The 56,136-nt window shown below is 49.0% G+C and carries 58 protein-coding genes and 1 pseudogene (1 of these 59 only partly in view); 38 read left to right on the forward strand and 21 right to left on the reverse strand.

Going from position 1 to position 56,136, the window contains the following annotated elements:
• Positions 1-472, forward strand: a 472-nt coding sequence (locus tag BZG82_RS10150; RefSeq protein ID WP_131826232.1) for an integrase core domain-containing protein, incomplete at its 5' end; no start/stop codon positions are given.
• A gap of 61 nt (positions 473-533) precedes the next feature.
• Positions 534-935 (forward strand): HIT family protein, encoded by a 402-nt coding sequence (locus BZG82_RS10155; RefSeq protein ID WP_029807766.1) that lies wholly within the window; start codon positions 534-536, stop codon positions 933-935.
• A 230-nt stretch (positions 936-1,165) separates the two neighbouring features.
• On the opposite strand, the pseudogene BZG82_RS16615 reads toward BZG82_RS10155, so the two are convergent.
• The 3 genes and pseudogenes from BZG82_RS16615 to BZG82_RS10170 form a co-directional block, all read right to left on the reverse strand.
• A pseudogene (locus BZG82_RS16615) lies at positions 1,166-1,273 on the reverse strand (IS110 family transposase); the annotation flags it as partial.
• Between the two features lie 91 nt (positions 1,274-1,364).
• On the reverse strand, positions 1,365-1,643 hold the full coding sequence (locus BZG82_RS10165) for a type II toxin-antitoxin system RelE/ParE family toxin (protein ID WP_074214686.1): 279 nt from the start codon (positions 1,641-1,643) through the stop codon (positions 1,365-1,367).
• Positions 1,643-1,924, reverse strand: coding sequence for a type II toxin-antitoxin system RelB/DinJ family antitoxin (locus BZG82_RS10170; protein WP_069586513.1), 282 nt, complete (start codon positions 1,922-1,924; stop codon positions 1,643-1,645). The genes BZG82_RS10165 and BZG82_RS10170 overlap by 1 nt, the downstream gene beginning before the upstream one ends.
• Before the next feature lie 515 nt (positions 1,925-2,439).
• Between BZG82_RS10170 and BZG82_RS10175 the strand changes: the two genes are divergently transcribed.
• The 9 genes from BZG82_RS10175 to BZG82_RS10215 all read left to right on the forward strand — a co-directional run bounded on the left by BZG82_RS10175 (position 2,440) and on the right by BZG82_RS10215 (position 7,355).
• Positions 2,440-2,676: a hypothetical protein gene (locus BZG82_RS10175; protein WP_077481371.1), complete on the forward strand. Its 237-nt coding sequence runs from the start codon at positions 2,440-2,442 to the stop codon at positions 2,674-2,676.
• Positions 2,677-2,774: 98 nt separating this feature from the next.
• On the forward strand, positions 2,775-3,290 hold the full coding sequence (locus BZG82_RS10180; RefSeq protein ID WP_077481373.1) for a GNAT family N-acetyltransferase: 516 nt from the start codon (positions 2,775-2,777) through the stop codon (positions 3,288-3,290).
• Positions 3,291-3,378: 88 nt separating this feature from the next.
• The gene (locus BZG82_RS10185) at positions 3,379-3,840 is read left to right on the forward strand and encodes a hypothetical protein (RefSeq protein ID WP_077481924.1); all 462 of its coding nucleotides are present in this window, start codon (positions 3,379-3,381) and stop codon (positions 3,838-3,840) included.
• 93 nt (positions 3,841-3,933) lie between these two features.
• Positions 3,934-4,437 (forward strand): AAA family ATPase, encoded by a 504-nt coding sequence (locus BZG82_RS10190; protein WP_077481920.1) that lies wholly within the window; start codon positions 3,934-3,936, stop codon positions 4,435-4,437.
• 36 nt (positions 4,438-4,473) lie between these two features.
• Entirely contained in the window at positions 4,474-5,130 is a 657-nt protein-coding gene (locus BZG82_RS10195) for a peptidase E (protein WP_077678047.1), read from the forward strand.
• 33 nt (positions 5,131-5,163) lie between these two features.
• Positions 5,164-5,547: a hypothetical protein gene (locus BZG82_RS10200; RefSeq protein ID WP_077457227.1), complete on the forward strand. Its 384-nt coding sequence runs from the start codon at positions 5,164-5,166 to the stop codon at positions 5,545-5,547.
• Positions 5,548-5,648: 101 nt separating this feature from the next.
• A complete protein-coding gene (locus BZG82_RS10205; RefSeq protein ID WP_241825761.1) occupies positions 5,649-6,065 on the forward strand; it encodes a GNAT family N-acetyltransferase in 417 nt (138 codons plus the stop codon).
• A gap of 221 nt (positions 6,066-6,286) precedes the next feature.
• Positions 6,287-6,664 carry a hypothetical protein gene (locus BZG82_RS10210; protein ID WP_069589419.1) on the forward strand — a complete coding sequence of 126 codons (378 nt, stop codon included), beginning with the start codon at positions 6,287-6,289 and terminating at the stop codon, positions 6,662-6,664.
• A gap of 169 nt (positions 6,665-6,833) precedes the next feature.
• Positions 6,834-7,355, forward strand: coding sequence for a GNAT family N-acetyltransferase (locus BZG82_RS10215; RefSeq protein ID WP_077481916.1), 522 nt, complete (start codon positions 6,834-6,836; stop codon positions 7,353-7,355).
• Positions 7,356-7,393: 38 nt separating this feature from the next.
• Here the strand turns inward: BZG82_RS10215 and BZG82_RS10220 are convergent, their stop codons facing one another.
• Positions 7,394-8,611: a GGDEF domain-containing protein gene (locus BZG82_RS10220; protein WP_158075999.1), complete on the reverse strand. Its 1,218-nt coding sequence runs from the start codon at positions 8,609-8,611 to the stop codon at positions 7,394-7,396.
• 427 nt (positions 8,612-9,038) lie between these two features.
• On the reverse strand, positions 9,039-10,670 hold the full coding sequence (locus BZG82_RS10225; protein WP_077765782.1) for a glycoside hydrolase family 13 protein: 1,632 nt from the start codon (positions 10,668-10,670) through the stop codon (positions 9,039-9,041).
• Positions 10,671-10,893: 223 nt separating this feature from the next.
• Here BZG82_RS10225 and BZG82_RS10230 point away from each other — a divergent pair, with 223 nt between their 5' ends.
• From BZG82_RS10230 to BZG82_RS10250, 5 genes are all read left to right on the forward strand, one after another.
• Positions 10,894-11,817 (forward strand): LysR family transcriptional regulator, encoded by a 924-nt coding sequence (locus BZG82_RS10230; protein WP_077765783.1) that lies wholly within the window; start codon positions 10,894-10,896, stop codon positions 11,815-11,817.
• Between the two features lie 221 nt (positions 11,818-12,038).
• Entirely contained in the window at positions 12,039-13,541 is a 1,503-nt protein-coding gene (gene zwf / locus BZG82_RS10235) for a glucose-6-phosphate dehydrogenase (RefSeq protein WP_077765784.1), read from the forward strand.
• Positions 13,538-14,263 carry a 6-phosphogluconolactonase gene (gene pgl, locus BZG82_RS10240; RefSeq protein WP_077765785.1) on the forward strand — a complete coding sequence of 242 codons (726 nt, stop codon included), beginning with the start codon at positions 13,538-13,540 and terminating at the stop codon, positions 14,261-14,263. Before zwf ends, pgl begins: the two co-directional genes overlap by 4 nt.
• Before the next feature lie 11 nt (positions 14,264-14,274).
• The gene (gene gnd, locus BZG82_RS10245) at positions 14,275-15,723 is read left to right on the forward strand and encodes a decarboxylating NADP(+)-dependent phosphogluconate dehydrogenase (RefSeq protein ID WP_077481681.1); all 1,449 of its coding nucleotides are present in this window, start codon (positions 14,275-14,277) and stop codon (positions 15,721-15,723) included.
• A gap of 113 nt (positions 15,724-15,836) precedes the next feature.
• A complete protein-coding gene (locus BZG82_RS10250) occupies positions 15,837-16,118 on the forward strand; it encodes a DUF134 domain-containing protein (RefSeq protein WP_077765786.1) in 282 nt (93 codons plus the stop codon).
• Positions 16,119-16,149: 31 nt separating this feature from the next.
• Here BZG82_RS10250 and BZG82_RS10255 read toward each other — a convergent pair whose 3' ends face one another.
• Positions 16,150-16,569, reverse strand: coding sequence for a type II toxin-antitoxin system VapC family toxin (locus BZG82_RS10255; RefSeq protein WP_241837367.1), 420 nt, complete (start codon positions 16,567-16,569; stop codon positions 16,150-16,152).
• Positions 16,562-16,855, reverse strand: coding sequence for a type II toxin-antitoxin system VapB family antitoxin (vapB, locus tag BZG82_RS10260; RefSeq protein ID WP_415752728.1), 294 nt, complete (start codon positions 16,853-16,855; stop codon positions 16,562-16,564). Before vapB ends, BZG82_RS10255 begins: the two co-directional genes overlap by 8 nt.
• A gap of 109 nt (positions 16,856-16,964) precedes the next feature.
• Here vapB and BZG82_RS10265 point away from each other — a divergent pair, with 109 nt between their 5' ends.
• Together BZG82_RS10265 and BZG82_RS10270 are read left to right on the forward strand one after the other, a co-directional pair.
• Positions 16,965-17,474, forward strand: coding sequence for a NifB/NifX family molybdenum-iron cluster-binding protein (locus BZG82_RS10265; RefSeq protein WP_077765788.1), 510 nt, complete (start codon positions 16,965-16,967; stop codon positions 17,472-17,474).
• A complete protein-coding gene (locus BZG82_RS10270) occupies positions 17,467-17,886 on the forward strand; it encodes a PaaI family thioesterase (protein WP_077662408.1) in 420 nt (139 codons plus the stop codon). Before BZG82_RS10265 ends, BZG82_RS10270 begins: the two co-directional genes overlap by 8 nt.
• On the opposite strand, the gene BZG82_RS10275 is transcribed toward BZG82_RS10270, so the two are convergent.
• The 3 genes from BZG82_RS10275 to BZG82_RS10285 are packed head-to-tail and all read right to left on the reverse strand — an operon-like array spanning position 17,879 to position 22,673.
• Positions 17,879-18,850, reverse strand: coding sequence for an L-threonylcarbamoyladenylate synthase (locus BZG82_RS10275; protein WP_101494746.1), 972 nt, complete (start codon positions 18,848-18,850; stop codon positions 17,879-17,881). The genes BZG82_RS10270 and BZG82_RS10275 overlap by 8 nt on opposite strands.
• 8 nt (positions 18,851-18,858) lie before the next feature.
• Positions 18,859-21,306 (reverse strand): DUF2309 domain-containing protein, encoded by a 2,448-nt coding sequence (locus BZG82_RS10280; protein ID WP_077765789.1) that lies wholly within the window; start codon positions 21,304-21,306, stop codon positions 18,859-18,861.
• Positions 21,306-22,673, reverse strand: coding sequence for an NADH-quinone oxidoreductase subunit L (locus BZG82_RS10285; RefSeq protein WP_077765790.1), 1,368 nt, complete (start codon positions 22,671-22,673; stop codon positions 21,306-21,308). The genes BZG82_RS10280 and BZG82_RS10285 overlap by 1 nt, the downstream gene beginning before the upstream one ends.
• Before the next feature lie 99 nt (positions 22,674-22,772).
• On the opposite strand from BZG82_RS10285, the gene BZG82_RS10290 reads away from it, so the two are divergent.
• The gene (locus BZG82_RS10290) at positions 22,773-23,705 is read left to right on the forward strand and encodes a LysR family transcriptional regulator (protein WP_069589407.1); all 933 of its coding nucleotides are present in this window, start codon (positions 22,773-22,775) and stop codon (positions 23,703-23,705) included.
• Here BZG82_RS10290 and BZG82_RS10295 read toward each other — a convergent pair.
• Both BZG82_RS10295 and BZG82_RS10300 read right to left on the reverse strand, forming a co-directional pair.
• Positions 23,641-23,802, reverse strand: a complete 162-nt coding sequence (locus BZG82_RS10295) for a DUF2256 domain-containing protein (protein ID WP_077458369.1) — start codon at positions 23,800-23,802, stop codon at positions 23,641-23,643. The genes BZG82_RS10290 and BZG82_RS10295 overlap by 65 nt on opposite strands.
• Positions 23,792-25,348: an FAD-binding domain-containing protein gene (locus BZG82_RS10300; protein ID WP_077765791.1), complete on the reverse strand. Its 1,557-nt coding sequence runs from the start codon at positions 25,346-25,348 to the stop codon at positions 23,792-23,794. Before BZG82_RS10300 ends, BZG82_RS10295 begins: the two co-directional genes overlap by 11 nt.
• A gap of 239 nt (positions 25,349-25,587) precedes the next feature.
• On the opposite strand from BZG82_RS10300, the gene BZG82_RS10305 reads away from it, so the two are divergent.
• From BZG82_RS10305 to BZG82_RS10320, 4 genes are all read left to right on the forward strand, one after another.
• A complete protein-coding gene (locus BZG82_RS10305) occupies positions 25,588-26,367 on the forward strand; it encodes an ABC transporter ATP-binding protein (RefSeq protein ID WP_077662412.1) in 780 nt (259 codons plus the stop codon).
• Positions 26,364-27,227, forward strand: a complete 864-nt coding sequence (locus tag BZG82_RS10310) for an iron-siderophore ABC transporter substrate-binding protein (protein ID WP_077765792.1) — start codon at positions 26,364-26,366, stop codon at positions 27,225-27,227. Before BZG82_RS10305 ends, BZG82_RS10310 begins: the two co-directional genes overlap by 4 nt.
• Positions 27,224-29,191 carry a Fe(3+)-hydroxamate ABC transporter permease FhuB gene (fhuB, locus tag BZG82_RS10315; protein WP_077765793.1) on the forward strand — a complete coding sequence of 656 codons (1,968 nt, stop codon included), beginning with the start codon at positions 27,224-27,226 and terminating at the stop codon, positions 29,189-29,191. Before BZG82_RS10310 ends, fhuB begins: the two co-directional genes overlap by 4 nt.
• Before the next feature lie 87 nt (positions 29,192-29,278).
• Positions 29,279-30,013: an SDR family NAD(P)-dependent oxidoreductase gene (locus tag BZG82_RS10320; protein ID WP_077765794.1), complete on the forward strand. Its 735-nt coding sequence runs from the start codon at positions 29,279-29,281 to the stop codon at positions 30,011-30,013.
• A gap of 17 nt (positions 30,014-30,030) precedes the next feature.
• On the opposite strand, the gene BZG82_RS10325 is transcribed toward BZG82_RS10320, so the two are convergent.
• Positions 30,031-30,336: a DUF6482 family protein gene (locus BZG82_RS10325; protein WP_077765795.1), complete on the reverse strand. Its 306-nt coding sequence runs from the start codon at positions 30,334-30,336 to the stop codon at positions 30,031-30,033.
• 221 nt (positions 30,337-30,557) lie between these two features.
• Between BZG82_RS10325 and phhA the strand changes: the two genes are divergently transcribed.
• Both phhA and BZG82_RS10335 read left to right on the forward strand, forming a co-directional pair.
• A complete protein-coding gene (gene phhA, locus BZG82_RS10330) occupies positions 30,558-31,430 on the forward strand; it encodes a phenylalanine 4-monooxygenase (protein ID WP_077765796.1) in 873 nt (290 codons plus the stop codon).
• Positions 31,423-31,764: a 4a-hydroxytetrahydrobiopterin dehydratase gene (locus BZG82_RS10335; RefSeq protein ID WP_069586485.1), complete on the forward strand. Its 342-nt coding sequence runs from the start codon at positions 31,423-31,425 to the stop codon at positions 31,762-31,764. Before phhA ends, BZG82_RS10335 begins: the two co-directional genes overlap by 8 nt.
• 178 nt (positions 31,765-31,942) lie before the next feature.
• Here BZG82_RS10335 and BZG82_RS10340 read toward each other — a convergent pair whose 3' ends face one another.
• Positions 31,943-32,131 (reverse strand): hypothetical protein, encoded by a 189-nt coding sequence (locus BZG82_RS10340; protein ID WP_077765797.1) that lies wholly within the window; start codon positions 32,129-32,131, stop codon positions 31,943-31,945.
• Positions 32,132-32,501: 370 nt separating this feature from the next.
• On the opposite strand from BZG82_RS10340, the gene BZG82_RS10345 reads away from it, so the two are divergent.
• The 6 genes from BZG82_RS10345 (at position 32,502) to BZG82_RS10370 (ending at position 43,419) form a co-directional block, all read left to right on the forward strand.
• The gene (locus BZG82_RS10345) at positions 32,502-33,392 is read left to right on the forward strand and encodes a PhzF family phenazine biosynthesis protein (RefSeq protein WP_241837369.1); all 891 of its coding nucleotides are present in this window, start codon (positions 32,502-32,504) and stop codon (positions 33,390-33,392) included.
• Positions 33,393-33,486: 94 nt separating this feature from the next.
• Positions 33,487-34,695: an EAL and HDOD domain-containing protein gene (locus tag BZG82_RS10350; protein WP_077480023.1), complete on the forward strand. Its 1,209-nt coding sequence runs from the start codon at positions 33,487-33,489 to the stop codon at positions 34,693-34,695.
• A 2-nt stretch (positions 34,696-34,697) separates the two neighbouring features.
• Positions 34,698-38,099, forward strand: coding sequence for a PAS domain-containing hybrid sensor histidine kinase/response regulator (locus BZG82_RS10355; RefSeq protein WP_077765799.1), 3,402 nt, complete (start codon positions 34,698-34,700; stop codon positions 38,097-38,099).
• Between the two features lie 123 nt (positions 38,100-38,222).
• Positions 38,223-39,260 (forward strand): efflux RND transporter periplasmic adaptor subunit, encoded by a 1,038-nt coding sequence (locus tag BZG82_RS10360; protein WP_241825758.1) that lies wholly within the window; start codon positions 38,223-38,225, stop codon positions 39,258-39,260.
• On the forward strand, positions 39,257-40,354 hold the full coding sequence (locus BZG82_RS10365) for an efflux RND transporter periplasmic adaptor subunit (protein ID WP_077765800.1): 1,098 nt from the start codon (positions 39,257-39,259) through the stop codon (positions 40,352-40,354). Before BZG82_RS10360 ends, BZG82_RS10365 begins: the two co-directional genes overlap by 4 nt.
• Positions 40,351-43,419, forward strand: coding sequence for an efflux RND transporter permease subunit (locus BZG82_RS10370; protein ID WP_077765801.1), 3,069 nt, complete (start codon positions 40,351-40,353; stop codon positions 43,417-43,419). Before BZG82_RS10365 ends, BZG82_RS10370 begins: the two co-directional genes overlap by 4 nt.
• 304 nt (positions 43,420-43,723) lie before the next feature.
• Here BZG82_RS10370 and BZG82_RS10375 read toward each other — a convergent pair whose 3' ends face one another.
• Together BZG82_RS10375 and BZG82_RS10380 are read right to left on the reverse strand one after the other, a co-directional pair.
• A complete protein-coding gene (locus tag BZG82_RS10375; RefSeq protein ID WP_077457486.1) occupies positions 43,724-44,203 on the reverse strand; it encodes a PaaI family thioesterase in 480 nt (159 codons plus the stop codon).
• Positions 44,204-44,297: 94 nt separating this feature from the next.
• A complete protein-coding gene (locus BZG82_RS10380) occupies positions 44,298-44,828 on the reverse strand; it encodes an NUDIX hydrolase (protein ID WP_077765802.1) in 531 nt (176 codons plus the stop codon).
• A 125-nt stretch (positions 44,829-44,953) separates the two neighbouring features.
• Between BZG82_RS10380 and BZG82_RS10385 the strand changes: the two genes are divergently transcribed.
• Positions 44,954-46,270 (forward strand): DEAD/DEAH box helicase, encoded by a 1,317-nt coding sequence (locus BZG82_RS10385; RefSeq protein WP_077678033.1) that lies wholly within the window; start codon positions 44,954-44,956, stop codon positions 46,268-46,270.
• 523 nt (positions 46,271-46,793) lie between these two features.
• Here the strand turns inward: BZG82_RS10385 and BZG82_RS10390 are convergent.
• Together BZG82_RS10390 and BZG82_RS10395 are read right to left on the reverse strand one after the other, a co-directional pair.
• On the reverse strand, positions 46,794-46,991 hold the full coding sequence (locus BZG82_RS10390; protein WP_131825065.1) for a hypothetical protein: 198 nt from the start codon (positions 46,989-46,991) through the stop codon (positions 46,794-46,796).
• 216 nt (positions 46,992-47,207) lie between these two features.
• Entirely contained in the window at positions 47,208-47,744 is a 537-nt protein-coding gene (locus tag BZG82_RS10395; protein ID WP_077480029.1) for a hypothetical protein, read from the reverse strand.
• Between the two features lie 227 nt (positions 47,745-47,971).
• Between BZG82_RS10395 and aroG the strand changes: the two genes are divergently transcribed.
• Complete coding sequence (gene aroG, locus BZG82_RS10400; protein WP_077662422.1) at positions 47,972-49,051, forward strand: 3-deoxy-7-phosphoheptulonate synthase AroG; 1,080 nt, start codon at positions 47,972-47,974, stop codon at positions 49,049-49,051.
• Between the two features lie 69 nt (positions 49,052-49,120).
• On the opposite strand, the gene BZG82_RS10405 is transcribed toward aroG, so the two are convergent.
• Positions 49,121-49,549: a DUF3069 domain-containing protein gene (locus tag BZG82_RS10405; protein ID WP_077480031.1), complete on the reverse strand. Its 429-nt coding sequence runs from the start codon at positions 49,547-49,549 to the stop codon at positions 49,121-49,123.
• A 40-nt stretch (positions 49,550-49,589) separates the two neighbouring features.
• The gene (locus BZG82_RS10410; protein ID WP_077457476.1) at positions 49,590-50,027 is read right to left on the reverse strand and encodes a bactofilin family protein; all 438 of its coding nucleotides are present in this window, start codon (positions 50,025-50,027) and stop codon (positions 49,590-49,592) included.
• A gap of 213 nt (positions 50,028-50,240) precedes the next feature.
• Here BZG82_RS10410 and BZG82_RS10415 point away from each other — a divergent pair, with 213 nt between their 5' ends.
• Together BZG82_RS10415 and BZG82_RS10420 are read left to right on the forward strand one after the other, a co-directional pair.
• Positions 50,241-50,924, forward strand: a complete 684-nt coding sequence (locus BZG82_RS10415) for a YceH family protein (protein WP_077765803.1) — start codon at positions 50,241-50,243, stop codon at positions 50,922-50,924.
• A 6-nt stretch (positions 50,925-50,930) separates the two neighbouring features.
• Entirely contained in the window at positions 50,931-51,206 is a 276-nt protein-coding gene (locus tag BZG82_RS10420; protein WP_077765804.1) for a GIY-YIG nuclease family protein, read from the forward strand.
• A 24-nt stretch (positions 51,207-51,230) separates the two neighbouring features.
• Here BZG82_RS10420 and BZG82_RS10425 read toward each other — a convergent pair whose 3' ends face one another.
• Positions 51,231-53,480 carry a putative bifunctional diguanylate cyclase/phosphodiesterase gene (locus BZG82_RS10425; protein WP_077765805.1) on the reverse strand — a complete coding sequence of 750 codons (2,250 nt, stop codon included), beginning with the start codon at positions 53,478-53,480 and terminating at the stop codon, positions 51,231-51,233.
• A gap of 279 nt (positions 53,481-53,759) precedes the next feature.
• Here BZG82_RS10425 and BZG82_RS10430 point away from each other — a divergent pair, with 279 nt between their 5' ends.
• The 3 genes in view from BZG82_RS10430 to phrB are tightly spaced (each overlapping or abutting the next) and all read left to right on the forward strand, a layout consistent with a single transcriptional unit that may run on beyond the window.
• On the forward strand, positions 53,760-54,716 hold the full coding sequence (locus BZG82_RS10430) for a YbgA family protein (RefSeq protein ID WP_077765806.1): 957 nt from the start codon (positions 53,760-53,762) through the stop codon (positions 54,714-54,716).
• Complete coding sequence (locus BZG82_RS10435; protein WP_069586452.1) at positions 54,706-55,536, forward strand: MerR family transcriptional regulator; 831 nt, start codon at positions 54,706-54,708, stop codon at positions 55,534-55,536. The genes BZG82_RS10430 and BZG82_RS10435 overlap by 11 nt, the downstream gene beginning before the upstream one ends.
• Positions 55,527-56,136 carry the start of a deoxyribodipyrimidine photo-lyase gene (gene phrB, locus BZG82_RS10440; protein WP_077765807.1) on the forward strand. 830 nt of this gene lie beyond the right edge of the window, so only the first 610 of its 1,440 coding nucleotides appear in the window; it begins with the start codon at positions 55,527-55,529; its stop codon lies off the right edge, out of view. The genes BZG82_RS10435 and phrB overlap by 10 nt, the downstream gene beginning before the upstream one ends.

The raw sequence follows: 56,136 nt of genomic DNA on the forward strand, positions 1-56,136 counted from the left end.
CTCTTTGCTCTGCGGCAGGCGCTTTCGTACGTTCAATGTCGTGGACGATTTCAACCGTGAGGTGCTAGCGATTGAAGTAGATCTCAATCTGCCAGCACCACGCATTATAAGGGTGCTAGAACGCATTATTGCTTGGCGAGGGTACCCCAGTAAGCTGCGCATGGATAATGGCCCTGAATTCATCTCGACCACGCTGGCTGAATGGGCGGAAGAGAACGCAGTTGAGTTGGAATTTATTCGCCCAGGTAAACCAACGGAGAACTCCTATATAGAGCGATTTAACCGAACTTATCGGACAGAAATACTCAACATGTACGTATTCAAAACCTTGAGTGAAGTTCGAGACCTGACAGAAAAATGGATGAAGGAATACAACGATGAACGCCCTCATGACTCACTCGATGATCTGACCCCTTGGGAGTATTTAGCAAGGCATGAAAGTAGGAAAAACTCTAATTTAGAGTGCCACTAAAACAGGGATGGTTACAGGGGGAATCCATGTCATTCGTTAGCATACTTTGATAGGAGTTTAGATGACCACGATAGTCGAACAAATTGTTAATCGTGAAATTGACTCGGTCATCGTGTACGAATCTGACCAAGTTATAGCTTTTGCAGACCATGACCCAATCAACTTTGGACATATTTTAATTTGTCCCAAGACTCAATATCGTACTTTCATCGACTTGCCCGAGTCTGTGTTTTTAGAGATCACCGACGTTGCAAGAGATTTATATAAGCGTATAGAAGCTAAGTTCAATCCCGATGGTATCGGCTTTATGCAAAACAACGGAGAGGCACCTCATTTCAACGAGCTCGACCATTACCATTTGCATATTTTCCCTCGGTTCCATGGCGACCAGTATGGTTGGGTTAGTAGTGAACTTGGAATTCAACCTATGGATAAACTTAGAGAATCACTTAAAGATCTATGAGCGTTGAAAAAGTATGCTAACACATATGAGCCCTTCTCCGGTCAATAGGCAATAGCATTTTTTGGCTGCGCAGCAGCCAATGCTCTCGAACAGCAAAGTCGTCTACTTCGCTCTGTCATTTCCGCCATTAAGTCATTGCTTACGGCAAACACATATAGAAGGTCTGTTACTGCGACTCACCGCTGCCTGCCGTGACAGGGCCATTAGACATTACTTCACGTTCCCACGCAGGAGCGTGGGAACGAGTTATGGAGAATGACTTTTCCGTGGTCGTCCGCCGCGTGAAGAGAAAAATGGTGCTTGGCGAGATCAACGCCACAAAAGAACTGAGCAGACATGGTTACCTCCGTTACCAAAGGCTTCACCTAAATGTGGCAGATCTTCAAAAGGGGGAATCCATGTCATTCGTTAGTTGTCCAGAGGAAGCAATCAATCCGTAGGGAATTTTTGTTTTTGGTGGAGTACACGCATAACTTGGATGATATCGCCCTCGACCCAGTAAGAGACAATCATCGAAATCTCAGGAATAATGAGTAATCGTCCGCGGATGCCATCTCGTTGTACGCCCATTAAAGGTTGTTCAAGCAAGTTTTCTACTTTTGCTTCAATGAGGCTGTCAGTTTTGTCTGCCACCTCAGGGTTGAAGTCATAGAGAAACTCAAAGATCTTTTCACGATCGTTAAGTGACGCTTCTTCCCATAAAATCATTACTTGCCTCGATTACGGATTCTGGCTTTACGCTCTTCCATTCGAGATTGAGCAGCTTGGTGCTCAACGAAAACGGATTTTCCTGAGTCAAACTTCTCAAATGCTAGGTTTACTTGTTCAGTTAACCACGCATCGTGAGATAATGTTTTTCTTTGTTGTTCAGCGAGTTGCTCAGTAAGTTCACGGCAAGCATCACTCAGTGTGCGCCCTTGGCTCTCAGCCATTTGTTGTGCTAGGCGTTTTGTTTCTTCATCAACACGAAATTGAATTCTAGTGTCCATGATGTATTCCTTTGCTGTTGTGTGTACAAATGTTAGCACTCGGACTTGAGATGGGCAACTAACGCCTATGAGCTCTTCTCCGGTCAATAGGCAATAGCATGTTTTGGCTGCGCCAGAAGCCAATGCTCTCGAGCAACAAAGATGTCTACTTCGTTCTGTCATTTCCGCCATTAAGTCATTACTTACGGCAAACACATAGAGAAGGTCTGTTACTGCGACTCACCGCTGCCTGCCGTGACAGGGCCATTAGACATTACTTCCCGTTCCCACGCAGGAGCGTGGAAACGAGTTAAATAACCTAGCAAAATCCCTATAACAAACGCCTCAATAAGGGGCTTGGACTTGATCCGTTTTACTGGACACGCATCGACGACCTGAGGAGGTCAGCATGCCAGCCTATAAAACGGGTAAAAAGACAGCGCAATATCCACCAGACTTCAAAGTGAAAGTGGTTGAATGGAGCGATTAGATGCATCGAATAATGAATGCGGTTTTAAAAGCCCTAAGGAATTAGAATGAATAGTATATTTTGTGAGAATTGTGGGCAAGTAACTGAGCATAAAGAAATCATAAAGCAAAAGCCTTCGAAATATGGGAAAAGTAAAAAAGAACAGTTTAAGGCTTTTCTCGACGGTTTCTTTGGTGGTGTTGCTAGCCCTATTGGTGCATCGTTGGACTTAATCGATCGATATGAAGTTTGTACAAGGTGCGGGCATAAAACCTTAAAAAATCAGGGTGACGAATTTCAATAGTAACATTTAGGTTTAAATCTATTTGGACAATTGAATTTCCTTTAGGAATCATGCGATTTGACCTTTTATAATGCTCGTTTCATTTTTAAGGAGGTATAATGCAAAAAATTTTTGAAAGTGACAGGTTAATATTGAGGCCGTTTTCTCTCAATGATGCGGAACGTGTCGCCGAACTGGTTGGGGAAAAGAAAATATCGGAAATGACCGCAAATATTCCCCATCCATATAGTATTTCTGATGCCGAAAATTGGATACGAACCCATGAGTCGTTGTTTTTAAGTGGCCAAGGTGTGGTTTATGCCATCACGTTAAAAACCACGTTGGAACTCATTGGGGCGGTGAGCTTTCCAAGATTGGAGGAGGGTACTGGCCTGCTTGGTTATTGGTTGGGTATACCTTACTGGGGAAAAGGTTATGCCACAGAGGCATCGCGTTGTTTAATAGATTCTGCTAAAAAACACTATGGATTGAAGCGCTTAAAAGTGACACATCTAGTTGGAAATTCGCGCTCAAGGTCTGTGATTAAAAAATTAGGTATCACATACATAGGTAGGGAATCGAATCGTATGCAAGGACAGGAAAGGGAAGTTTGTGTATATGCTTCTGAAGTGTGATTAATAACTATGAAGTGTATATTGTTACCACCTATTGCTAAGCATTGGGTGGGTTATAATTATATCATTTATATTAATAAGAATGTTTATGGCAAAGCCAAATAGTGAAGAAATCTCCCGCTTTAACCGATACTTCGCAATTGAAAGCAACAATGAATTTTGGTCGTTATCGGAGTCAGACCTGAGCCAAGAAGAGAAGAAAAAGCTTTTAATTGTTGCATTTTCCTCTCTGTATCATTGGTCAGAAGTAGGAACCCAAGAGAATATTGAACTTGCCAATTTAGCAATAGCAAGAGCACTTTGTATCAATGATTCTCCACTGTGTATCCAATTTGCGAAAGCGGCATTTTCCTACTTTGACGGACAAGGAGCGAATTGGATTCAAGCATTCACGAATGCGGTCTTAAGTCATTCACTATTGATCACAGGAGAACGAGCCCAAGCTATAGAGTTTTATGAAAAATCACTTAGTTATCAGTTAAAGCTCTCTGAGGGTGACAACAAGGTTTTCGACGCTACCTTTAAAACCATCCCGGACCCAAGGGCATAATAGCATTGACGACAAATATTTTAAGATGGATTACATCGGGAAGAATTTGTCGTTTTCCTTTTTAAGTGGCGACAATTAAATGGATAACCGTGTATGAAAAGAGTTGTCATAATAGGTAACTCAGGGGCTGGGAAGAGTTGGCTATCAGCTCGGCTGTCAGCCAAGGTTGGTGCTAGAGACGTCAATCTAGACACTTTTTATTGGGAGCCAGGTGGATATAGCAAGAAACGGCCAGCAAAATTTATTGATGACGATTTAAAACAATTATCATCAGAGGATGCTTGGGTTGTCGAAGGTGTTTTTGGTGCGCTCGTTGAAGAGTTACTTGAGTTTGCTGATACATTGATTTTTATTGATATAGACTGGACCAAATGCGAAGAATCGTTACGTTTAAGAGGTCAAAATGTTAGCGAAGAAGCGAATGCTGAGTTAGCGAAAAACAACTTTCAAGCGTTAATCCAATGGGCCTCCGAGTATTATTTTAGAAAATCAAAGAGCTCACACAGCTATCATCGCCAATTATTCGAAAAATTTGATGGTGTAAAATTTCATTTTACGCGAAGGGAAGATGTCACGTCTTTCCTTGATACTTTTTAAGACACAAGGAACTTTAGTCAATAATCAGGCCATGTCATGGATAAACATATTGTCGCGTTAGGCGGTGGTGGTTGGATGATGGGAGAGCAGCAAAGCGAATTAGATCAATATGCGCTCAGGTTAACTGGGAAAAGCGATCCGAAAGTTTGCTATATTCCCACTGCCACTGGGGATGCTGAGGAAGCCATCGACCGTTTTTATCAGTCCAAACTCAGTCGCCGCTTAAGTCATTTTCCATTATTTAAAGCCAACCTAGACTGGCGAACACATCTGCAAGAGCAAGATGTAATTTATGTCGGCGGTGGTAATACACGCTCTATGTTAGCGGTATGGAAAGCGTGGGGAATAGATAAACTACTTCAAGATTGCTATGAAAGTGGCATCATATTGTGTGGTATGAGTGCGGGGGCAATATGTTGGTTCGACTACGGGATCACAGATAGCGATCCTGAGAAGTATTCCGTTATCGAGGGGCTTAGCTTTGTCCAAGGTCTTGCATCAGCGCATTATACGGGGAGTGACGAAAAAGCTGAGCTGTTTTCTCAGTTCGCCAATCATCATATAAACATGCCTTGCTATGGGATAAGTGATTATTCAGCACTACATTTCGTTAATGGTCGGTACCATAAGACAATCAACAGTCAAACGGGTGCGCAGGTAACCATTAAGAATGTTGATAAGACCAATATTTAAAAATGATGTGTGCCATTTTTCCAAGGAGTTTAAGTGTTCAAAAAGAATCATGTGCATCTGCAAATTAAAAAGGGTGAAGTTAAAGCAACACATCTTGAAACGGATAGCTCGATTGTGCGGACATGTGCAGCGCTATCGCATCCAAGAACCTTAATGGGTGAGTTCTTTGCCATTGAACGCTGTTTAAAAGAGGTACTCGATGAACTATTACCTAAAAGTATTTTTTCTCTATCGCCAATAGCGATTGTTCAATTTATCGAGAAAATTGAAGGTGGAATTACTAATGTTGAGGTACGTGCTTTCCGCGAAGCGACACTAGGGGCGGGAGCGCGACACGTTTTCTTTGCTGAATCGAGCACGCCAATCAGTAAATCTCAGCTATTGAATTTCAACTTTAAGCAGATAGAGCAACCATGAGTCCCATTCGTGATTGCAAAGAGGCGTGACCACAGCTGCTTGGTATGGTGAAAGAAGTGAGTGATGACGTGTGCTTGATTGAAAAGGCAAATGAGTGTGACATGCATGAACTTGTACGGTTGCAAATACGCGCATTTGCGTCTGACCGCGCGCTTTGTGGGTCGGGACCGCCTGGTTACGATAGTTATGATCATCAACGATACGCCGCWAGCTGTTACCAATATTATGTGATTAAGCAAAACAGTCAGCGGGTGGGCGGGTTTTACTTTTTATACCAATCCGGCATCCTCCAGTTGATAAGGCTGTTTATCGCCCCAGATTATCAAGGGCGAGGGATGGGTCAGATGGTACTCGAATTTCTTAAGGCACACGTACTGCCGGGAGAAGTGATCGAACTAGAAACTCCCACGTTCAGTGTCGGCGCGCAGCGGTTTTACGAGAAACAGGGTTTTCAAAGAATCAAACGGATTCAGTATGGGGCGAGTGACGCGTATTTGTATCGATTGATCGTGACCTAACAGCTTATGACTATTCAGCAGTCCTAAGTGATATGTCATGACAATGTATTTTTTTATGGGCAAATCTTGCTTGTTGTTGTTCTTCGGTCTTAACTTGAGATGACCAGTACTTAGCGGTTGGCGTATAGGGCGTCGGGGATACGCCTGTAAGTGCTTTGATCGTGTCAATTGCCAGAATGCTAGGCATTTCGATGAAGATTAAAGATTTATAGGAGATAAACATGTCAAGTCCAGCCAATGTAACTATCAAGAACTTTACCCAACAGTCGATCACCACCCAAGTGACGCGTGACTCTTGGGTAGAAGAAGATGGCGCTTCCATCAATAACCAAGTAATACCTGAGGGGCACGAGCGAACCTTTAAAGTCATTGCAAAAACCGGACACCATGGCGAACTCGATATTGACCTTATCGGTGGTAACTCAGGTCAAAGTCTCGGTGTTTTCTACATCAAGAGCATTAAAGATCCACAAGAAGGCGAGAAAAGCCTTGCAGTTGAACCAGCGAAGGAAACGGTTGTAATGTCGGCAATGGGATACCGACATACGCCGGGAGATGAAGATTTACGCCGTATCGATCTGGTTATCATAGAGCGTTAATCAAGGTTATAAAGGAATGGCGGCTTTTACTTTACGTAGAGGCCGCCATTTTTATTGTGTGATTTAAAACACACTTCTACGTCACCCTTGAGCCAACATTATTGCGTTCGATTAATATTGCGCAACGCTTAATCGTTAAATAAATGGACTTATTATCAATAACTTAAACATGGAAGTTCTCCCAGAAATCGAAGTGTCGAACGCGCAGCATGAGGCTATTCAAGCGCTTAGAAACAAGGCWTTTCCTGACCATCAAGTTTCCCGTTCTTACTACAAGCAGCTTCTCCATATGCGGGCTTTGCAGTACCACGACAATCAACTGATTGGTTATATGGGGCTGGATTACAGGGCAGTGAATGTCGGTGGTGAGGTATACAAAGTGTTAGGCGTGAGTGATTTTTGCATCGACAGCGCTTGGCAAAGAAAAGGGATTGGCTCGAGTATGCTGGCGCAACTGGTTGACTATGCGCGAGATAAAGATGTTGATTTCATTATTCTTATTTCTGAGCTGCACGATTTTTATGTGGCCAATGGCTTTCAGCTCGTCGAGTCACATGCCTCTTGGCTACGCATCCATGAACATACAAATTATGGCGTTGCGGTTGAGTATGTCGATGAATTGTACGTTAAACCGATGAAAGATAAATCATGGCCTGCAGGGCATATGGATTGGCTTGGGTATATGTATTAATGCCATAGGTATAAGTAGCTTATGGCGAGTAAGAGGAGTTAGTCGTCTTTCGTTTTGTGTGCTGGGCGTTGCTCAAATCCCACTTGATCACGTCCATTGTTCTTCGCCCAATATAGGCGTTGATCCGCCAAGTGGACAAGATAGTCAGGCGAGATGTCTGGCGTACACTCAATGGTCGCAACCCCCAAACTAGCGGTAACATGACGCGCGGCGTTGGATCTGCCGTGGGGAATACCAAGTGCTGTAATCGACGCTTTAATCGTCATCGCAATCGCGGTTGCGCCGGCATGTGGGGTTTCCGGTAAGATACAACAGAATTCCTCGCCCCCGTATCGTGCGGCCAAATCTTGTGGGCGTTTTAGGCTTTGTTGGATGACTTCGCTAACCGCCTTTAGACATCTGTCGCCCGCCAAGTGACCATAGGTGTCATTGAAGGCTTTAAAGTAATCTAAGTCGATCATGATTACCGACATGGGTGCGCGTGTTCGTTTCAGTCGTTGATATTCAGCATTAAGCACTTCATCAAAGCAGCGCCGATTCGCTAATCCGGTAAGTGGATCGGTAATGCTTAACGTTTCAAGCTTGTCACGCGCGATTTTGAGTTCGCCAAGATAGTTTAACTGGTCCCAGTATGTACGAAGCGTGAATAGGGCAAGTAACCACAATACGATCAGCGCCCCCACCGCGACTCTCACTTGATAGCGCCAGTCTGCTTGCCAATGTTGGTCTGCTTCTCCAACTAAAGTATAAAACGGTAGCCCCTCGACTTTGCGAATACTGAATAAACGCGGCACACCATCAATGGGTGACGTAGCTCGAAAGCTTTTTTCTGTTAGCCCGGACGCAATAAAGGCACTAACAATAGGGTCTTCTATCAGCTTGCCCAAGCTCTCGGGTTTACTGGGCTCTCTTGCTAAAAGTCTTAGATTTTGATCTAAGATGGCGACTACATCCAGCGGATCTATCGAGATTTCTCCAACCCAGTTGGAGAAAAAAGTGAGATCAACGCCCAAGGCCGCAAAACCTTGAAAGCTGGGTTGGTTTGGCAAAAACTTTCGCGATTGGGTGACATTCAGTGGGCCCGTCGTACTTTTAAATGCATTGGAGACGAATGTATTTCGATCGGGAGAGTCTCGTAGCGCTTTACAGTAGTCTCGATGGCTGCCATCCCAGCCTAGTTCCTTGCTGTTGGCATGAGTGATAATACAGTTTTGATCAAAAAAGCCGGCAAGAATGACATTAGGAACTGTGTTCATTTTAGAGGCAATTAACGCTGTTAGACGTTGATGCGCGTCYGGATCCGGGTGGGGGTAGACAAGGTCTTCGGGTTGGACATGCCCCAACATATCTCGTAATAAATAATCGGTTATCTGAAACGAGCCTTCCACCCATTCGGCAATCAAAAAACTTAACCCTTCGACTCGTCCACGAGATTTATCTTCTGCTTGTTGTAAAGATCGTATCAGGCCTATTGTCGCGATTACGCCAAGTAATACGCAAAAGAGCACGCAAAAAAATAGGCTTTTTATCCGAATAAACACACCAATAACACAGCTCCTTGAGTTCCATATTTTACTATAGGAGTCGCTCTTTCGGTTGTCGACACGGCTTGAACGGATGCGCACCTGCAGTAGCCTGCAGGCGCGGCCATGTTGTTATGCTATTGGCAGACGAAGTTCCATTTTAATCAATCACCGCAAACGACTCGTAAGGAGCCAGTTTGTAGGTAGTGCTTAACTGTTTGACCGGATCCATGTTGTAGCTAAGGCAGGTTAAGTCCTTATCGCGCCAATGCGCGGGGAGGGTGATGGTTTGTTTATGCTCGCTAAAGTTGCTGACTACCAAAATACGGTGGGTATCGTCGAAGCGCTCGTAAGCCACCACGTTAGGGTGTGATTCTTCCACAGGCGCAAACTGGCCGTGTACGATCACTGGATATTGCTTGCGCAGCTTGATCAGTTCACGGTAGTGATAAAGTACAGAGCCGCTATTTTCAGTTGCCCGTGCCACATTGATGGTGGTGAAGTTAGGATTAACCGGTAACCACGGAGTTCCTTGGGTAAAGCCTGCCTGCGGCGCGTCCTCCCACTGCATCGGGGTGCGGGCGTTATCGCGACTGTTTTGGTATACCGCCTCCATCATGGTGTCTGGATCGACACCTTCCGCGACGCGTAAATCGTAAAAATTGCGGGTTTCAATGTCTTGGTAATCGTCGATAGACGGGAAGGCGACATTGGTCATCGCAATCTCTTCCCCTTGGTAGATGTAGGGCGTGCCTTTCATCAAGTGCAAGGTGGTGGCGAGCATTTTTGCCGAGCGGGTTCGATATTGGCCGTCGTGACCAAACTTGGACACCGCGCGAGGCAAATCGTGATTATTCCAAAATAGTGAGTTCCAACCGCTATCGGCCAGCTCTTGTTGCCATTTGAACAGCACCTGTTTGAGGGCGGCGACATCCAGCGGCACGGGCTGCCATTTATCGCCGTCTTTCCAGGTAGCGGTAATGTGTTCAAATTGGAACACCATGGAGAGTTCATTGCGTTCCGGTGCGCTATAAAGTTTGGCGATCTCCGGCGTTGCGCCCCATGTTTCGCCGACGGTGAGCAAGTCTTTGCCGCCAAATGTGGCCCGATTCATGGCCTGTAATAGAGGGTGAAGGCGCGGGCCGTTGCCGGTAATGCCTTTATCGATTTCTTTACCAATTAAATCAATCACATCGAGGCGGAACCCGCCAATGCCTTTGTCAATCCACCAATTCATCATTTTATGCACGGCGTCATGGACAGCAGGGTTTTCCCAATTCAGATCGGGCTGACGCTTGGAGAACAAGTGAAAGTAATACTGCTCGGTGTTTGGCTCCCATTGCCATGCGCTGCCACCAAAAATTGAGCCTTGATCATCGGGTGCACTGCCATCGGGTTTGGCATCGCGCCAAATGTAAAAGTCGCGATAAGGACTGTTTTTGTCGTGAAGCGCGGCTTGGAACCAAGGGTGTTCGTCGGAGGTATGGTTGACTACCAAATCCATCACGATTTTGATGCCAAGCGCGCCGGCTTTATCAATCAAGCGCGTCATGTCTTCCATAGTGCCAAATTCAGGCGCGATCGCGCAGTAATCGGAAATGTCGTAGCCATTGTCATCCATCGGCGATTGATACACCGGTGATAGCCATAACACATTGACGCCGAGCCAATGTAAGTAATCGAGTTTCTCGATAATTCCGTTAAGATCACCAATGCCATCACCATTGGTGTCGTAAAAACTGCGTGGGTAGATTTGATAAACAACGGCATCATGCCACCAAGCGTTCTGCATACCGATTACCTCTTATCGACAATAAAAATCCTCAAAGCCTCAGCTTGAGATGTGGCAAACAGCCTAGCGCGCGAGCAGTGCCAAGAAAAATAGGCGTAACGCTTATTGATATAACCTATTGGCTATATGTAAGGTGAAAATAGATTAAAAATCTGCGGTATCATTGAGTCGTGTATCCCTATTAGGCTATAAAGTAAGCCGCTAAATTGTGAGTGAGTGCGGTATGGATGTAGAAAAAGTTGCTGGCTACTTTATTGCAGTGGTTGAGGCTGGTGGTATTAAAGCGGCTGCGTTGCAGTTAGGGATCAGCCAACCTTCATTGACGGCACAGATCCAAAAGCTGGAGCAACGTCTCGCATGTCAGTTATTGGTCCGTCATCCTCGTGGCGTCAGTATGACAGCCGCAGGAGAGCTTTATTATCAGCATGCCACCGCACAGCATGCTGCGCGGCAGCGACTTCATGCCCAGCTTCATGCTTTGCAAGCGCGTGAAGCGGGACAAATAAAGCTTGGCACTGGAGAGGCGTGGTGGCCTTTGTTTGTTAAACCGGCAGTGCTTGATTATCAAGCAGAGCGCCAGTGTGCGGTCCACATCGAATTTGGCAATCGCTTGGCACTGATGGCATCGCTGCTTAGTGGCGATGTGGATGTGTTTATCGGTCATGAAATTGACGATCTGGTTGCAAGCCAGCAAGTCCGCTTTATGCCCTTGTTTCAGGATGCAGAAAGCTATTATGTGGCTGATAACCATCCGCTACTTACAGACACATCGACCCGCATCGACCCTCAGCGTCTGAGTGATTGGCCGTTGATGCGTGTCACCCCTGATCATGCCCGGCATGCGCATTTACTTGCCAACCCGATTACACCTGCCACTTGTGCGCACACTGTGGTGTTTGATGTTGATGCGCTGAGCGCCAGTATCGATCTGTTGCACGACACGCAAGCGGTGATGCCCTATACCAGCAAAGCCGACACATACCTCGCCAGTCAGGGTGTGAGAGTGCTGACAACCCAGCCCTACAAAACGGGTAACGTCGGTTTATATACTCTGCGCAATGCGCGGCATGAGAAAGTCGAGGCACTGATCCAGCAGCTATGTGACGCTGCTCAGCAGATGGGCACTCGACCATGTCATACCAGTTAGGGTAAAGCTTATTGAGTAAGAAAGTGCTAGACTAGACCGCCTTTGTAGCACACTGGCTGGGAATGCTGAGTTCTCAATGTAGGGATGAACAAGGAACAGCCGCCAGATTCAGTGGTTACAACGATGGCATCAATAGGTAGCGCCAATTACCAATTTGGCCATAGCGCTGCTAATTTGTGGCGCAAATCACATGCAGTACCTTTATTATCAAAGGAAAGATGATGGTAATTCCAGAAAACAGCAGCATTGTTATTTTTGGTGCATCTGGCGATCTGACCTTCCGTAAGCTGATCCCAGCCCTGTATCATTTGTATGCGAACAAACAGCTGCCTGCGTCTTTCGCAATTCTAGGCGCAAGCCGCACCTTCTACAGTGACGAGTCATTTCGCGACAAATTACGTCACTCCATGCAGGAGCTAGAGAAGACCGATCCTGCTACGCTCGACGCCTTTATGGCGCATGTGCATTATCAGTCGTTTAATATCTCGGATACTCACGAATACCACCACCTAACCGAGCGGTTAGATGCGTTGGCCGATCAATATGACTTCAACCAGCGGAACACGCTGTTTTATCTCGCCACGCCACCAAAGCTTTACAATTCGATTCCTGCCAGCTTGGCTGAACATGGCCTCAATGACGAGAGCACCGGATGGAAACGCTTGGTGGTCGAAAAGCCATTTGGTTATGACTTAGCCTCCGCGCGCCAGCTCGACAAAGACATTCACGCCCACTTTGCCGAGCATCAGATTTACCGTATTGACCATTACCTAGGCAAAGAAACAGTACAAAACCTGCTGGTTTTTCGTTTCTCCAACGCGATGTTTGAGCCGCTTTGGAACCGTAACTTTATCGATTATGTAGAGATCACCGGTGCGGAGCATCTGGGTGTAGAAGGCCGCGGTGGTTACTACGATCAATCGGGTGCGGTGCGCGATATGTTCCAAAACCACTTGCTGCAAGTGCTTGCACTTGTGGCGATGGAGCCGCCTGCACAAATCAATGCTGACGCCATGCGTGATGAGGTGTTTAAAGCACTACAATCACTCGAACCATTGTCTGATGATGATCTGACCAATAACTTGGTGCTCGGCCAGTACACAGAATCATTAGTGGGTGGCAATGCGTTACCGGGCTATCGCAATGAGCCAGGTGTTGCGGAAGACTCGCGCACTGAGACTTATGTTGGCCTGAAGATGTTTATCAATAACTGGCGTTGGAACGGGGTGCCCTTTTATGTGCGCACCGGTAAACGCTTGCCGACTCGCGTGACCGAAGTGGTGATCCACTTTAAACAAACTCCGCATCCTGTATTCGGCAAAAATGCCCCTGAGAACCGTTTGGTGATCCGCATTCAGCCCGACGAAGGCATTCAAATGAGCTTTGGCCTTAAAGAGCCGGGCGCCGGCTTTAATGCCAAAGCCGTGAATATGGACTTCCATTACGCTTCATTGGAAGAAACCCAGATGTTGACCGCGTACGAGCGCTTGTTGCTGGATGCGCTTAAAGGCGATGCCACCTTGTTTGCACGGAGTGATGCGGTCGAAGCTTGTTGGCAGTTTGTTGAGCCTATTCTGCAGTACAAAGAAAATGACAAAGCCTTGTTTGGCTATGCCTGCGGAACATGGGGACCGAAAGAAGCGGATCAGTTGCTTGAGCGTGATGGCCATGCTTGGCGCTTTCCCTGCAAAAACCTGACTGACACGGAATACTGCGAATTATGATAAATGCCCGAATTTTTGATGATGCCGACGCGGTGGTCAATCATTTAGCCGACACGATGCAAGCGCTGAGCGAGCAAGATCGTGCCGTACACATTTCTCTTTCTGGCGGCAGCACGCCCAAAATGCTGTTTAAGCGTTTAGCCAGTGACGATTATGCCAATGCGATTCAGTGGCAAAACCTGCATTTTTGGTGGGGCGATGAGCGCTGTGTGGCACCGGATGATGCCGAGAGTAACTTCGGCGAAGCCAATAAGCTGCTGTTTAGCCACATTCGCATTCCGGAAGAGAACATTCACCGTATTCGTGGTGAAGAGGCTCCGGACGTGGAAGCGGCGCGCTTTAGTGCCGAAATGCAAGCCTTGATCCCAAGCGAAAACGGCACGCCTGTGTTTGATTGGATTTTGCTGGGAGTCGGTGGCGATGGCCATACGGCCTCACTGTTCCCGCACGATCCTCAGTATGACAATACCGCGCTCGCGCTGGTGGCTTCGCATCCTGAATCGGGGCAAAAGCGTGTATCAAAAACCGCCCGTGTGCTGCGCGCGGCGAAGAAAATCAGTTATCTGGTGTTGGGTGAAGGCAAACAAGCGATCGTGCATGAGATCGCCACACACGAGCCTACCCAACTGCCATATCCTGCCGCCAATATCCGCAGTGCCAAAGGCACTACGGAATGGGTACTCGATGCCGCGGCAGCAAAAAAATTACCAGAACAGAATTAATGGAGAGCACGATGAAAGGTGATATCGGCGTAATTGGTTTGGCGGTCATGGGCCAAAACCTGATCCTCAACATGAACGACAACGGCTTTAAAGTGGTGGCGCATAACCGTACCGCGGCCAAAGTGGATGAATTTCTGGAAGGCCCAGCGAAGGACACCAACATTGTTGGCGCTTACTCGTTAGAAGAGCTGGTTGAAAAGCTCGAAAAACCACGCAAAGTGATGCTGATGGTTCGTGCAGGCGCCGTTGTAGATACCTTTATCGACAAACTGACGCCATTGCTTGACGAAGGTGACATCATTATCGATGGCGGTAACACCAACTACCCAGATACCAACCGCCGCGTGGCAGCACTGCGTGAAAAAGGCATTCACTTTATTGGTGCCGGTGTGTCTGGCGGTGAAGAGGGGGCCCGTTTTGGACCGTCTATCATGCCGGGTGGCTCTGAAGAAGCGTGGCCAGCTGTTAAACCTATCTTCCAAGGCATTGCCGCGAAAACCGACGCCGGTGAACCATGCTGTGATTGGGTTGGACGTGATGGCGCCGGCCACTTTGTGAAAATGGTGCACAACGGTATCGAGTATGGCGACATGCAGCTGATCACCGAAGCGTACCAGTTCATGAAAGACGGCCTTGGCATGAGCCATGACGAGATGCAGCAGGTGTTTACCGACTGGAATAAAACCGAGCTGGATAGCTATTTAATTGAAATCACCGCAGACATTTTGGGCTATAAAGACCAAGACGGTGAGCCATTGGTTGAGAAAATTCTCGACACTGCAGGCCAAAAAGGCACCGGTAAATGGACCGGCATCAACGCGCTGGATCTTGGCATTCCGCTCACTCTGATTTCTGAGTCGGTTTTCTCTCGTTGCCTGTCGGCACTTAAAGATCAGCGTGTCGCGGCAGAGAAGCTGTTTGAAAAACACATCCAGCCGGTTGAAGGCGATAAAGCCGAGTGGGTTGATGCGCTGCGTCAAGCGCTGCTGGCGTCAAAAATTATCTCTTACGCGCAAGGCTTTATGCTGATGCGTGAAGCGTCTAATGAGAATGGTTGGGATCTGAACTACGGTAACGTCGCACTGATGTGGCGCGGTGGCTGTATCATCCGCTCAGCCTTCTTGGGTAATATCCGTGATGCGTTTGATAAGGATCCTAACTTGGCCTTCTTGGGCTCAGACGCGTACTTTAAAGGGATCTTGGATAACTGCTTGGCGGCATGGCGTAAAGTGGCGGCGAAATCGATGGAAACCGGTATCCCAATGCCATGTACTACCTCAGCGCTGACCTTCTTGGATGGTTACACCACGGCACGCTTGCCCGCGAACTTGCTGCAAGCACAGCGTGACTACTTCGGTGCCCATACCTATGAGCGTATCGATCAGCCGCGCGGTGAGTTCTTCCACACCAACTGGACAGGTACCGGCGGTAATACCGCGTCTACCACGTACGACGTGTAACGTGACAGACTAAGTCACTGTCCATAGCAATAAATAGAAAAGGGATGCGCTGGCATCCCTTTTTGTTGGCATAAGCAAAAAACTCACTTAGCATAGGCAAAAAAGGAGACCCTATGCCGCGTCCTAAAATGCCCCGCCGTATCTGCGGGAAACCCCATACCAACTGTTTTAAACCCAACGCCATTCCACTCAGTGAGCTAGAGACGGTGACCATTGGTCTGGATGAGTTCGAAGCCATGCGTCTTGTTGATCATCAAGGTATGCAGCAACTGCAAGCGGCGGAAGTCATGGGCGTCTCTCGTCAAACGTTAGCCAACCTGGTTAAACGCGCCCGGTCCAAAACCACCGCCTGCCTTGTAGAAGGCAAAGCCTTGGTGTTTGAGTCAGAAGAGTAATTCGACATGAGCCGTCGTTACGTCAGCACTATTAAGCCCAATCTTCAAGTTTCAGTCCTTCAACACGCTGAAACTCCCTCGTATTGTTTGTGACTAGCACACAACCAGTCGCAATGGCGTGACCGGCAATCGCGGTGTCGTTTCCGCCAATAGTGGTGCCTTTATTCATTAGGTTGCGCTTAACTGCAGTTGTCGCGTCAACGGCGGCTTTGTCCCAAGGTAAAATCTCATCGATTCGCTGAAGAAAAGCATCAACAAGCACGGCATGTTTTGGTGATGCTTTTTTTCCTAACAACCCGTATTGCATTTCTTGATAGGTAATGGCTGAGATAACAATGCGATGTTGATTGCCGACAACAGTGTGAAGCTTTTTCAACACCGCTTTGGGTTGCTCTCTCATAATGAATGAACAAATACATGTATCAAGCATGTAGTTGATTTTATTAGTCAAAGTTGAAACGCCCCTCGTCTTTGATCAGTTCCTCGCGATGGGTCATGAAATCACTATCAGCCTTTTCGATCTCGCCAAATGAGAGCCAACTTGGTCGAGCTGGGCGTAAGGTGATGACATCCCCCTCTTTATGAATTTCAAGCTCATTAACACCGTCAAACTCAAAATCCTTTGGCAAGCGTACCGCTTGGTTCTTGCCATTTTTAAAAATGGATATTGTTCTCATAGGGTCCTCGGTCGGCAGGCGTGTGCTTAATCTCTTTTCAGTATAATTTTTGCGCGGCATATGTCAAGCATATGCAATATTCTTTGTCGCTTTTAATCTCATTTATTGCATATGCCACAAATAAAGCGTATTTTTGGCATATGCTATTTATATAAAGAGAGAACGGAAGATGACAATTGCTATTGCGATGACCCAAGACCGCCCGGCTGGGCATTTTATGAAGGCCGAACACTTTGCGCTGTTTGACGACGATGGCCAAGCACTCGTTCAGTTCGCCAACCCACGTGTAACAGAAGGTTGCGGTGCCAAAAACGCCTTGATAGCGATGCTGAAAGCTAACCAAGTAACGCGTGTGGTGACACGCCATATTGGCGAGCATGCGTTAGCGGGATTACTTGATGCTGGCTTACATGTGTATCAGTTAACCAATGGTCGTCTAAATCCCACTCAGTGGTTATCGCCTGCGTACTGGCAACCGCTTACGGATGCGAGTCAAGGACGACCGGCGTTGCAGCGAATGAAGCAGCAATCCCAACTTCGGAAAGGAGCGTGTCGTGCTGATCGAATGTGCGGGTGTGGTTCTAAACGAAGTGGGTTAGGTTCTGAGCATCGCGGATGTGGCAATAGGCAAGGTAAAGGCGGTCACGCCAGTGGACAGGGTTGCGGTTGCCATGACTGAATTACGTGTGATGCCGCCACGGTCGCATCATCAGTGTGTGGCTTGTAGTGACAATGGGCTGTTTAATCTTAGATTTTACCAAGATGATGAAACTGCAGTGAGCGCAAAAGTATGGTTAGAAAGCACTTGGCAGGGGTATCAAGATCAGCTACACGGTGGGGTGATTGCCACGCTTTTAGATGCGGCGTTGACCCATTGTACCTTTTTGTTTGCCCCGCAAAGTGTGACAGCGTCACTTAATATTCGCTATCACCATCCAGTGCCCATTGCGGTTGAGGCGGAGGTACGAGCATGGTGTGTAAAAGCGAAACATGGAATGAGTCAGTTGGAGGCAACGCTTACCGTTGCGGGCACTGTGTGTGCCAGTGCAACGGCAAGCTTTATGCGAATGCGTGCGTCAAAAACTAGCTAACGGCGCGGCGTAGGCGATCATGCACGGCAAGCCATGCTTCGCCATGAGGAGGCTGGGCGAGCCAGATCTCATCGACGCCCAGTTGGTCGGCTTGGGCAAGTTGGTGATATAACGCTTGCCCGTAGCGTGCAGCGTCATCTGGCATGGCAATACAGACCAGATCATCCCGTGTTGGGGCGTCGCCAAAGTGAAGCAAGGCTGCGCGTTTTTCCGGATGGGGCGCAGGGAGATCAGACAAGTCTGCCGCCACCATCTGCAACCGCGTATTGGGTTGGTAATGGCTTCCCACATTGCCGGGCACCACGGTGTCGTGCTGCTCAGGGGCGTCGACCGTTTCACCCAGCACGGCGCTCAACTCGCTAGCGGTGATTGGACCGGCGCGAAGTACGCGGAATGGACGCTTGGTAAGATCGACAATGGTCGACTCCAGCCCATGTTGGCAAGGGCCGCCATCAATCACCGCAGCGATCTTTCCGCCTAAACCATGCATCACTTGCTCTGCCGTGGTGGGGCTGAGCTTTTTATACGGGTTCGCTGACGGGGCGGCAACGGCAAGTTGGTGAGTGGTAAGCAGGTCTAACAACACAGGTTGCGCGGGTACGCGAAGCCCAATGGTATCTAATCCACCCGTGACTACCGGTGAAACATGCTCGGCACGTGGCAGCAGCAGCGTCATCGGCCCTGGCCAGAAGGCATTCGCCAGCTTATATGCTTCATCCGGGATTTGCGTTGCCCACTCGGTGATCGATGCGACGTCACCGAGATGAACAATCAAAGGATGATTGGCGGGTCGCCCTTTAGCGGTAAAAATGCCCGCGACGGCGTCTGGATTGCTGGCATCCGCTGCCAAACCGTACACGGTTTCTGTGGGCACCGCGACTTGTTCGCCGGCTTTTAGCAGCTCGGCGGCTTGTGTTAGGTCCGTTGAACACTGCGCTGAGAGAAGTTGCGTTTTCAACGACATGCTCCGTTTTATTTTGCTACGTTCAGGTGATACCACTGACCCGAGCGATCGCGTTGCCATACTGCACCTTGCGCATCAATTTGCATCAAGTACAGCCAGCCGTGATTCGCCAGCGCGGCTATATCGTCATGGCGTGCAAGTATACTATCAATTGCCTCCCGAGGGGCAGCGATAAATACGCTTAATCGCACTGGCTGGTGGCGATATCGACGGCCATCGTGCACTGATTGATGCGATAAGCCAATTCGTAAGTCGCCGCCATTCCCTTCAAATACGCCAATGTGGCCACCCACGATGTTGTGGAGCAGCTTGTTGCCGCTGCCGAATTTTTCCGGTGCGGTGACAGAAGCAAAGTACTGCAGATTGATCCAATTGGTCACCACCATGGGCGCGGTGAGTATGGTTTCAAGCTGACTAAAGTCACGGTCTTTGTGCATGTCGTAGTCGTGTAAAAAGCTGCGACCTTGCAAATTAATCTGTCGAGACAGGGTGCGCGGGCCAACGATTAACGCGGCGTTGTCACACAGTCCCCACTCAGGACGCATTTGCGCCCAGTCTTTGGCCCGTGTACCAAAGAAGCGTTTGAGTTTGGATGGCTGGGTAGGCGCCTGATCAAACTGACTGGCGCGGGTAGCACGTGCTTGCTCGCTTGCGTTGACCAGCCAAGTTTGCCATTGCGCATGCTCGGGAGCGTGAAAGACATCCAGTGCGTCGGTGGTAGTGTTGTGCATGGCGGCATAAAAACGGGTGCTGGCGGGAATCGTCACGCCTTGCTTTGCCATGGCATCACGTACGTCGGCATCGTTAAGAAGCTGTGCAAGTACGCGGACATTTACCTCGCCGGTTTGTCCGCCGCAGGCACCACAGTCAAGCCCTGCTGCATGAGGGTTGTTACAGGTTTCACTGCCATGACCCACCAACAGGACCGCATCGGCCAGTTGATCAGCAATGCCCATTGCGCGCAAGATACCAGCGCCTAGCTCGGCCTTTTCTGCTGCGGTTAACGGTGTATTGTCACGGGTGAGCGCCCAATCACTGTCAGTATGGCTGAGTCGATTTAACGGGTTCTCGGTGCCAGAAATGCGCAATGCGCGTTTTAGCAAGCTCACTAGCTTTAACATGCCACCGGCTTCGACCATGCCTAAATTGGCAGCGGGCGCATCAAGGCTGCGCTGCCAGCCGAGCTTGGTCATTCGCAACCAGCGTTCGGGGGTAGCATGAGTTTGTGAGGCGGTGACCGCTGGCGCCAGTAAACCAGGCAGTTGTGGCCGATGAATATGGCTATCAGTGGGCTGATATGCAATCGGCAAGCCAAAAAAGCCAGCAAAGCCAAGGGTTTGAATCCGTTCGGATTGCGCTTCTAATGCGCGACGCATTGGCTCAGAGCGCACATCGATACAAAATACAGCCTGAAGCGTGGGGGAGGTGTCGAGCGTGTCGACACTGGCCTGCGCAGATAGGGCGTGTGCCCAAGGGCGCTGCTGACTGATTTCCAGCGCTTGTTGCCAAATCCACAGGGGCGCGAGCTGTTGTTGTGCTTGGTGATACCAATGGCGGACATTCACCGCTTGATGGTGCATGGACTGACGAATGCTTGCCCACGCTGCGTCACGATGTTTAGCAAGCCAGCGTGCCAGCACTGTATCCCACGCGAGTAAAATCGCGAATAGGCCCATGCCATGATCTTGTTGTTCACTGTCACTGAGCTGTTGCTGCCAATCTAACCAAGCCTGCCAGCTTGCCCAACCCGATAAACCGTGCATAAGCGCGTGGCAATAGGCCAAGTTACCGTCTTGGTCGTGAAGAGTCGGTTGCCAAAAGTCGGCCGCTTCAGCGATCAATGCATCGATTTGGGTGGGTAGTGCGGCGAAATCGGCAAGCAAATCCACGCCAGTGAGGGTTTTAATGCCTTTATCTTGGCTCACCACATCCAACCAGCATTGATAAAGGTGCTCACCGCCTTGGCCTTGGGCATCAAAACGTTGTGGGTATTGGTGATAGAGCGCGAGAAACTGGCTCACTTGCTGCTGGATTTCTTGCTGCCACGATAAGCCTTCTTGTGCTTCTCGAGTGCGGTCACACAACTCAGCTAATGGCTTCCAACGCGGGAGGTCACTGCTATGACTACGCAGCGCACGCAGACAATCACTTACCGTCAATGCGCTGCCAGAGGTTGAAATGGCCTCGGCAAGGTGTGCCTCACTAATCGGCGATTGCCAATGCGACAGATAGTACGCCGACGACATTAGCGGACAGTGGCCGCTTAACACCGCTTGTTCGGCAAAAACTTGCTCCACGGGAGTAAAGCGTTGTGGCCACCATGGGTTCACCGCAATCATTTGATCCAACGGCCAGCTTGGCGCAATCGCGGCGACTGCTTGCTGTGTGGCATCGCGAAAATCGCTCACATCGAGGGACTCAGGGTATGCAGATACATTGGGCGTTTTCGCAATCATTAACGCGTCTCCTTATGCGGTTGCCATTGGGTCGTTTGTAGTTGGATTAAAGAAGCACTTGGCCACCATTTGAGTGTTAGGCGCGTCGCCCATTCATCAAGGTAAGCGCCGGCGTTCAGCCAAATAAATAGGCGATTCACCCACGCTTTGTGAGGCCAGTACTGGACCGCCAGTGACAGAGCAAACAGCGCGATAAACAGCACCAGCGCAAAGGCATCGGCAAATAAGTAGGTGGCATTACCGCCCGCGACAAACACAATCAAGCTATGTTTAATGGCGGCGTAGAGTCCGAGCAGGCCAAGTGCAAACACGCTACTGAACAGCACGCGTGTCGGGCGGGCAGCGCCTGGGCGCGTAAAGGCTGGTAATAGCAGCATGGTCATCGCCATCCACAGCAACCAGCCGGCGGCCAAGCTATTTAAAATACCGACACTCAGATGCACGGCGACAATCAAACCGGCGGCGGTGGCCATCGCGGCAAGCCAATGGCTACGACGCGGGACTGAGGCATCAGCCAGTTGGGTGGCGAGCCAATGATTCACGCCATTGCCGCTGTTGAGGAAAGAGAACGCCTTGTAGAAAGAGTGCGCCAGTAGGTGCAGCAGTGCCAACTCGTAAAGACCTAGGGCGATTTCGACCAACATCAGCCCCATTTGTGCGACGGTCGACCACGCCAGTTTTACCTTGATGCTCACGCGCGTCAGGCTCACCAGCCCAGCAACCAGCGTACTGACGCCCGCGATAACCAGCAGTGCCAAGCTGGCACTGGGGCTCGCCGCGAGCACTGGCGCGAACAGCATCAATAAGATCCCGCCAAGGTTCACAATGCCAGCATGCAACAAGGCAGAGACAGGTGTTGGCGCTTCCACCACTTGAATGAGCCAGCCGTGCAAGGGTAGTTGAGCGCACTTGATAATCGCCACGCCCACCAACATAAAGGCGGCGATGCTTACAGTCAGCGTATGAGGTTGCTGGCTGACTTGAAACATCAATTGGTCAATCTGCGCGGTTTGGTAGTGGAAAAACAACAGTAAAAATGCGCCACCGAGTAGCAATTCGCTAAAGCGGGCGAGCAGCATTTTTTTGTGTGCCGCGAGTTGGGCGCGAGGCCGATGCGGATAGAAAAGAATTAAGCGACCCAATGAGAGGCTAACCGCCACCCAGGCGAGCCAAAACAGCAACAGGTGATTGCTGACTAAAACCAACAAGACTGCCGACAAGGTGAGCAGTAAAGAGGAAAGAAAACGGTGTTTGTCGGCTTCACCTGCAAACGCAGTGGCACTGTATCGCCAGATAACACCGCCAAGAAGAGCAACCAGTGCGAGCAGCACCAGTTTGAGCGGGGTGACGAGAAATAGGGATAACATGACTTACCTCACAGCAATAGTTATGAGATACATTGTGAAAACTTACTACAGTTAAGTAAAATACATAATAAATCATTTTTCATTCTGTTTTAGAGAACGATGAGCCGACTCAACTACCATCATTTATATTATTTCTGGCAGGTGGCGCGTCACGGGAACCTGACCCAGACCGCCCGTCAGCTGCATATTTCGCAGTCGGCGCTGTCGTCGCAAATCAAGCAGCTTGAACAGGCGATGCAGGTGCAATTGTTTGAGCGCCAAGGTCGTACATTGACGTTGACCGAAAGTGGCTATCAAGCGATGAACTATGCCGAAGAGATATTCCGCCAAGGGGAAGAGCTCGAGCAGTTGCTATCCAGCGGCGGGGCCCTGTCCAGTGCCACGATTCGCATTGGCACCTTATCCACCATGTCGCGGAATTTTATCGAGCAGTTTATTCAGCCATTGGTTAATCAACGAGAGTGCCGCTACGTGTTGCAGTCGATGGATCAAACCGGCTTGCTCCATGCGCTGTCTGATCACCAGTTAGATTTGGCGCTAACCAATATTGCGGTGCGGGGTACCAATAAACAGATTTGGCAGTATCAGCAATTGGCTCGCCAGCCGGTAGCCGTGATTGGTTGGCCGGGTAAAGCCTTGTCGCCGACCTTAGACGCCAGCTACCAGCATCAAGCGTGGGTGTTACCTTATGGCGATAACCCGATTCGCTCAGGGTTTGATGCCATCTCTGCCCAGTATCAACTCAAGCCTTACATCATGGCTGAAGCCAATGATATGGCGATGCTGCGCCTATTAACCCGAGACAATGATGCGTTAGCGGTGATGCCCGAGGTGGTGGTTCGCGATGAGTTAGATAGTGGCATGCTCACCCGCTACGCTTTACTGCCGAGTGTGTATGAGCCGTTTTATGCGGTATCAATTAAACGTCAGTGGGTACATCCGAAATTGAATTCACTGTTAGATGCGTTCAGTGCGTCGCCGCTCGCGCATGGCGACGACCTTCGCGACGGCAACGGTCAGAGCAATACCTAACTTCGTCCCAACAGCGCGCCCACTTTTTACGCCACGTAAACGGGCGTTCGCACGTCAAACATACCTTGCTGGGAAGATGTGGCTTTTTATGCGCCATCTGGGTTGCCTCCAATAGATTGAGCAGCAGGCGAACGTGATTTTTGAGTGCGCTTGTTTGCGTGCTCAGCGCTGTTTGTTCGCTCAGGGCTGTCTGGACGCACATGGGTGGCGAGGATCCGTGCTTTCTCGATACGAACGGCGTCTTGTTGACGAAACGACCATAAAATATCTCGCGCCCGTTTGCCTGTTTGTTCGATATCGACAATGGGTTTCGGGTAGTCTTCGCCAAGCACCACCCCGTACATCATCGCTTCCATGTCGGTCATTTGCCATGGGGTGTGGATCAAACTGTCGGGCAAGGGAGAAAGCTCGGGCAACCATTCACGAATAAATGCCCCCTCGGGATCTTGCTCCTGCGATTGTTTCACTGGGTTATAAATACGCAAGGTATTGGCGCCTGTCACGCCAGCTTGCATTTGAAATTGGGGATAATGAATACCGGGCTCAAAATCGAGAAATAACTGCGCGAGGTGATGCACACCGCGGCGCCAATCAATCAACAAATGGTGGGTTAAAAAGCTGACCAGCATCGCCCGCATCCGAAAGTTGATATAGCCAGTGACGTGTAGGCAACGCATACAAGCATCGACGAGCGGATAACCGGTATTACCTTGTTGCCATGCGAGCAGATGCGCATCGCTCTGCGGACCGTTTGCGTACTCAAAATGTAAGTAGCCTCGATTGACGGGCCGATGCTCCATGTGGTGCTCGCTTTCAAATTTCTGCATAAAATGACAGTGCCAATGCAAACGCGACACCATAGCGACCAGCGCTCGCCGCCAGCCCTTTTTCTGCCAATGGAGGAGGGTGATTTGATACATCTCGCGCAAGCTGATGTTACCCCATGCAAGATAGGGTGACAGCCGCGTACAGCTTTTGCGGCTGGCGAGCGGTTTAGAGATGTGACGTTGATAGCGTTGTCCGCGCTCGCGGAAAAAAGACTGTAAGGTTTTATACGCCCAACTCGGGCCGCCGGGCTGAAAGCGTGGCGCAGGAGAATCCCAATTGTGGTGACCGAGCGCGGGTAGCGTGAGTGATGTGTCTAGCCAGCGCGCTTGTTGCCAATCGGGATCGGCAAGAGGGGCGCGCATCACCTTTTGCCATTCTGCGTCCCAATCAACTCGATCTTTCGCGCCGCGGATCACCGCCCCAGTGGGATATTCATGCCATGGGATCTGATGGGTCTCCAGCCAGTTCGACACCACTTTATCTCGAGAAAATGTCGCGTCGACGCCAATTTCTTGATGGCTGTACACCGCACCAATGGCCTGTTGCCTGTGGATAGCGTCGAAAACGGTGAGTGCGTCACCTTGGCAAATGGTGACGTGACCGCCCAGTGGTGCGAGCTGTTGATTAAGATCGCACAGCGATTGCCAGACAAATCGCCAGTGGCGCTCGCTATGGTGCGGATCGTTAAGCAGCAGTGGCTCAAACAGGTACAAAATCACCAAGGGACGCCCCGCGGCAATGGCAGCTTGTAAAGGGGCATGATCCCGCAGGCGTAAATCGCGTTTTAGCCATACAAGGCTGATGGGCGCGGACATAGGGCTCTCGAAAGTTGATACAACAATTTATATTTACCCATTGGCGATACGAGGCTGAATGACGCTTGGATCCCTAATAGTGACTTGGTTGAGGTCTAATTTCTCTCATTAACAAGCGCTAAGCATACAAAGCGAAATCAAAATGGTTTGCATTTGCCTTTTAAGCATCGGAAAATTACCGCTCTCAGAGATAACGGGCAAGTGCTACGCGCTTGTGTTTGCAATAGTAGGATCGAGATATGTTAGAGGCAAAGGACGTTGCGTTTGCCGTCAACGGAAAAGTGTTACTCGATAAGGTGAGCTTGTCGTTTACGCCGGGAAAAATCTGTGCGTTGGTCGGGCATAATGGCTCGGGTAAGTCGACGCTGATAAAGTTGTTAGCGCAGCAACAGGCAACCAGCAGCGGGCAGATCGCATTAGACCAAAAGCCCTTGTCGAAATGGTCAGAAAAAGCCTTTGCGCGCGAGGTGGCGTATTTGCCACAGCATTTACCGGCAACAGACAACTTGACCGGGTATGAGTTGGTCAGTTTTGGTCGCTATCCTTGGCATGGTTTGCTGGGGCGGTTGACCAAAGCCGATCACCAAGTGATTAACGAGGCAATGGCGCTCACTGGTACCCAAGATTATGCCGAGCGCTTGGTCGATACCTTATCGGGCGGCGAGCGCCAACGGCTGTGGATTGCGATGCTGCTGGCACAGCAAACGCGTTACTTGCTGCTCGATGAGCCGCTATCTGCACTGGATGTGGCCCACCAAGTTGAAGTGATGACCTTGGTGCGCAAACTCAGCCGAGAGCTGGATAAGTCCATTATTATCGTGGTGCACGACATTAATATGGCGGCGCGTTTTTGTGATGAGATTGTCGCGCTGCACAGCGGGCAAGTCCTGACTCAAGGCGCGGTTAGCGATGTGTTTCAAGAGTCGGCCCTCAAATCGATTTATGGTATTGAGATGCCGATTGCCGATCATACCGCCGGTTATGCGGTTGCCATGCCGGGGGAGTTATCGCCGGTATGATCAAGTCCTCTTTTTTGACGCTTGTGGTCTGGCTGACTGCGGCCATGATGTCCGCGAGCGTCAGCGCGTCGCCTCGTATTCTCTCGCTGGATTGGACTCAAACTGAAACCTTGTTGGCCTTGGGAGTGACGCCCGTCGCGGTCGCGCAAAAGGCGGATTACAATTCGTGGGTGAAAGCCCCGCCCATTCCAGAAAAAACCGTCGATATTGGGCTTCGCACCCAGCCGAACATGGAGCGTTTGGCCGAGCTTCACCCCGATAAAATTCTGATCTCGCCCATTTTTAAGGCGATGAAGCCCAAGCTAAGCACCATTGCGCCGGTCAGCTCAATTCCTCTGTATGAAAGCGGCCTAAGCTGGGCGTCGCTCAAAACCGTGACGCGCCAAATTGCACGTGAGGCCAACCGTCCGGAGGCCGGTGAAACCTTGATTGCCAATGCGAAACAGCAATTAGCGAGCCTGCGCGATACCATTCCCGGCGAACAACCACCGCTGCTGATGATTCAATTTCTTGACGCCAACCATGTGCGGGTGTTTGGGACGAACAGCTTGTATCACGCCGCAATCAGTGAATTGGGGCTCAGCAACGCGTGGCAAAATACCACCAACAGTTGGGGATTTAGCATGGTCTCCACCCGCGAGCTGCTAGACCTTGATGCGCAACTAGTGATTGTGCGCCCACTCCCCGCGGGCGTCGAGCAAACTCTTCAGACCAATATGTTTTGGCAATATTTGGTTAAACGCACGGGGCATACGCCATTGATGATTGATCCGGTATGGAGCTTTGGCGCGATTCCGTCGGCGTTACGTTTTGCCCGCCTTGTGACCGCGGCATTGACCGAGCAAGGAGGGCAGGCATGAAACTGAACCTGTTATGGGTGCCCTTGGCGTTACTGGCGGCACTGTTAAGCCTCGCCTCCACTCAGTTGGGGCAGTGGAATGTGAATGCATCCATGCTCTGGCAGTCGCTGTGGTCGCTGGATGACAGTGCGTCGATTGGCGTTGTGATGCATTTAACCTGGTGGCCGCGCTTGGTCACTGCATTGCTGGCGGGGGCGTGTTTGGGGCTGGCCGGTACCTTGATGCAACAAGTGTTGCGCAACCCCTTGGCCTCGCCCTCGACGCTGGGGGTGGCGAATGGCGCTAGCTTGGCGCTGATGCTTGCGACGCTTTATGCCCCTTGGCTACTGACTTGGTCGAGCGCGATGGTGGCGATGTCTGGCGGGGTGCTGACCATGCTGGTGGTGTTTGCGCTGGCATGGCGACGGGGCCTATCGCCCACCGTAGTGGTGATCGCGGGTTTGATTTTAAACCTTTACTGCGGCGCGCTCAGCACCGTGCTGCTGTTGATGAATCAAGAAGCGCTACACGGCATGATGGTGTGGGGCGCGGGCTCGATGGTACAAACCGACTGGCACAGTGTGCAAGCCTTACTGCCGCGTATTGGATTGGCGGTCGTGTTGATCCTTGCCTTATTAAAGCCGCTCAACGTCTTGAGTCTTTCGGATGAAGGGGCGAAAAGCTTGGGCGTATCACTGGCGAAAATCCGTGTGATTGCTCTAGGGCTATCGGTTCTTCTGACCGCGTGGGTAGTTAGCTTGATTGGCGTGATTGGCTTCGTCGGTCTTGCCGCGCCCGCGATTGCGCGCTTATGTGGCGCACGCAAGCTCATCACCCGATTGGGCCTAGCGATGATTTTAGGCGCCTTGATGTTGGTAGCTACTGATTTGGCTGTCCAGCTGTTACCCGGTCGCCGGGCTATGATGGTGCCCACGGGGGCGGCGACGGCAGCCTTGGGAGCGCCTCTTCTTTTGTGGTTGTTACCACGGGTGTCACTGGGGAATCGTCAACGCCAACAAATGCATGCCGGTACGTCCGCACCACGTCAGGATTGGCCACTAGGCCGAACGCTGATGTTACTGGTGTTGGGTGCGGTGATTTTTGCCACCGTATCGCGTCAAAGTGAGGGCTGGCAGTGGCTGGCGCTCAGTGGCGATTGGTCTTTGTTGGAATGGCGCTTGCCAAGGTTGCTGGCCGCGGCATTGGCGGGTGGTGTGCTTGCTGTTGCGGGTGCCGTGCTTCAGCGTTTGAGTGCTAACCCGATGGCGAGCCCTGAAGTGATGGGGATCAGTGCTGGTACGGCGCTGGGACTGATTGTCACCATTTTTGCTGGCATGGGCGCATCTATGCTGAGCTTATATGTCGGTGGTTTAATCGGTGCGGGGGCGACCTTGGCGTTGATTGTGCTGCTTAATCGCAAAACCGGCTTTCAGCCAGAAAAGGTATTGCTTACAGGCGTCGCCATAGCCGCACTGATGCAAGCGGTACAAAGCTTCTTGATGGCAGGTGGCGATCCTCGCGCGTATCAAGTGCTCGCGTGGATTTCAGGTTCAACCTACTATGTGACTGACAGTACGGTGACCACACTGGCCTTGGTTGCCGCCGTGCTGGTGGCGCTAGGATTAATGTGCCAGCGTTGGCTCGATATTTTGCCGCTCGGTGGCGAAACGGCTCAATCGTTGGGGGTTAAGGTAGGGCGTGCCCGCATGCTGTTGCTGGCCCTCGTCGCGGTCATGACCGTCAGTGCTACCTTGGTGGTGGGGCCGCTCAGTTTTGTCGGCTTGATGGCGCCACATATTGCGCGCAGTTGGGGAGCGAAAAATGCTCGGGCGCATATGATCACCGCCGGATTGATTGGCATGGGATTGATGCTGTTTGCCGATTGGCTCGGACGACAATGGTTATATCCGCAAGAAATGCCAGCTGGGATCATTGCCTCCTTGATTGGCGGACTCTACCTAATGGTTGTGCTACGTAAGCTATAGTTTTAACACACGGTGATCGACAGGATCGCCTTATCCCTAACTAAAGAGATGCAGTTTGCATCTCTTTTTGTTTGAGGAGCCAAGAGAATGAACAGTGATTCCATGCAGCGTGTGGCGGTTGTCGGCGCAGGTGGCGCGATTGGTGAAGCTTTTTGCCGCGCATTGCTCGACAAGCCATCCATTCAGCAAGTCTTCGCCCTAGGGCGTCACCCCGCGCCACTTGCTGAGATAAGTGAAAAGGTGGTGCCTGTGGCGGTAAACATTTGCGATGAAGCATCAATCCAAGCAGCGGCCGAGCACATCGACGACAACAGCTTAGATGCGGTGATCATTGCCTCGGGAATGTTGCATGACGATGCGGTCAGCCCAGAAAAGCGGCTCGCGGCGTGCAGCAGTGAGGCCATGCATCAGCTTTTTGATGTGAATGCCGTCGCGCCGCTGCTATTGAGCAAACACCTCGCGCCCAAATTGAAACGCAACGCTGAGGCGAAGATCGCCATCTTGTCGGCGCGGGTGGGCAGTATCAGTGATAATCGTGCGGGCGGTTGGTATGCCTACCGTGCAAGCAAAGCGGCGGTGAACATGTTGATCAAATGCATGAGCATCGAGCTTGGCCGCCAAGACAAATCATTAACCGTGGTTGGCCTGCATCCGGGGACCGTCGATAGTCGTTTATCCGCGCCATTCCAAGCCAATGTTAAGCCCGGTAAATTATTCAGCCCGGCTCAATCGGCTGGCTATTTGTTGTCGGTGTTGGATGGCTTCGACAGTCGTCATACGGGTCGATTGTTTGCGTGGGACGGGGAAGAAATTGCCCCGTAGATTGGGGCGTTGTTGAGTTATTTCCAATGCAATGGCTGCTCTAGGGACGACAATGGTTTTTCCGTGCCAAGCCCTATCATTTCATCATATGCCGTGTCAGTGACTAGCACGTATTGCGCGGCATTAACCCATTCAAACTCATCTTTTACCGCCAGCAAGCTGCGAGATAAATAGGGTTTATCGCCTTGATAAATTAGCTTCTGCTCTACCGCATCGCCGTGACGCAAAAAGGCGATGGCTTGATATAACATGCCATCAATGCCACGGATCTGAATCTTGTCAATGTTGTCGTAATTTATCAGTTCGCTCAGTTGTAAATTCATCACTCGTCCTTGCAGTTAGGTCTTTTTAAGATCCTACGAGCTATGCAAGCACGCGGATCCCTCGAGGGTTAAGCATTGCCTAAAGCAGCAGCCTTTCGGATGTGTAATGTAAAATAAATGTTACGCAAAGGTAAAATTAAAACCGCGGGGAGGAGATGATTTTCTCTGCAAAGTCGACGTAATCTGTGAGTAACGGAGACATTGCGTAAGGCTAAGGGCCGCTGTTTACGCGCGATTTTTACGCCAGACAACGACACAAGGCGGTGAACGTGAAACAGAGTAAATACGAATCCAAACCAGTTGATGAGCTGGGTCGTGTAGCCTGGTCGGCACAAGAAAACGATGTATGGCGCCAGCTAGTTACACGGCAGCTTGCATGTATCAAGGACAAAGCATGTCAGGAATATCTCGACGGGTTGCGAATGCTCGACTTGCCGCATGACACGGTGCCCCAGATCCCAGATGTGAATGCCGTGTTAATGCGAGAAACAGGTTGGCAAGTGGCTCCTGTACCTGCATTGATTGATTTCGACCAGTTCTTCGCTTTGCTGGCGGATAAGAAATTCCCTGCGGCGACGTTTTTGCGCACTAAAGACGATTTCGATTATTTGCAAGAGCCGGATTACTTTCACGAGATCTTCGGTCACTGTGCGATGTTGACTCACCCAGCGTTCGCTGAGTTTACCCATATGTACGGTCAGCTAGGTCAAAAGGCCACGCCCAAAGAGCGCGTTTATCTTGCACGCTTATATTGGTTTACGGTCGAGTTTGGTTTGCTCAGTGACTCGCAAGGCAACCGTAGTATTTATGGCGGCGGGATCTTGTCTTCGCCGGCGGAGACTGAGTACGCCTTTAATAGCGACAAAGCGGTACGTAAGCCTTTAGAAGTGATGGATGTCATGCGCACGCCATATCGGATTGACATCATGCAACCCATTTACTTTACCATTGAGTCGATTGACGATTTATTTGCCATCAGTCAACGTGATTTGATTGCTGATGTGCATCAAGCGATGGAACTAGGCCTTCATGCGCCTTTGTTCCCGCCCAAACCGAAAAAGACAGAACAGCAAAAGGAAACGCAACATGTCTGAACTAACTGAGTTGAAATGTGAAGCCTGTAATATTGATGCCCCTTTGGTCAGTGCTGAGGAAATGCCGGCGCTGCTTAAAGACATTCCGCAGTGGCGCAAAGTAACACGAGATGGGATTGATCAGCTCGAACGTGAGTTCACCTTCCGCAACTTCAAGTTGGCGTGGGCGTTTGCCAACCAAGTGGCTGAGCTGGCTGAGCAAGAAGGCCACCATCCCGCTATCTTGCTGGAGTGGGGTAAAGTGACCGTGACTTGGTGGTCGCATAAGATTAAAGGCCTGCACAAAAATGATTTTATTTGTGCGGCGAAAACCGACGGCATTGCCCCTGAGTAAACCAAAAAAAGCCCCGAGAGTGATCTCGGGGCGTATCAGTGTCGATAATCTTCTGTCTATCCCAGCCACGCAAGTGTCAACCCTGCGCCGCTAATGCCTTTCATTATCATCTCTCGGCATTTTCGTCGTAGAATAAGATAAATTTTAAAAGTGACGCGGTCACGTTTTCGTGTTGTTCTTACTCTTCTTCATCGCTTGTGTCTTTTTGCTTAACGGCAAAATACTGCGCGAGAATTTCGTCAGTGAGCTCACCTTTCTTCTCAAGGGCTTTGAGTTTTGCCACAATCGCTTTTTGTTCGTCGAGTGATGGCAAGGTCTCCGGCTCATGCTCGGGTGCGTCATCGGCAATATGCTGTAAAGGGTCCATAAGTTTACATCTCATACGGTATTAAAAAGTTTACTGACAAGCCTACCATATCTTGGTTTATCGCGTGCCTGATTGATGATTGTTCGCTGGCATAATGGTCACTTTATGCCGTAGTTAACCGTCTAAAGTGTTCATGAAGATAATGCCCTCTCGCGATTTCTTTAAACGCCTGTTGGCACACGTTTTGGAGTAGTCTTAGCCTAATACTCTGATTTATTTAGTGCCTGTCTGGCATATGTCACAAGTTTTTATTGTCATACTTTAGTATAAGCGCATAGGATGGAAGGAGCACAAGGCGTGCAGGGGGTTGTGTTAAACGACGCTAGCCTTTAAATGGAAACCCGCACACAGCGGCTATCGCGAGGAAGCAATGATGGACAGATTTGTTGAGTTCTATCACTTGAATGCATTCGTTGCACAAGGGCAGGGGGGGAATCCCGCCGGTGTTGTTAGGCATGCAGATGTGTTGGATGATGCACAAATGCAGGCGATTGCAACAGACTTCGGCTATCCAGAAACGGCGTTTATTTGTCATAGCGAGCATGCTGATGTCAGATTACGGTTCTTTACCCCGACCCATGAGGTCGCGTTTTGTGGGCATGCCACTGTGGCAACATTTTCTGCGCTTTGGCAGTTGGGTGCACTTGAGGCTGGCGATTACACGCAAGAAACTGGGGCTGGCGTCCTGCGAGTTTCCATCTTGGATTCGGGAAAAGTTAACTTTGAGACGGCAATTCCAGTTATCAGTGACGGGCCGAATGAAAAGGTGATTGCCGATGCGTTTCACATAGATAGTAAAGATATCCTATCGACTGGATTGCCTGTCAAAGTCGTCTCCGCGGGTGGACCCAGTATCATTCTGCCGCTTGCGTCCCTCGATGCACTCGCCCGGATGTCACAAGACAGGGAGGCGGTTATTGCGCTGACGGAGGCGTACGATTGCGTTGGGGTGCATGCGTTTGCCTTATCTCCCCACGAGTCGGATATCACTGCGTGTTGTCGAAACTTTGCGCCTTTGGTCGGGGTGGATGAAGAAGCGGCTACCGGAAGCGCCGCTGCCGCCCTAGCGGCGTACTTGACTGAGTATCAGGGTACGCACAATCGGTTTGTTTTCGAGCAGGGTGAACATATTGGGGCGAGATCGCTACTGTCTGCTGTGGTCAAAGTCGATGCGCAAGGTCATCAACGTGCTTGGGTCGGCGGAGATGCAAATACCGTAATACGGCGCGATACGGCGCGGCTATCGGTTAGATGCGATTAGCGCTTAACTTACTCAGTTCAATCAGAAAAAATCATCAGGGTTGGCGCGATTAGTCTACGTTTATTAAAGGGATCTAATTTGCGGGGTTAACATCGTGAGTGAAACCTTTTTTTCGTGTCAGCCTATTTTCGATGATCGACAGCAGCACTGGGGAAGTGAGCTGCTTTTCCGTGAAGGCCTAGAAAACAAGTTTCCGTCAATTGATGAAGACACAGCCACATCAAGAATACTAAGTGCCAACTTCCTGTCTGGCAATGAATTGGACGACCAGTTGCGTTATGTGGTGAGCTTTTCCGAAACAGCCTTACTTGACGAGTTACCACTTTCGATGCCGGTGACGCGTCTTGTAATCTGTATCAGTGAGAAAACAAAACCCTCGCCTCTCCTATTAAATAAGCTTAGAGCCTATAAAAAAGCGGGCTTTATGTTACTCGCATCCAGTGCAGTGTTTTCAAATCACTGGATGGAGCATATCAACTTGTTTAATCTTGTGAGTGTAGATATGGATCGTGACGACCCCATGCGCTGGGTTGGAACCATCTCTGATTATCCTGATATCCGTTTTTTAATTCGAAAAGTGGAGAAGCAAGAAGAGTTTACACTGGCGCAGCAATTTGGATTTAGCTTGTTTCAAGGCTACTTTTTTGAACAGCCCGTCATCCGTCGTCAAGGTGATGTTGCACCATCCGTCATTACCTTGCTGGATGCCTGTATAATAATCAATCGAAGCCCCTATGACATTGACGAAATCACCGACGTGATATCGCGTGATGTGTCCCTGCTTTATAAAGTTGTCACCAGCGCCAATGTATTGGCCAAGTCCAAGAAAAAGAGCATTTCTAATCCTAAACAAGCGGTCGTTTACCTCGGTTTAGAATCATTGCGCCGACTAATCTCTCTCTTAATCATGTCCAACATGAATCATCAGGAGTGTTTACATTTGCAAAACGCTGCCATTTTGCGCGCAATTTTTATGCAACAAACTGCCCCCATGTTGAAAGGACTCGATGCTGATGAAGGTTTTCTGGTTGGTGCTTTTTCTTTTTTAGATGCCATGTTGGGGTGCCCGATGGAAGATGTGGTGAGTCATCTCGATTTGAGTAAGGAAGCTAAGCAAGCCTTGTTGTCACAACATGGCCACTACGGCGCTTTGTTGGAATTATGCAAGCATATCGAACATGCTCATTGGGATTGGGTGTCGAAACGCTGTGAAAAACTCACACTAAAAGAGCGTATCGTGTTGAAAGCGTTTGAGAAAGCGCGGGAGCAAACGCAAACACTAGCCGCAACCATGCAGGTATAAGTATGAATCGAGTGGGAATGCGCTTAGCTATCGTTTTGATTGTGTTGGCAACACTGCTGCTAGGTGGATTTGGCTTTTATAACTATTATGTTGCGAAATCACGCTTAGAGTCGGATATGAATCAGGATTTGACATCCATTAGCCAACGGCTAAAACAGCGTTTGCCGACACTAATGTGGAACTATGATTTTGAGAATGTCCAAAACGATCTTAATAGTGAAATGGGCTCCCGCTATGTCCATCGATTGGAGCTTATCGATGCCAATGGTCAGTTTCGTTATGTTACGGATTCAAAAGGGACGCGCGCAGATTCTGAATTGAGTCAGTTGACAATTCCACTTGAATACGATGATCGCAGTCGCTCGATTAAAGTGGGTGATTTGATTATTTATCGAGATAGTCGATATATTGATAAGGAACTTAATACTGAGATATTAAGGACGACGACCCAAATCGTTCTGCTGAACTTGCTGGTGGTTTTCTTTATTTGGAAATATGCTAAGCAAATCAGCCGAGCAGAGCAAAGCCGCGCCTACCTCGATACTGTTATTCATAGTTATACCGATGCACTTTTGGTGCTGGGTGAAAAACATTCCATCATTACTATTAACGACTCGGCTAAGCGGCTGTTTGAGCTTGAGTCTGTCCCGGATGAAGCCATCACATTGTCAGCCATTGTGTCACGTGTTAAGCCCAACTCGCGCGCTTATTTTTCACAGGCACTTTACGATTTGAATGGCAAGACTAATCGCTCTTATGAAATAGAAACCGAGAACGGAGAGCGAGTGGTGCAGGTGAAATCTACCCCCATCAAAGACGAAGATCCACGCGCGCTTAATGTAGCCATTATTCGCGATATCACCGAACAACACCTCGATAAACAAAAAGTCTCTAAAGGGGCGGAGCTGTTCTCCGCTATGAAGAGCTTGCAAGACAAATTTCTGATTCGAGAGGATTTCAGTAAAAGCTTCCATGATGTGCTCAAAATCTTGCTGCGTATTGGTGAAAGCAATCATGGCATTATTGTTGAAGTAGGAGGCAATGACGAACCCGATCATGCGGGCTTACCTTATCATGTGCTTGCTCAGACTCGCCTGATCCAAAATGGTTACGTAGGCGATGAGTTTGTTCGTAACTTGTTGGTTGAAATCATTGAGACCAAGCAAAGTAAACGGAGCCTGCAAATGGCGGGTGTTGCGGGCAATAACCAAAAAATGATCATCAATGTGTTAGGGTTACCGCTGTACATGTCGAACCAACTTGTAGGGGTGGTTTGTTTGTTCGATGAATCAACCACCTATGATGATGAGTTACAAAGCTGGATCGATCCGATTTTGTCGAGCCTGAGCTCAATGATTCATTTTGTTCAACAGAAAAACTTGAACGACATGATCTCTAAAGAGATGGCGAGAGCGAAAGAACAAGCGGAACGCGCCAATGAATCAAAGACTAATTTCCTAGCGATGATGAGTCATGAAATTCGCACACCGATGAATGGCATTGTAGGGATGTCGAATTTATTGATTGAGACGCCACTGACGCAACAGCAGCGCTATTTCGTCGACACCTTGCAGCATTCCTCTACCGCACTATTAAACATCATCAACGATGTGCTCGATTTGACCAAAATCGAAGCCGGTAAAATGACGCTCTCTAAACAAGTACTCAATGTGGCTGATCTTGTTCACGAATCCTTGAGCATCTTCACTGCCAAAGCGGCAGAAAAACAGTTGCGACTCCATTGTTATATCGATCCTCGTATGCCATGTGATATTGAACTCGATGCGGTCCGCTATAAACAAGTGATTATCAACTTAGTCGGCAATGCGGTGAAGTTTACTAAGCAAGGGCATATTTATGTTCGCTTGTATCAAGCGAAAGATGGCGAAGTCACGAATCTTGTCATGGAAGTGGAAGATACGGGGATCGGGATCCCAGAAGATCGCCATGAGGCTATCTTTGAAAACTTTACTCAGGTGGATAACTCGTATTCGCGCTCTTATCAAGGGACAGGTTTGGGCTTGCCAGTATGTCGTAAATTGCTCCGATTGATGGAGGGTGATATCACTATTCGGAGTGAAGAAAATAAAGGTACGACCTTTGTGTCTACCGTGCCTATTACCTTCACTGACTCACCGCACACACTGTTTGATGGTTATGAACTGAGCGCAGAAGAGAAAGCTCAGCAAGTCTGTTTGGTATCAGAAGATAATTTGCTCACCACAACATTGGCAGCATATCTCGATCGCCTGTCTGTCTCGTTTGTCACTGTTACTGAGGGGGCGCAAGTTGATACGCGAGATAGCGAACAGCTAACCTTGATGATTGATCAAGACAAGATGCAGAGCTGTCAGCATCTGGTGGGCAAAGTCGCTAAAAGTATCGCCATTAGCCACAATGGGCATCACGATACAGGCATGCAGACGTTGACATGCCCGATTAATTACAGCGAGTTGTATCGGGTGCTGACGTCTGATGAGGCGGATCTTGATGACAATCTTGCGGTCGTTGGGCAGTACGACAATATTCGCTTTGATTTAAATGTCTTGGTCGCGGAGGATCACTTAGTCAACCAAGACTTAATCGATATTATTCTTGCCAAACTGGGTTGCAAGCGTACGCTGGCTGAGAACGGCAAAGAAGCACTTGAACTGCATAAAAAAACACCTTTCGATATTATTTTAATGGACTGTCAAATGCCAGAAATGGATGGCTTTGAAGCAACGCGTCGTATTCGTGAATTTGATAAGCACACACCGATTATTGCGGTAACCGCGAATGCGTTGTCGGGGGACGCAGAGCGTTGCTTGGACGCTGGTATGAATGGGCATTTGGCCAAACCTTTTAGCAAAGATCAGTTGATTGAGCTGCTGATCCTCTATTCCAGCAACGATGCAGTCCATTATGACGATCAGCACGATAACGATGAGCTGGATTTGGAAGACTTAGATGAAAACGCTTTGGCGGCAGGTAAACACACCAGCGAGTCTGACAAAGACATAAATACAGGTATTGAACCTGATCCCGGTCATCGTGTGAATGGAGCGGCAACCATGGAATCTACTGAGCCTCCCGTCGATATTGCTCATGTCAAAGAACAGGTGGGTGATAGCATGGATCTGGTGAAAATGATCCTTGATAAGTATGTGAATAATCAGACCAATGACTTAGAAAAAATGGAAGCGGCGTTCGATGAGCAAGATGTTGCAGCTGTTAAGAAGCTCGCTCATAAAATGAAGGGCGCGGCGGCAATGATAGGTGCGAATGCGCTTTCGGGGATTTGCTTGGAGCTTGAGAAATCACAAACAGATGATACTGAAACATTGAAGGACTATTTACCGACAATTCGTGAACACACCCAAGCTATTGTTGAGCAGGTCTCGAGCCTACCGGAAACACCTTGATACATCCCGTCATGCTCGTTAGCATGGATAACGTGTCAACTTAGATTAAAAAATAAAGACCAATCAAACACCTAGTGCTTGCCTCTCGAGTCGAGTACTAGGTTTTATTGTGAGGAAAGGCAGATGAACAAAAGTGCTGTGATGGTTTGCGCCGCCACCTTGCTACTTAGTGGCTGTGGGGACCAGGCGACCTCTGCACCGTCCGATACGCCAGCTCGGCCCGCTAAGCTGTTGACGGTAGCTATCGGTCATGAAGGGATTACCCGTCAATTTCCCGCCCAAGTTGAAGCCGATGACAAGGCATTACTCTCCTTTCGTGTATCAGGCGTGATAGAGAGCATGCCGGTGAAAGCAGGTATGGATGTGAATCAAGGCGATAGCTTAGCGGAGCTAGATAGCCAGCAATATCGTCTGCAGCTAGACAAGGCCAAGGCACAGTATCAACTTGCTCAGGTGCAGTTCAATCGCGCAGAACGTCTACATAACGACAAAGTCATATCTGAGCAGCGCTTTGACGAAGCGCGCTCCGCCTTGAGTGAAGCAGCTGCGGGTTTAGAGCAAGCGCAGACGAATGTGAATTATACGCAGCTAAAAGCACCTTATTCCGGTACCGTGTCTTTGCGAATGAAAGAGGTCAATGAGTTTGCCCGAGCTCAAGAGCCCGTTCTCCACATTCAGTCGAAAGATATTATCAATGTCAGCTTTCAGTTACCTGAGCGTTACTTCCATTATTTTAGTCAGCAAGCGGAGCAGTTAACGCCATTTGTGACGTTTGATGCGTATGGCGACCGTCGCTTTCCTGCCCAGCTTAAGGAAATGGATACAGAAGCGGACACGAAAACAGCGTCTTATCGCGTCACAGTGAGCTTGATGCGGCCACAAGCCGTGAATGTCTTGCCGGGAATGGCAGCGAAGGTGAGTGTCACCATACCGACAGATACAGAGACCTCCATTCCTGCCTCTGCAATGATCAAGAAAGGGGAAAATCTTGGTGTCTGGCGAGTCGACCCGCAAGGTGTTGTGTCTTTCACGCCCATTCGTTTAGAGGATGGCAAAGTGAGCGAAGGCCTTGGAAATGGCGATGTGATTGTCGCGACAGGCGCGAGTGCGCTTCAAGAGGGCGATCGGGTACGAGCTTGGGTGAAGGAGCGTGGACTATGAAAGCAATCACAAAACTCTTGGGTATTGGGCTCGGTGTATTGCTACTTTCGGCGTGCCAGCCTGAGTCAGCTCCTCGCGAGGTGACAACGCCGGTGGTGACAACCTTTACGGTGCACCATCAGCAACAAGATGAACGTATTACCTTCCCCGCGGTGGCCGCCGCGGCAGATAAAGCAACGTTAGCGTTTCGGGTTCCCGGTGAGGTGCAGCAAATTAACGTAAAAGCGGGTGATCTGGTCAAGAAAGGCGATGTACTGGCGCGACTTGAACCAACGGACTATCGCTTAGCGGTCGAGAACGCCAGTGCGCGCTTTGATGTTGCGGATGCTCAATATCGTCGCTCGGCACCCTTGGTTGAACAAGGTATGTTGGCTCAATCACAATTTGATGAGCTAAAAGCACAGCGCGAAATTGCGCAAGCAGAGTTGGCGCTGGCGAAGCTGCATTTATCCTACGTTGAGCTGAAAGCACCGGAAAATGGCGTTATTTCTCGTGTCAGCGTGGAGCCATTTGAAACCATTGCGCCGGGGCAAGCGATCATGAATATCCACGATGCCACACGTGCCGACATTCGCATTCAAGTCCCTGATATTTTGTTTAGTCGCAATGCGGGTGTGAACACGCAATCGGTGCAAACGCGGTTGGTTCCCGAAGTGATAACCCAACAAGGCAATACCTTCAAGGCATCGATCGACGAATATACCGCCGAGCCGGATCCGCAAAGCGGTGCCTTTGTGGTGACCTTAACGATGCCGATGCCAGAGCAACAATTCATTCTCGATGGTATGCCCGTTCAAGTCAGTATTTCTCGTCAAGGCTTGCAGTTAACCCGTACAGGGCTCTCTATACCGATAGAAGCGGTGTTTAACCAAGATGGTGACCCGCTTGATCGCGAGCACAGTTATGTATGGCTCTTGAATGCTGAGGACAATACCGTGCACAAGCAGCAGATTGAGATGGGGCGCATTCACGGTCACCGGATTGAAGTGGTTGAAGGGTTGAAACAGGGTGATCGCATTGTTGTTGACGGCGCGAATCAACTGGCCGATGGGCAAACCGTACAGCTCGCGTCACAAGAGGAAAAGAGATCATGAAGCAAGGCGTGGCAGGTTATTTTATTCAAAACAAAGTGATCAGTTGGATGATTACACTGATCTTTTTGATTGGGGGTACCATCGCGTTTTTGGGGCTAGGGCGTTTAGAGGATCCGGCCTTTACCATTAAAGATGCAATGGTCATCACCAGCTATCCTGGTGCAACGCCGCAGCAGGTTGAAGAAGAGGTCACTTATCCGCTTGAAAAAGCGGTACAGCAGCTTACCTATGTCGATGAAGTTCGCTCTATTTCCAGTCGTGGCCTTTCACAGATCACGGTTAAAATGAAACCCAAATATCGTTCCGATGATCTTCCCCAGATATGGGATGAGCTGCGCCGAAAAGTGAACGATGCACGGGGACAACTTCCTCCCGGCGTGAACCCGCCACAAGTGATGGATGACTTTGGTGATGTGTACGGAATTTTATTGGCGATAACCGGTGACGGATATAGCTATAGCGAGCTTAAAGACTATGTTGATTATTTGCGTCGTGAGCTTGAATTAGTCCAAGGGGTGGGCAAAGTACAAGTGACGGGTGCGCAACAGGAACAAGTCTTTATCGAGGTGTCGATTCAGCGTTTGAGCAGCTTGGGTATCTCTCCTAATACCTTATTTAACCTGCTGGCAACCCAAAACTTAGTGAGCAATGCGGGAGCCGTGCGAGTGGGGGATGAGTATATTCGTATTCACCCTACCGGCGAGTTCTCATCTGTGGATGAACTGGGCAACTTGATCCTCACCGAAGCGGGCTCACAAGGGCTGATTTATCTGCGCGACGTTGCGGATGTAAAACGGGGATACCAAGAAGTCCCTAGCCAAGTCCTGTCGTATAACGGTAAGCAAGCGCTGCAAGTGGGTATTTCATTCGCGGATGGCGTCAATGTGGTGGAAGTTGGGAAGAACGTCGATAAACGTTTGGCGGAGCTCAATGATAATCAGCCCGTTGGTATTCAAGTGCATCATGTGTATAACCAGCCCGATGAAGTCGACAACTCGGTCAGCGGCTTTGTGTCTAGTCTCGGGCAAGCGGTGGCGATCGTTATTATCGTGTTGCTCTTTTTTATGGGACTGCGCTCGGGCCTTTTAATTGGCTTGGTTTTACTACTAACCGTGCTGGGCACGTTCGTGTTTATGCGCTACTTCGATATTAATTTACAGCGTGTTTCACTCGGTGCCTTGGTCATTGCGCTTGGCATGCTGGTGGATAACGCCATTGTGGTGGTTGAAGGTATATTAGTCGGCTTAAAACGCGGCCGAACGCGAATGCAGGCCGCGCACGATATTGTCACTCAGACCAAGTGGCCTTTGTTGGGGGCGACCGTGATTGCGGTTACAGCGTTTGCGCCGATTGGTTTATCTGAAGATGCAACCGGTGAGTATTGCGGCACCTTGTTTACGGTTCTGCTGATCTCCTTGATGCTCAGTTGGTTTACAGCCATTACGCTGACGCCCTTTTTTGCCAGCATGTTTTTCAAAGAAACCACCGTCTCCGAGGACGATGAGCAATCGGATCCCTACAATGGCGTGCTGTTTGTGATTTATAAACGATTCTTATCGTTTTGTATGCATCATGCCTATTTGACTCTAGTTGTCATGGTCATTGCGCTGGGAGCCAGTGTTTACGGGTTTAGCCATCTGAAACAATCTTTCTTCCCTGACTCAACCACACCGATGTTCATGGTGGATTTGTGGCTGCCTGAAGGTACAGATATTCGGGCGACCCAAGGCACCTTGGATGATGTCTCAAGCTGGTTGAGTGAACAAGAAGGGGTGAGCTATGTATCGACCAGTGCTGGGAAAGGGTCTCAGCGCTTTATGTTGACCTATTCACCAGAGAAAACTTACGCCGCGTATGGTGAGCTGATCGTCCGTGTGGATGAGTATGCCCATGTAAAATCCACGATGGGACTGGTGCGTTCACATATTCAGCAGCAATATCCGAATGTTCAACTTAAGCTCAAACCGATCACTTTAGGGCCGGCTTCGGGGTCAAAAATTGAAGCGCGGATTATCGGACCTGAGCCGACGGAACTACGAGCTATTGCTAAGCAGGTGGAAGCACGTCTTCATCAAGACCCAGATGCCGTCAATATTCGTCATGACTGGCGCGAACGTACCAAAGTGCTCGAACCTGAGTTTAACGAGAGCCAAGCGCGTCGCTACGGGATTACCAAAAAAGACGTGGACGACCTTTTAACCATGACCTTCAGTGGCAAGCGTATTGGCGTGTATCGTGATGGCACCAATTTAATGCCCATTGTGGCCCGCTTGCCGGATGAGGAGCGCGTTAATATTAATACCCTCGAAGGGATGAAGATCTGGAGCCCTGTGCTGAAAGATTATATTCCTTTGCAACAGGTGATTCTTGACTATGACCTGCGTTGGGAAGACCCCATCATCATGCGTAAAAATCGCAAACGTATGCTAACCGTGATGGCCGATCCCGATCCATTGGGTGACGTCACGGCGGCAACGTTATTAACCCGTGTCCGCAGTGACATTGAGTCGATTCCTCTTACAGAAGGCTACCGTATTGAATGGGGCGGTGAGTATGAGTCATCCACAGAAGCGAAGGAAGGGCTGTTTAGTATTATGCCTCTGGGTTACCTCTTTATGTTCTTGGTAACCATACTGCTATTTAACTCGGTGAAAGAGTCGTTAATTGTTTGGTTAACCGTGCCGCTTGCAGTTGTCGGGGTGACCACGGGTCTGCTCTTACTGAATACGCCGTTCGGATTTATGGCATTACTCGGCTTCTTAAGCCTAAGTGGTATGCTACTGAAAAATGGGATTGTATTGATTGACCAAATCAATATAGAGGTTGCCAGTGGCAAACAGCGCTACCAAGCGGTCGTGGACGCGGCAGTGAGTCGTGTTCGTCCGGTTTGTATGGCTGCGGTGACGACCATTTTAGGGATGCTGCCGTTGTTACCGGATGTATTTTTCCGCCCAATGGCAGTGACTATCATGTTTGGATTGGGCTTTGCGACCGTGCTAACACTGATTGTGGTGCCTGTACTGTATCGGATTTTTTATCAAATCCATTATCACCGTAATGCCTGATACGACTAAGCACCGCAACCGCGGTGCTTTTTTTATGTCAGTGTCTCAAGGTTGAGGCTGTGGATAACTGCAGAACTATCCACAAAAACAGTTAATAACTCGGTGAATTACGTCGCTAAGGGGCATCAGAAGCGCGATAGTTAAATGTCAATATGCTGAGTAAGACTTTTATAGAGCAGTCACACTCAAACCGGATGCTAAATGTAACTATTTGATTGCCAAAAAGAGAGCGTAAGAGGTTGAGTTGGCATGGCAAAGCAGCTTACCGAAACGGTAAGGCTGCTTTACGATAAATAAAGAGAAACTAACTAATTTGCTTGAGGGATAGGGTTAAGTCAAAGGTTGCCATCGGCTCATCGCCATGAAGCGTGGGGCAGGTAGCCACAATGGTGACAGGCTGGTTGACACGCTCACCGGTTTCGATGGTTTCGCGGATCATGGCTTGGATTTTTTGCCCATCGAGGCAGGTAAAAATCACATCGTCTTCTGGGCGCTTATGAAAATCTGCCGTGACTGCTTTGAAAGCGAGACTGATTTTAATTCCGTGTTGCTCGGCCATCGCCATGGCAAGAAAACCGCCAGCCACATCGGCACCTACTGCTAGCGCGCCAAAATACATGCTATTTAGGTGGTTTTTAGTCCGGCGTCCTAATGGGATTCTCATCTGTACGTGCTGATCGTCAATGGCAAGAATCTTGGGCCGACACCAACCAATCATAGGAACTTTGAGAAACCCAAACAGCGAAAGGTGCTGATTAGCGCGCGCCAAAGGGGAAGAAAACATACACACTCCTTGTTAATCTGGTCATACCTGTTCAAGCTACTCGTTGCTACACTGCGGCGTCAACATTTCATTAACAACAATGCGGAGTGGGTAGCTAAGATTGAGGCTGTGGCAGTAAACCTTGATAATCAGCACGTGCAATAAGGGCAACGGTCTTGTTGTCGTTTATCTCTCCTGCCGCAATGCGTGCTCTTGCTTCGGCCATGGTCATCAGACGGAGTTGGATAAACTCATCATCATCCAGATTCATTTCAGTCTGGGTGAGGCCAGAAGCCAGATAGAAGTGCTGAACTTCATCACAAAATCCAGGCACAGGGAGTGCAGAGCCCAGCGAGTACCACGACGTGGCTTGGCAGCCCGTTTCCTCTTCAAGCTCACGCTTTGCACCTTCTAGCGGGCATTCATCACGCTCTAAAGTCCCAGCGGGCGCTTCCAGCAACCATTGATTAACCGCGGGTCGAAATTGATTGAGCAACACAAGGCGGCCATCCTCAAGTATGGGTAAAATGACTGCCGCGGCTGGATGGCGAATGACATGATGCCGATGAGGACGCCCATCCGGCAATACGGTTTGTGTCTCTACCAACGACAGGCGTTTCCATTGGTGGTAAATTGTCTCTTTCATCCCTATCCTCAACGCGTGTTGCACCCGTTTTTAGTGCAGTGTTTTGTTGTAAAGTATGGTAGCATTCGCGACCTTAAATGGCGCTACTGCGCGCTTTGTCATAGAAATACCATTGGAGTAATACCTTGCAATTTGACGATCTGGGATTAGATAGACGTTTACTGTCGCTCATTGCCCACCGTGGATTTGAAAAGCCAACCGATATCCAGCGACAGGCGATTCCTGTTGTTATGGCCGGGAAGGATCTGTTGGCCTCCTCAAAAACGGGCTCAGGGAAAACGCTGGCTTTTTTATTGCCGGCGATGCAGCGCGTGCTACGTACTAAACCTCTCAGTCGTCGCGATCCGCGTGTTTTGGTGCTCGCGCCCACACGAGAATTGGCAAAGCAAGTGTATGGGCAATTGCGTATGCTGACCAGTGGTACGCCCCATAAAGCCGCATTGGTATTGGGGGGGGAAAACTTTAACGAGCAAGCGAAAGTTTTCCGTCAGTCACCCACTTTCGTTGTGGCCACGCCTGGGCGTCTTGCCGATCATCTGAAACAGCATCACTTGTCGTTAGCTGGATTGGAAATGCTGATCCTTGATGAAGCCGATCGTATGCTCGATCTTGGATTCAAGGCGCAATTAGATGCAATCAATGAGCAAGCCAACCATCGTCTACGGCAAACGCTCATGTTTTCTGCGACGCTGGACCATCAGCAAGTGACAGACATGGCTGCAGGGCTGCTTAAGTCCCCTAAACGCATTGCGGCGGGAGAAACGCATACGCTACATAGTGACATTGAACAGCATTTTGTACTGAGTGATCATCTTGATCACAAGCATGCGCTATTGGATCACTTAATGGAAGCTAATGCGCACAAACAAGTGATGGTCTTTACCGCAACGCGCGCAGACACTGAGCGTCTTGCGGAGAGATTTAACCAAGCCGGCTATAAAGCCATTGCCTTGAGCGGTGAGCTTAACCAGTCATCTCGTAATCGTATTATGGATGAGTTTGAGCGCGGCCTTCATGATGTCTTGGTCACTACGGATGTGGCATCCCGTGGTCTGGACTTGCTTAACGTCTCTATGGTGATCAACTTTGATTTGCCGAAACATGCGGAAGAATATATTCACCGTGTGGGTCGTACTGGGCGAGCTGGACATCAAGGTTTGGCTTATTCATTGGTTGGCCCGAAAGATTGGCGAAGCTTTAAAAATATTGAAGCTTTTTTGCGTTTGAGCTTATCTTTCACTGCGATTGAGGGCCTAACGGGTAAATTTAAAGGTTTCAAAGAGAAAAAGTCGGCCAAGCCTCAGTCGAAAGGGCCTGCGAAACGTAAAAAGCCAACTCAAAAGGCGAAGCCGAAAGCACCTAAGAAACGCGATAAGAGCTTTTATAACAATGTGCCTGCTGGCGATACGCCCATGATGCGGAAAAAACCTAAACCAGAATAGAGCAAAATACGGCTTATCGAACAAAAGGAGGGGTATCCCTCCTTTGTTTTATCTATTATGCCGGCGGCTAGCTACAATCAGAAAGATATTCGCTGTATATCACTAAATTTTGTACACCAATGAAACTTTGTATTGCTTAGCGCTATGATGCCCAAAAATCTCACTTTTCTTTGGTGAAACTGTGCTTTTTTGCAGCAATTTAATTACATATTACGTACACTGTGCAGCAATCGTTGCTTGATGGTTAAGCAAATGCGGCTTGGAGTGTGCAGTAGACGGCTGCATACAAGATTCATTGACTATTAATAGGAAACGCTGTGGAAACTGCATTGGTCGTTGCTTTTATCACTGCTGCTGCGTGGATTGTGCGCCGCGAACGTGCCGCGCAATAAGCGCCTCACTAGATAACTTGCTGACTAGGCCCTTTAAAACCTCATTCTGTCAGTAAAAAAGCCTTCTCTTTTGAGAAGGCTTTGTTATTTATCGCGCACCGAATAGGCGCGTACTGAAGAGGGAAGTGAGGTTAGTTGTCGTAGTAATCGCCGTCTGCTACCTCATGAAAATCTTCAACTTGGCTCGCGGCTTTAAAATCCGCAGCCGGTTTTGTAAGCCGTCGACGTAACATCGACACTTGCTCTTCCAAGCGATGTGCGGTTTCGATATTACCTTCTTGATAGGCCTCTTGAATTTTTCTTTCAAATTCATCAATACGTTGAGTCATCACCATCGTTTTACCCTCCGACAGTTCCCACGCACAATGACGGCGAACGTCCTGACATGGGTTTTATCACCACGCACACAAGACACACACCACCTTCATAGGTGGCATACGTATCTCACATAAAGTTAGTTTAATATAGCGATAAAGCCAGTGAGAGAGGTCACACTGACACGGTCACCCAGAGTAGGAAAGAATAGGGTGGATGACCGTGGCCTATTAATACAGGTATCTGACTGAAAAAATCAACCTATTTTCTTCAAGACCGTTTGCCCGCCACGTCGCACCCAGTGAAAGTGTCTCTGTCGAATGAAAGCGGCCACCAAGTTCAACGATACTTTTACTGTCATCTTTGTCGAAAATAATCGAGCCTATGTATGTATCTGCTTCAAAAGATGGAGCTACCCATGCTCTAAGCCCTCCACCTATAACTGTTGTTAATTCACCTGTCTCATAGTGGGGCGCTTCGGGGCGTTTTAGCCAAGCTCCTTCAATTTCTCCGTAGATATCGACAAAGTCATTGATGGGAGCATGAAAACCAGCTCCGACAGAGGAAAACCAGTCGCCTTCAAACTGTGAGTCACCTCTCGCGACAAGGTGAGCGCCGTCAGCGATTACGAATTTGGTCGAAGCGCCTAACCCTCCGGGGTTTGAGAGGACGTCAAATTGAAGGTAGTTATAGTTAAAATTCGTCGCTCCTGCTGCTGATGAGAACAGCAGCGCTGATATGAAGCCAAACTTAGTTAGATAGTGCACTAGGTTACTCCTTAATAATTAGGGCCTAGTTTAAAGAACATAGATCGTACTGTGCAACTTTGGTTTATCAGGTTGTTAGTTCGATATGTGATTTTAAGTTAAATTGAAACTGCAAGTTTAATCCTAAAATTATCTATGTTTTTTTCGTAAAAAAATATTTGCANGCGTAAAGGCTCATGAAGAAAAAGCAGCCCGATGAAGCTGCATGCAAGCACAGGATTAAGCCCATGAGTGTACACCCGACAGATGATGTAAGAATTCAACAAATTAAAGAGTTGCTGCCACCGATCGCTGTATTAGAAAAATTCCCCGCTACAGAGATAGCAGAGAAGACCGTGTTCGATGCACGTCAATCTATTCATCATATTTTGAATGACGAAGACGATAGATTGGTGGTCGTAGTCGGCCCTTGCTCCATTCACGATCCAAATGCTGCCAAAGAATATGCCAGCAAGCTCAAAGCTCTCCGAGAAGAGCTTAATGATGATTTGGAAGTGGTGATGCGCGTTTATTTTGAAAAGCCGCGCACGACGGTGGGTTGGAAAGGCCTGATTAATGACCCTTATCTAGACAACAGTTTCAAGATTAACGATGGCCTGCGTTTAGGAAGAGAACTCCTCCTTGATATTGCCAATATGGGCCTACCGGCGGCAGGCGAATTCCTCGATATGATCACGCCGCAATACATGGCCGATTTAATCAGTTGGGGCGCTATTGGTGCGCGTACCACTGAGTCTCAAGTGCATCGTGAGTTGGCATCAGGCTTGTCGTGCCCGGTTGGTTTTAAGAACGGTACGGATGGCAATATTAAGATTGCGACGGATGCTATTCGCTCAGCAAGCGCGCCGCATCAGTTCTTATCGGTAACCAAATACGGCCATTCTGCTATCGTTGCAACGGCAGGAAACGATGATTGCCACCTGATCCTTCGTGGCGGCAAGGCGCCGAACTATAGCGCAACAGATGTTGATCAGATCTGTTCATCGCTTGCAGGCGCCGGGCTGCGCCAAAAAGTAATGATTGATTTTAGCCACGCGAACAGTAGCAAGCAGTATCAAAAGCAAAAAGAAGTTTGCAACGATGTGGCGGGACAAATTGCTGGCGGCAATGACGCAATCTTTGGCGTCATGATTGAAAGTCATCTGATTGAGGGGCGCCAAGATCTGATTGAAGGGCAGTCGCTCACTTATGGACAAAGCATCACCGATGGGTGCATTGGCTGGGAAGACACCGAACTAACTCTACGTCAGCTAGCGGGCGCAGTAAGAGCCAGACGAGGCGCAAAACAGCAGCGTAAGAGCGCTTAAAAAGAAAAGGGCCAGCGTACAATGCTGGCCCTTATTTTATTATCGTGCGATGGACTTACTGTGTGAGCATTACTGTACTTGAAAGATAGATTGAAACTCACGCTTAAGCGCGGGTTTTAAACGCGCCTGTTTTAATTGCTTGGATAAGTCTTTAACGCAACGTTTAAGCACATCGTCCAGTACCTGCGCTTTGTAGTTCTCTTGCTCGTCTTCGGACATGTCATCGAGTTTGACGTTTTGCAATTCGTTGAGCGTATCAATCCCGACATAACTTTGGCTGATTGCCACCAAAGCATGAAACTGGTCGAAACTGTCGAGCACATTTTGCGCACTAGCAGGGAGCTTTTCCCATGCTTCACGCACACTAGGCTCTGCCGCGTCATGAACAGAGGCTATCATCGTGTACATGGCTTCAGGAGCATTTTCATAACGAATCACGCTTTGCAGCTCTGGGGAAAACTCGTCAAAACTCATATTGGTACTGCTGGTATCGGACATGCACCGACTCTCCTTCACTTTTTATGCTAAGCCCACGTCGTTATGAGCGACTTGCGGCCTTTCGGTCTTTCTTTTCGTTATTTTCTGTACGCTCACTGCGTGTTTGGTCGTCGAGTGGCACGACGGTATCGGTGGCTAAGGTGGCTCGGTTTTCACCTGCGAGTAAACCGCCTTTCTCAATAGTGAGTTGCTCGGTATTGAGCACGCCTTTCATTTTACCTTGCGAGAGAATGTCAATCGCATCGGCTTCGCATTGTCCTTCAACCAAACCGTTAATCGTAATATGCTTGGCATGAATCGTACCGCGGAAGTGTCCGGTTGCTGAGATAACCACGGCATTAGCCTGAGTGATATTGCCTTCACCAAAGCCATCAATTTGGATATCTCCGTCAAGCTCAATGTCACCAACAACCTTGCAGTTTTTCGCCACGATTGACAAACCGAGGTTACGGTTTGGGGTTGAACGAAACAGGCCCATAGTTTGTACTCCACAATCCATTTCCTACCAGTATATCATCTGGTGTCAGGCTATGTGTTGCGATCTTTTCACTCAAGCCTGACTAACATGTGATCCTGATACCAGTCTGTGTGCCTGTTTGTGCCGAATTATTCAGCACTTAGTTGGAGCGCAATTGCTCGGCTATGCCCAACTTGCTATAACACGATTATTATCTCGATGAGGACATGGATCATGTCAATGCTATTAACGCCCTATCAACAACGTGTCATCGGTTGCTTGCTGGAAAAAGAAGTGACTACGCCTGACTACTATCCACTGACCTTAAATGCACTCACGACAGCGGTAAATCAAAAAAATAATCGAGAGCCTGTCTATGCGCTCACCGACGCCGACGTGTTAGACGTCGTAAATTCGCTTATCGATGCACGTCTTATCAGCCCACAGGAAGGGAGTGGGAGCCGTGTCTGCAAGTATCAGCATCGTTTTTGTAATACGCCTTTCGGTAATTTGACGTTTACGGATCAAGAAAAAGCGATTATTTGCGTGCTGTTGTTACGTGGCCCACAGACTGCAGGCGAGCTGCGCACAAGAACGCAAAGGTTATTTGAATTTGCCGATATGCAGCAAGTAGAAAGCACGCTGAGTGCCATGATAGAGGCCGAATGGATTATGAAGCTAGCACGTGAGCCGGGTAAACGGGAATCGCGCTACATCCATTTATTTGGTGAATTAACCGAAGCGAGCGCTGAAAGCAAAATGAGACCCGAAACAGAAACGCTAGAGCTAAGCTTAGATAACGCCGCGGTGCCAAACCCATCTCACGGGACGCAGCATGCATTGGAAGCGCGGGTTGATGCGCTTGAGCAAGAGGTCGCCAGCCTGCGCGAGGCATTAAACGCGCTATTATCCAAATAAAAAAACATGAGCGAGTCCTGGTTCGTTTACTTGGTTCGTACGCGGCACAATGCTTTGTATTGTGGCGTGTCGACGGATGTTGAGCGCCGCTTTCAACAGCATCTCAGTGGTAAAGGTGCGCGTGCGTTGCGAGGGAAAGGGCCACTTTCTTTGGTGTGGCAATCTCCTGCAATGAGCAAACAAGCCGCTATGCAGTTGGAATATCGGATTAAACAGTGGCCCAAGCAGCGCAAAGAAGCCTTATGTCAGGGCTGTGATGACGTCCATCGATGGGAGTCTTAAAGGGCATATGCATTGGTTGCTTGACTATGAATTTGAGTAGCGTAGGTAAGGAATATGCTGTTTCAGTAAGGTAAGGAGTTGATCGACGCCCATGGCGGGATAGTACAAGTGACCTTGAATATAACGACAGCCGATTTGGGCTAAGTAGTCCTTCTGGGCTTGGTGTTCGACGCCCTCTGCGACCACTTTCAAGCCTAAGAGATCCGCCATGCCAATCACGGCTTGGCAAATCACTGCATCGTCTTTGCATTCGGGGAGTTGGTCGATAAAGCTGCGATCAATTTTAACCGTATCGACAGGGAAATGTTTCAAATAGGCCAGTGATGAATAACCGGTGCCAAAATCATCAATCGCTAGTGATATACCCGCTTCGGTGAGTGTGTGCAATGTCTGTTGATTTTGTTCCAAATTTTCAATAAACACTTGCTCGGTTAATTCGATTTGCACGCGCTCTGCTGGTACTTGATGGCGTTCGATGGCTTGTAAAATCGTATCAGCCAGAAAACTGTCTTGAAATTCATGACCAGAGACATTGATAGCAAGCATCGGCGGTGCGCAGCCCTCAGTGAGTAGCATGGCATAATGCTCTAGCGCTTTGTTAATGATCCAATTTCCCAGTTGTTGCATCAATCCTGTATCTTCAGCAGTACGGACGATGGTGTCAGGCGAAATGATAGTCCCTCCTTCATCCTGCCAGCGTACTAAGGCTTCAATGCCGACGATACGCTGCGTTTTTAAATCAACCTGAGGCTGAAAATGCAGCATCAATTCATTGCCTTGGATGGCTTTGCGAATGGTGTATTCGATGTCGCGCTTTTGCTGAAGGTGGTCACGCATCGCCATTTGAAATACGACCACACGGTGGTGCACGAGTTGTCGTGCTCGATGCGCAGCGGTATCGGCGTGGCGTAGTAATTCATGAGCCGGCATAGATGTGTCATAGCGATACGCCACACCAATCGCGCAGCTAGGTAAAACAGTCACTCCCTGAACTTGGCATTCTTTTTCTACACTCAAGCGTACCTGCTTGGCGTGTATCTCGGCTTCTAAAGGCGATAGATCGGTGCGCAGCATGACAAAATGTTCATCACTGGTTCTGGCTAAATAAGCTTGTGGAGGCAATAGATTTTGTAAGCGTTTGGCGATGGTAGTTAATACGTCATCGTGAATGCGGTAGCCATGAAGATCATTGATTTCCTTAATATTATCAATGTCGATACAAATCAGCGACAGCGTACGCGTTGCCGAGAGCGTCTTATTAATGGTGTGCTGAATGTGATTAAGCAGTGCATGGCGATTTGGCAGATAGGTGAGGGGATCATGATTAGCAATAAAATGTAGCTGATTTTCAACGTCTTTGCGTTGAGCGATTTCATTTTGCAGTCGAGCAATGGTCGCTTGTTCAGCTTTTCTCGCCATCAAATTGATTTCAATTAAATACAAGGCGATACCTACTAAGATCGTGACGACCAACCCAGAGATGTAAATGAGCATTGGCAAAGATAAAAAGTGTTCCGATTCAGGGCTGTTCCACAATGTGACGACAAACTCGGGGCTAGCGCCGGTTAGCGTGAGCCCAACTTGTCCTGTTGCCGCTCCATTAGGTGGTACGTCCCCGAATACGGCGCGCCCATCACTTGTAGCGTAGAGCGTCAGCTTCTGAAATGTATCGAGATAATCAGATGCTAGGTGGCTGATATGTTCTGCAATATCGAGAGTACCACCGAGATAGTAGTCAGGCGTATTCCGATTTTGCGTATAGATAGGGTGCGCAATATGCCAGTTATGAAGCGACTCTACATCCATATGAGAAAGCTGAGAGTTATCGTCTCCTAAAACGTCAAACGGGAATTGCTCGGGCTTTTCTGCATCACTTTGGGGGTAATGCCAACGAATTGTCCGATCAGACTCAGCCCAGAACAAGGCTTGAAAGTGAACGTCATTCCCCTGATGGGCTAGCACTAATGCTTGCCATGTCGAGTACGTCGAGGGAATGTTTTTTTCTATCTCGCTGGCAAGCACACTGAGTTCATTAAGGTGAGCATTCATGTGACGCGTTAACGCGTCAGCAAAGGATTTTGCTTCGACGCTTAATAGCTGCTCGGTGCGCAGTCGTTGTTGTTCTTGTGCGGTATTAAATAAGGAAAAAGTGGCAATCAGGATAGCAAAGCAGATCATCGCAATCACGAGTATAGCGCGGCCGCGAGGTCGAAATGGGCGCTTCGCAATGGAGAGACGGTCATCGATGTTTAGTGTCGTTCTCTGTAAGGGCATGGTCGTGAGAGCTATATCATGATGGCTTCAAGTGTATGTGACACGAGTGACTCAAGTCGTATCAATAGTGAGACAAATCTGAGACTCCCTCTTTGATAGAGGATAGATAAAGCGTAGCAGCTGTTAAGAGGCCTGCGTGAGGGCACATCAAGAACCAGAGTAAACTTGTACAAATAAAAAATATTGTACAAAAGTGATCCTTCGCCTACATTGAGTTGTACAACAAAATATAAATGTACAACTCTGCGGTCCATGCCGCTTAATAAGAAGAGGTGAAGCATGTCGTTTCCAGTTGGTGTTAGCGCATGTGTGATTGGTGAAAAGGTGCGCTTTGATAGCGGCCATAAACGCAGTCCGTTTGTGACCAAAGAGCTCGCTCCCTATGTCAACTTTGTCCCTGTGTGTCCGGAAGTCGCAATCGGCCTACCGGTGCCAAGGCCGACGATTCGTTTATTAGACAAGGGTAATGTGGGCGACATTCGTTTGGTTGAGACCAAAGACGCCAGCAAAGATCATACTGAAAAAATGGTGGCCTTTAGTGAACGAAAAGCGGATGAATTGGCCCATAAAGCACTACGTGGCTATATCGTTTGTGCCAAGTCGCCCACTTGTGGCATGGAGCGTGTCAAAGTCTATCGGGAAAATGGCTACACCTCTGATATCTCTGGGGTAGGGCTGTATACCCAAGCATTAATGGAACGTATGCCGTGGCTGCCGATTGAAGAAGATGGCCGATTGAATGATCCCATCCTGCGTGAGAATTTTGTGTTCCGGTTATTTGCGTTAGACGATTTATATCGCAGTGTCGAAAGTGGCGTGACAAGAAAAGCACTGGTTGAATTTCACTCGCGGTACAAATTAGTGTTGATGGCGCACTCGCCTGAGCGTTACCGAGAATTGGGCCGTTTTATGGCGAACATCGCGGAGTACGATATTGATGATTTCTTCCACCAGTATCGCACGCAGTTTATGCAGTCGTTGGCTATCCGTGCGACGCGGAAAAAGCACACCAATGTGCTGATGCACCTGCAAGGCTATTTTAAGAACAACTTAGACAAGAGCCAAAAAGCAGAGCTGACTCACCTTATTCATGCTTACCGTCAAGGCACGATGCCGCTGTTAGCGCCGTTGACCCTCATTGCTCACCATTTGCACAACCACCCAGATGATTACCTTGCTAGTCAAGCGTATCTGAAGCCGTATCCAGATGCCTTAAGGTTACGTTATGGACTCTAATCCCGAAAGCACGCTGACGATCAGCCAAGTCGCTGATCGTACCGGCGTTAATCCAGTGACATTGCGCGCATGGCAACGCCGTTATGGCTTGCTGTCTCCGGCTAGAACACCGAAAGGTCATCGTCTTTACAGTGATGAAGACGTCGCCATGATTGGCCGGATATTACGCTGGCTCGACAAAGGTGTCCCGATCAGCAAAGTGAAACCGTTACTGTCGCAAACCGAGACCCAAATAGATAGCGAAGATGACACGTTAGCCCGTGAGCTGATGAAGTTGATTCATGACTTATCACTGAAAAAACTCGGCCAGCACGTTGAAACCTTATTAAAAGAATATCCGTTTTATTGGCTCATCGAACACGTCTTTACGCCGCTTGATACGTGGTTGGATGAGGAGCAAAGTGCCATCAGTTCTCTGCAGAAAGATATGTGGCGCAGTACGGTGATCGAAAAATGCCAAGCGGCAATGCTGGCGAACGCAAAACGCAACAGTAAGTTCCCTTGTTGGTTAGTGACACTTACTGACACAGAAGATTATCAGCGCACTATGATGGCAATGCGTCTGAATGAGAAAGGTTACAACGTCACTATCTTGCGTGAGCCACATTCCCAACTTGGCCTTATCCTCGAAGTGATGCGAGAGCAAAAGATCCCCACGCTCGCAGTGATGGCTGCGCACCGTCTCGATCGTTCCCAGCTTAATCAGCTACGGCAGTGTTACGCACAATCTGACATTCACATTGTGAGCCAGCCATTTATTTGCTCCGTACATGGAGACGAGCTAAAAGAACTCAAGGAGAACAATCCGTTATGCATTTAGTTTGGTTTCGACGCGATCTGCGCTGCCTTGACAATCGTGCACTGCATGCAGCGTGCGAAGCAAACGAGCCTGTTGTGGGCCTTTTTGTGGAAACACCGGATCAATGGGCTGCCCACCATATGGCCCCGATTCAGGCGGGATTGATTGAAGCAAGGCTTAAGGCGCTGCGTGACGAACTCAGTACACTTAACATTCCGCTGTTGGTGACAAGAGCCGCTGACTATAAGAAGGCGTCTGAAACGGTCGCAACCCTTGCGAACTCGCTGAACGTCAACGCTGTGTTTGTGAATCGTGAATACGAGCTGAATGAGCAAAATCGCGATCGCCAAGCACAGCAACGACTAGAGGAGCAGGGCATTGRTTGGTACGCCTACCATGACCGCAATCTATTTGCGCCCGGCACGATTCGTTCTGGGAAAGGCGATGCGTATAAAGTCTTTACCCCGTTTAAAAAAGCCTGTCTACGTGCATTAGAAGGCATGGATCAGTCACCGCTCAAGGCGCCAGCTGCTCGTGCTGATGATACGCGGTTAACTACTATTTTTGCTTCTCTTGAGCCGATTGAATTTGACTATCCAACCGAGGCCGTCTCGGCATGGC

The organism is Salinivibrio sp. PR5 (assembly GCF_001996085.1).
GTDB classification, from domain to species: Bacteria; Pseudomonadota; Gammaproteobacteria; order Enterobacterales; family Vibrionaceae; genus Salinivibrio; species Salinivibrio proteolyticus.

What these genes read in the sequence shown, in the direction of transcription:
- BZG82_RS10300 (WP_077765791.1), bottom strand. Translation starts at nt 25,348, where the DNA reads ATGTCCGCGCCCATCAGCCTTGTATGGCTAAAACGCGATTTACGCCTG.
- BZG82_RS10365 (WP_077765800.1), top strand. Translation starts at nt 39,257, where the DNA reads ATGAAAGCAATCACAAAACTCTTGGGTATTGGGCTCGGTGTATTGCTA.
- BZG82_RS10310 (WP_077765792.1), top strand. Translation starts at nt 26,364, where the DNA reads ATGATCAAGTCCTCTTTTTTGACGCTTGTGGTCTGGCTGACTGCGGCC.
- BZG82_RS10220 (WP_158075999.1), bottom strand. Translation starts at nt 8,611, where the DNA reads ATGAACACAGTTCCTAATGTCATTCTTGCCGGCTTTTTTGATCAAAAC.
- BZG82_RS10175 (WP_077481371.1), top strand. Translation starts at nt 2,440, where the DNA reads ATGAATAGTATATTTTGTGAGAATTGTGGGCAAGTAACTGAGCATAAA.
- BZG82_RS10320 (WP_077765794.1), top strand. Translation starts at nt 29,279, where the DNA reads ATGAACAGTGATTCCATGCAGCGTGTGGCGGTTGTCGGCGCAGGTGGC.
- BZG82_RS10275 (WP_101494746.1), bottom strand. Translation starts at nt 18,850, where the DNA reads ATGTCGTTGAAAACGCAACTTCTCTCAGCGCAGTGTTCAACGGACCTA.
- pgl (WP_077765785.1), top strand. Translation starts at nt 13,538, where the DNA reads ATGATAAATGCCCGAATTTTTGATGATGCCGACGCGGTGGTCAATCAT.
- BZG82_RS10390 (WP_131825065.1), bottom strand. Translation starts at nt 46,991, where the DNA reads ATGACTCAACGTATTGATGAATTTGAAAGAAAAATTCAAGAGGCCTAT.
- BZG82_RS10270 (WP_077662408.1), top strand. Translation starts at nt 17,467, where the DNA reads ATGACTGAATTACGTGTGATGCCGCCACGGTCGCATCATCAGTGTGTG.
- BZG82_RS10420 (WP_077765804.1), top strand. Translation starts at nt 50,931, where the DNA reads ATGAGCGAGTCCTGGTTCGTTTACTTGGTTCGTACGCGGCACAATGCT.
- BZG82_RS10425 (WP_077765805.1), bottom strand. Translation starts at nt 53,480, where the DNA reads ATGCCCTTACAGAGAACGACACTAAACATCGATGACCGTCTCTCCATT.
- BZG82_RS10180 (WP_077481373.1), top strand. Translation starts at nt 2,775, where the DNA reads ATGCAAAAAATTTTTGAAAGTGACAGGTTAATATTGAGGCCGTTTTCT.
- BZG82_RS10435 (WP_069586452.1), top strand. Translation starts at nt 54,706, where the DNA reads ATGGACTCTAATCCCGAAAGCACGCTGACGATCAGCCAAGTCGCTGAT.
- fhuB (WP_077765793.1), top strand. Translation starts at nt 27,224, where the DNA reads ATGAAACTGAACCTGTTATGGGTGCCCTTGGCGTTACTGGCGGCACTG.
- BZG82_RS10155 (WP_029807766.1), top strand. Translation starts at nt 534, where the DNA reads ATGACCACGATAGTCGAACAAATTGTTAATCGTGAAATTGACTCGGTC.
- BZG82_RS10295 (WP_077458369.1), bottom strand. Translation starts at nt 23,802, where the DNA reads ATGGCGCATAAAAAGCCACATCTTCCCAGCAAGGTATGTTTGACGTGC.
- BZG82_RS10265 (WP_077765788.1), top strand. Translation starts at nt 16,965, where the DNA reads ATGACAATTGCTATTGCGATGACCCAAGACCGCCCGGCTGGGCATTTT.
- BZG82_RS10345 (WP_241837369.1), top strand. Translation starts at nt 32,502, where the DNA reads ATGATGGACAGATTTGTTGAGTTCTATCACTTGAATGCATTCGTTGCA.
- BZG82_RS10225 (WP_077765782.1), bottom strand. Translation starts at nt 10,670, where the DNA reads ATGCAGAACGCTTGGTGGCATGATGCCGTTGTTTATCAAATCTACCCA.
- BZG82_RS10415 (WP_077765803.1), top strand. Translation starts at nt 50,241, where the DNA reads ATGTCAATGCTATTAACGCCCTATCAACAACGTGTCATCGGTTGCTTG.
- BZG82_RS10290 (WP_069589407.1), top strand. Translation starts at nt 22,773, where the DNA reads ATGAGCCGACTCAACTACCATCATTTATATTATTTCTGGCAGGTGGCG.
- aroG (WP_077662422.1), top strand. Translation starts at nt 47,972, where the DNA reads ATGAGTGTACACCCGACAGATGATGTAAGAATTCAACAAATTAAAGAG.
- BZG82_RS10360 (WP_241825758.1), top strand. Translation starts at nt 38,223, where the DNA reads ATGAACAAAAGTGCTGTGATGGTTTGCGCCGCCACCTTGCTACTTAGT.
- BZG82_RS10280 (WP_077765789.1), bottom strand. Translation starts at nt 21,306, where the DNA reads ATGATTGCGAAAACGCCCAATGTATCTGCATACCCTGAGTCCCTCGAT.
- BZG82_RS10340 (WP_077765797.1), bottom strand. Translation starts at nt 32,131, where the DNA reads ATGGACCCTTTACAGCATATTGCCGATGACGCACCCGAGCATGAGCCG.
- BZG82_RS10185 (WP_077481924.1), top strand. Translation starts at nt 3,379, where the DNA reads ATGGCAAAGCCAAATAGTGAAGAAATCTCCCGCTTTAACCGATACTTC.
- zwf (WP_077765784.1), top strand. Translation starts at nt 12,039, where the DNA reads ATGGTAATTCCAGAAAACAGCAGCATTGTTATTTTTGGTGCATCTGGC.
- BZG82_RS10405 (WP_077480031.1), bottom strand. Translation starts at nt 49,549, where the DNA reads ATGTCCGATACCAGCAGTACCAATATGAGTTTTGACGAGTTTTCCCCA.
- BZG82_RS10210 (WP_069589419.1), top strand. Translation starts at nt 6,287, where the DNA reads ATGTCAAGTCCAGCCAATGTAACTATCAAGAACTTTACCCAACAGTCG.
- BZG82_RS10285 (WP_077765790.1), bottom strand. Translation starts at nt 22,673, where the DNA reads ATGTTATCCCTATTTCTCGTCACCCCGCTCAAACTGGTGCTGCTCGCA.
- BZG82_RS10355 (WP_077765799.1), top strand. Translation starts at nt 34,698, where the DNA reads ATGAATCGAGTGGGAATGCGCTTAGCTATCGTTTTGATTGTGTTGGCA.
- BZG82_RS10195 (WP_077678047.1), top strand. Translation starts at nt 4,474, where the DNA reads ATGGATAAACATATTGTCGCGTTAGGCGGTGGTGGTTGGATGATGGGA.
- BZG82_RS10370 (WP_077765801.1), top strand. Translation starts at nt 40,351, where the DNA reads ATGAAGCAAGGCGTGGCAGGTTATTTTATTCAAAACAAAGTGATCAGT.
- BZG82_RS10375 (WP_077457486.1), bottom strand. Translation starts at nt 44,203, where the DNA reads ATGTTTTCTTCCCCTTTGGCGCGCGCTAATCAGCACCTTTCGCTGTTT.
- BZG82_RS10325 (WP_077765795.1), bottom strand. Translation starts at nt 30,336, where the DNA reads ATGAATTTACAACTGAGCGAACTGATAAATTACGACAACATTGACAAG.
- BZG82_RS10170 (WP_069586513.1), bottom strand. Translation starts at nt 1,924, where the DNA reads ATGGACACTAGAATTCAATTTCGTGTTGATGAAGAAACAAAACGCCTA.
- BZG82_RS10380 (WP_077765802.1), bottom strand. Translation starts at nt 44,828, where the DNA reads ATGAAAGAGACAATTTACCACCAATGGAAACGCCTGTCGTTGGTAGAG.
- BZG82_RS10410 (WP_077457476.1), bottom strand. Translation starts at nt 50,027, where the DNA reads ATGGGCCTGTTTCGTTCAACCCCAAACCGTAACCTCGGTTTGTCAATC.
- BZG82_RS10250 (WP_077765786.1), top strand. Translation starts at nt 15,837, where the DNA reads ATGCCGCGTCCTAAAATGCCCCGCCGTATCTGCGGGAAACCCCATACC.
- BZG82_RS10230 (WP_077765783.1), top strand. Translation starts at nt 10,894, where the DNA reads ATGGATGTAGAAAAAGTTGCTGGCTACTTTATTGCAGTGGTTGAGGCT.
- vapB (WP_415752728.1), bottom strand. Translation starts at nt 16,855, where the DNA reads ATGCCGCGCAAAAATTATACTGAAAAGAGATTAAGCACACGCCTGCCG.
- BZG82_RS10190 (WP_077481920.1), top strand. Translation starts at nt 3,934, where the DNA reads ATGAAAAGAGTTGTCATAATAGGTAACTCAGGGGCTGGGAAGAGTTGG.
- gnd (WP_077481681.1), top strand. Translation starts at nt 14,275, where the DNA reads ATGAAAGGTGATATCGGCGTAATTGGTTTGGCGGTCATGGGCCAAAAC.
- BZG82_RS10305 (WP_077662412.1), top strand. Translation starts at nt 25,588, where the DNA reads ATGTTAGAGGCAAAGGACGTTGCGTTTGCCGTCAACGGAAAAGTGTTA.
- BZG82_RS10430 (WP_077765806.1), top strand. Translation starts at nt 53,760, where the DNA reads ATGTCGTTTCCAGTTGGTGTTAGCGCATGTGTGATTGGTGAAAAGGTG.
- BZG82_RS10335 (WP_069586485.1), top strand. Translation starts at nt 31,423, where the DNA reads ATGTCTGAACTAACTGAGTTGAAATGTGAAGCCTGTAATATTGATGCC.
- BZG82_RS10165 (WP_074214686.1), bottom strand. Translation starts at nt 1,643, where the DNA reads ATGATTTTATGGGAAGAAGCGTCACTTAACGATCGTGAAAAGATCTTT.